General features: G+C 61.3%; 52 protein-coding genes, 1 tRNA gene and 1 pseudogene (1 of these 54 only partly in view). 33 read left to right on the top strand and 21 right to left on the bottom strand.

The features are described 5' to 3' along the window. Positions 1-41: 41 nt before the first annotated feature. On the bottom strand, positions 42-1,241 hold the full coding sequence (locus BS630_RS11280) for a regulator (protein ID WP_077977472.1): 1,200 nt from the start codon (positions 1,239-1,241) through the stop codon (positions 42-44). 285 nt (positions 1,242-1,526) lie between these two features. Between BS630_RS11280 and BS630_RS11275 the strand changes: the two genes are divergently transcribed. The 7 genes from BS630_RS11275 (at position 1,527) to BS630_RS11245 (ending at position 6,895) form a co-directional block, all read left to right on the top strand. Continuing rightward, positions 1,527-2,486, top strand: a complete 960-nt coding sequence (locus tag BS630_RS11275) for an NAD(P)H-dependent flavin oxidoreductase (protein WP_077977719.1) — start codon at positions 1,527-1,529, stop codon at positions 2,484-2,486. A 119-nt stretch (positions 2,487-2,605) separates the two neighbouring features. After that, positions 2,606-2,681, top strand: a tRNA-Thr gene (locus BS630_RS11270). A 399-nt stretch (positions 2,682-3,080) separates the two neighbouring features. Continuing rightward, entirely contained in the window at positions 3,081-3,725 is a 645-nt protein-coding gene (locus BS630_RS11265) for a DUF433 domain-containing protein (protein ID WP_077977471.1), read from the top strand. Positions 3,726-3,743: 18 nt separating this feature from the next. Further along, positions 3,744-4,085: a DUF5615 family PIN-like protein gene (locus BS630_RS11260; protein WP_077977470.1), complete on the top strand. Its 342-nt coding sequence runs from the start codon at positions 3,744-3,746 to the stop codon at positions 4,083-4,085. A 165-nt stretch (positions 4,086-4,250) separates the two neighbouring features. Beyond that, positions 4,251-4,661, top strand: a complete 411-nt coding sequence (locus tag BS630_RS11255; protein ID WP_077977718.1) for a hypothetical protein — start codon at positions 4,251-4,253, stop codon at positions 4,659-4,661. A 258-nt stretch (positions 4,662-4,919) separates the two neighbouring features. Then, positions 4,920-6,410, top strand: a complete 1,491-nt coding sequence (locus tag BS630_RS11250; RefSeq protein WP_077977469.1) for an MDR family MFS transporter — start codon at positions 4,920-4,922, stop codon at positions 6,408-6,410. Between the two features lie 41 nt (positions 6,411-6,451). Continuing rightward, the gene (locus tag BS630_RS11245) at positions 6,452-6,895 is read left to right on the top strand and encodes a hypothetical protein (protein ID WP_077977468.1); all 444 of its coding nucleotides are present in this window, start codon (positions 6,452-6,454) and stop codon (positions 6,893-6,895) included. A 71-nt stretch (positions 6,896-6,966) separates the two neighbouring features. On the opposite strand, the gene BS630_RS11240 is transcribed toward BS630_RS11245, so the two are convergent. Continuing rightward, the gene (locus BS630_RS11240; protein ID WP_077977467.1) at positions 6,967-7,812 is read right to left on the bottom strand and encodes a class I SAM-dependent methyltransferase; all 846 of its coding nucleotides are present in this window, start codon (positions 7,810-7,812) and stop codon (positions 6,967-6,969) included. Between the two features lie 313 nt (positions 7,813-8,125). Between BS630_RS11240 and BS630_RS11235 the strand changes: the two genes are divergently transcribed. Further along, positions 8,126-8,326 (top strand): hypothetical protein, encoded by a 201-nt coding sequence (locus BS630_RS11235; RefSeq protein WP_038613687.1) that lies wholly within the window; start codon positions 8,126-8,128, stop codon positions 8,324-8,326. Between the two features lie 119 nt (positions 8,327-8,445). Here BS630_RS11235 and BS630_RS11230 read toward each other — a convergent pair whose 3' ends face one another. Then, entirely contained in the window at positions 8,446-8,823 is a 378-nt protein-coding gene (locus BS630_RS11230; RefSeq protein ID WP_077977466.1) for a nuclear transport factor 2 family protein, read from the bottom strand. Between the two features lie 128 nt (positions 8,824-8,951). Between BS630_RS11230 and BS630_RS11225 the strand changes: the two genes are divergently transcribed. Next, complete coding sequence (locus BS630_RS11225) at positions 8,952-9,410, top strand: MarR family winged helix-turn-helix transcriptional regulator (protein WP_077977465.1); 459 nt, start codon at positions 8,952-8,954, stop codon at positions 9,408-9,410. Positions 9,411-9,441: 31 nt separating this feature from the next. After that, positions 9,442-9,822 carry a GFA family protein gene (locus BS630_RS11220; RefSeq protein ID WP_077977464.1) on the top strand — a complete coding sequence of 127 codons (381 nt, stop codon included), beginning with the start codon at positions 9,442-9,444 and terminating at the stop codon, positions 9,820-9,822. Between the two features lie 28 nt (positions 9,823-9,850). Here BS630_RS11220 and BS630_RS11215 read toward each other — a convergent pair whose 3' ends face one another. From BS630_RS11215 to BS630_RS11205, 3 genes are all read right to left on the bottom strand, one after another. Then, on the bottom strand, positions 9,851-11,860 hold the full coding sequence (locus BS630_RS11215) for an ABC transporter ATP-binding protein/permease (RefSeq protein WP_077977463.1): 2,010 nt from the start codon (positions 11,858-11,860) through the stop codon (positions 9,851-9,853). A 110-nt stretch (positions 11,861-11,970) separates the two neighbouring features. Continuing rightward, positions 11,971-13,053, bottom strand: a complete 1,083-nt coding sequence (locus BS630_RS11210; protein WP_245310405.1) for an MFS transporter — start codon at positions 13,051-13,053, stop codon at positions 11,971-11,973. Between the two features lie 399 nt (positions 13,054-13,452). Continuing rightward, entirely contained in the window at positions 13,453-14,352 is a 900-nt protein-coding gene (locus BS630_RS11205) for a GntR family transcriptional regulator (protein ID WP_077977462.1), read from the bottom strand. A 226-nt stretch (positions 14,353-14,578) separates the two neighbouring features. Here BS630_RS11205 and BS630_RS11195 point away from each other — a divergent pair, with 226 nt between their 5' ends. The 7 genes from BS630_RS11195 to BS630_RS11165 all read left to right on the top strand — a co-directional run bounded on the left by BS630_RS11195 (position 14,579) and on the right by BS630_RS11165 (position 22,776). After that, on the top strand, positions 14,579-16,081 hold the full coding sequence (locus BS630_RS11195; RefSeq protein WP_077977461.1) for a UxaA family hydrolase: 1,503 nt from the start codon (positions 14,579-14,581) through the stop codon (positions 16,079-16,081). 92 nt (positions 16,082-16,173) lie between these two features. Beyond that, on the top strand, positions 16,174-17,193 hold the full coding sequence (locus BS630_RS11190) for an aldo/keto reductase (protein ID WP_077977460.1): 1,020 nt from the start codon (positions 16,174-16,176) through the stop codon (positions 17,191-17,193). A 9-nt stretch (positions 17,194-17,202) separates the two neighbouring features. Beyond that, on the top strand, positions 17,203-17,649 hold the full coding sequence (locus BS630_RS11185; protein ID WP_077977459.1) for an RbsD/FucU family protein: 447 nt from the start codon (positions 17,203-17,205) through the stop codon (positions 17,647-17,649). A 208-nt stretch (positions 17,650-17,857) separates the two neighbouring features. Beyond that, positions 17,858-18,847 carry an ABC transporter substrate-binding protein gene (locus BS630_RS11180; RefSeq protein ID WP_017958826.1) on the top strand — a complete coding sequence of 330 codons (990 nt, stop codon included), beginning with the start codon at positions 17,858-17,860 and terminating at the stop codon, positions 18,845-18,847. A 108-nt stretch (positions 18,848-18,955) separates the two neighbouring features. Continuing rightward, positions 18,956-20,509, top strand: a complete 1,554-nt coding sequence (locus tag BS630_RS11175; RefSeq protein ID WP_017958825.1) for a sugar ABC transporter ATP-binding protein — start codon at positions 18,956-18,958, stop codon at positions 20,507-20,509. 27 nt (positions 20,510-20,536) lie between these two features. After that, a complete protein-coding gene (locus BS630_RS11170; protein ID WP_025393012.1) occupies positions 20,537-21,511 on the top strand; it encodes an ABC transporter permease in 975 nt (324 codons plus the stop codon). A 230-nt stretch (positions 21,512-21,741) separates the two neighbouring features. Further along, the gene (locus tag BS630_RS11165; RefSeq protein WP_077977458.1) at positions 21,742-22,776 is read left to right on the top strand and encodes a zinc-binding alcohol dehydrogenase family protein; all 1,035 of its coding nucleotides are present in this window, start codon (positions 21,742-21,744) and stop codon (positions 22,774-22,776) included. Between the two features lie 327 nt (positions 22,777-23,103). On the opposite strand, the gene BS630_RS11160 is transcribed toward BS630_RS11165, so the two are convergent. After that, on the bottom strand, positions 23,104-23,829 hold the full coding sequence (locus BS630_RS11160) for a copper homeostasis protein CutC (protein ID WP_077977457.1): 726 nt from the start codon (positions 23,827-23,829) through the stop codon (positions 23,104-23,106). Further along, positions 23,826-25,065: pseudogene (locus BS630_RS11155) on the bottom strand (LysR family transcriptional regulator). Before BS630_RS11155 ends, BS630_RS11160 begins: the two are co-directional and overlap by 4 nt. A 521-nt stretch (positions 25,066-25,586) precedes the next feature. Between BS630_RS11155 and osmF the strand changes: the two are divergent. The 6 genes from osmF (at position 25,587) to BS630_RS11120 (ending at position 32,421) form a co-directional block, all read left to right on the top strand. Further along, positions 25,587-26,495, top strand: coding sequence for a glycine betaine ABC transporter substrate-binding protein OsmF (gene osmF / locus BS630_RS11145; RefSeq protein ID WP_077977455.1), 909 nt, complete (start codon positions 25,587-25,589; stop codon positions 26,493-26,495). 90 nt (positions 26,496-26,585) lie between these two features. Further along, positions 26,586-27,752, top strand: coding sequence for an ABC transporter permease (locus BS630_RS11140; RefSeq protein ID WP_077977454.1), 1,167 nt, complete (start codon positions 26,586-26,588; stop codon positions 27,750-27,752). Then, positions 27,749-28,693 carry an ABC transporter ATP-binding protein gene (locus BS630_RS11135; protein WP_077977453.1) on the top strand — a complete coding sequence of 315 codons (945 nt, stop codon included), beginning with the start codon at positions 27,749-27,751 and terminating at the stop codon, positions 28,691-28,693. Before BS630_RS11140 ends, BS630_RS11135 begins: the two co-directional genes overlap by 4 nt. Continuing rightward, positions 28,690-29,439 carry an ABC transporter permease gene (locus BS630_RS11130; RefSeq protein ID WP_077977452.1) on the top strand — a complete coding sequence of 250 codons (750 nt, stop codon included), beginning with the start codon at positions 28,690-28,692 and terminating at the stop codon, positions 29,437-29,439. The genes BS630_RS11135 and BS630_RS11130 overlap by 4 nt, the downstream gene beginning before the upstream one ends. A gap of 48 nt (positions 29,440-29,487) precedes the next feature. Next, positions 29,488-29,883, top strand: a complete 396-nt coding sequence (locus tag BS630_RS11125; RefSeq protein ID WP_077977451.1) for a VOC family protein — start codon at positions 29,488-29,490, stop codon at positions 29,881-29,883. Positions 29,884-29,964: 81 nt separating this feature from the next. Then, on the top strand, positions 29,965-32,421 hold the full coding sequence (locus BS630_RS11120) for a glycoside hydrolase family 2 protein (protein WP_077977450.1): 2,457 nt from the start codon (positions 29,965-29,967) through the stop codon (positions 32,419-32,421). A 245-nt stretch (positions 32,422-32,666) separates the two neighbouring features. Here BS630_RS11120 and BS630_RS11115 read toward each other — a convergent pair whose 3' ends face one another. Then, positions 32,667-33,059, bottom strand: coding sequence for a PRC-barrel domain-containing protein (locus BS630_RS11115; RefSeq protein ID WP_017958814.1), 393 nt, complete (start codon positions 33,057-33,059; stop codon positions 32,667-32,669). Between the two features lie 262 nt (positions 33,060-33,321). Between BS630_RS11115 and BS630_RS11110 the strand changes: the two genes are divergently transcribed. From BS630_RS11110 to otsA, 3 genes are all read left to right on the top strand, one after another. After that, positions 33,322-35,022 (top strand): long-chain fatty acid--CoA ligase, encoded by a 1,701-nt coding sequence (locus tag BS630_RS11110; RefSeq protein ID WP_077977449.1) that lies wholly within the window; start codon positions 33,322-33,324, stop codon positions 35,020-35,022. A 186-nt stretch (positions 35,023-35,208) separates the two neighbouring features. Next, positions 35,209-36,834: a glucose-6-phosphate isomerase gene (pgi, locus tag BS630_RS11105; RefSeq protein WP_077977448.1), complete on the top strand. Its 1,626-nt coding sequence runs from the start codon at positions 35,209-35,211 to the stop codon at positions 36,832-36,834. 551 nt (positions 36,835-37,385) lie between these two features. After that, positions 37,386-38,792 (top strand): alpha,alpha-trehalose-phosphate synthase (UDP-forming), encoded by a 1,407-nt coding sequence (gene otsA, locus BS630_RS11100; RefSeq protein WP_077977447.1) that lies wholly within the window; start codon positions 37,386-37,388, stop codon positions 38,790-38,792. 389 nt (positions 38,793-39,181) lie between these two features. Here otsA and BS630_RS11095 read toward each other — a convergent pair whose 3' ends face one another. The 3 genes from BS630_RS11095 to BS630_RS11085 all read right to left on the bottom strand — a co-directional run bounded on the left by BS630_RS11095 (position 39,182) and on the right by BS630_RS11085 (position 41,588). After that, complete coding sequence (locus BS630_RS11095) at positions 39,182-40,108, bottom strand: carbohydrate kinase family protein (protein WP_077977446.1); 927 nt, start codon at positions 40,106-40,108, stop codon at positions 39,182-39,184. Between the two features lie 62 nt (positions 40,109-40,170). Then, positions 40,171-40,860 (bottom strand): orotate phosphoribosyltransferase, encoded by a 690-nt coding sequence (locus BS630_RS11090; RefSeq protein ID WP_077977445.1) that lies wholly within the window; start codon positions 40,858-40,860, stop codon positions 40,171-40,173. Positions 40,861-40,931: 71 nt separating this feature from the next. Continuing rightward, positions 40,932-41,588, bottom strand: coding sequence for a TetR/AcrR family transcriptional regulator (locus BS630_RS11085; protein ID WP_077977444.1), 657 nt, complete (start codon positions 41,586-41,588; stop codon positions 40,932-40,934). A gap of 101 nt (positions 41,589-41,689) precedes the next feature. On the opposite strand from BS630_RS11085, the gene BS630_RS11080 reads away from it, so the two are divergent. Continuing rightward, positions 41,690-42,514 carry an NmrA family NAD(P)-binding protein gene (locus BS630_RS11080; protein ID WP_077977443.1) on the top strand — a complete coding sequence of 275 codons (825 nt, stop codon included), beginning with the start codon at positions 41,690-41,692 and terminating at the stop codon, positions 42,512-42,514. Next, the gene (locus BS630_RS11075; RefSeq protein WP_183594482.1) at positions 42,502-42,999 is read left to right on the top strand and encodes an anthrone oxygenase family protein; all 498 of its coding nucleotides are present in this window, start codon (positions 42,502-42,504) and stop codon (positions 42,997-42,999) included. The genes BS630_RS11080 and BS630_RS11075 overlap by 13 nt, the downstream gene beginning before the upstream one ends. 676 nt (positions 43,000-43,675) lie before the next feature. Here BS630_RS11075 and BS630_RS11065 read toward each other — a convergent pair. The 7 genes from BS630_RS11065 to BS630_RS11035 form a co-directional block, all read right to left on the bottom strand. Continuing rightward, positions 43,676-44,212, bottom strand: coding sequence for a glyoxalase superfamily protein (locus BS630_RS11065; protein WP_077977441.1), 537 nt, complete (start codon positions 44,210-44,212; stop codon positions 43,676-43,678). Between the two features lie 190 nt (positions 44,213-44,402). After that, on the bottom strand, positions 44,403-45,581 hold the full coding sequence (locus BS630_RS11060) for a GGDEF domain-containing protein (RefSeq protein WP_077977440.1): 1,179 nt from the start codon (positions 45,579-45,581) through the stop codon (positions 44,403-44,405). 179 nt (positions 45,582-45,760) lie between these two features. Continuing rightward, positions 45,761-46,807 carry a dihydroorotase gene (gene pyrC / locus BS630_RS11055; protein ID WP_077977439.1) on the bottom strand — a complete coding sequence of 349 codons (1,047 nt, stop codon included), beginning with the start codon at positions 46,805-46,807 and terminating at the stop codon, positions 45,761-45,763. 72 nt (positions 46,808-46,879) lie between these two features. Further along, a complete protein-coding gene (locus tag BS630_RS11050) occupies positions 46,880-47,512 on the bottom strand; it encodes a nucleoside triphosphate hydrolase (protein WP_077977438.1) in 633 nt (210 codons plus the stop codon). Further along, positions 47,509-48,291, bottom strand: coding sequence for an ATP-binding cassette domain-containing protein (locus tag BS630_RS11045; RefSeq protein WP_077977437.1), 783 nt, complete (start codon positions 48,289-48,291; stop codon positions 47,509-47,511). The genes BS630_RS11050 and BS630_RS11045 overlap by 4 nt, the downstream gene beginning before the upstream one ends. Positions 48,292-48,293: 2 nt before the next feature. Beyond that, positions 48,294-49,358: an ABC transporter permease gene (locus tag BS630_RS11040; protein WP_077977436.1), complete on the bottom strand. Its 1,065-nt coding sequence runs from the start codon at positions 49,356-49,358 to the stop codon at positions 48,294-48,296. Positions 49,359-49,513: 155 nt separating this feature from the next. Beyond that, on the bottom strand, positions 49,514-50,533 hold the full coding sequence (locus BS630_RS11035) for a sugar ABC transporter substrate-binding protein (RefSeq protein ID WP_020048287.1): 1,020 nt from the start codon (positions 50,531-50,533) through the stop codon (positions 49,514-49,516). 225 nt (positions 50,534-50,758) lie between these two features. Between BS630_RS11035 and BS630_RS11030 the strand changes: the two genes are divergently transcribed. Together BS630_RS11030 and BS630_RS11025 are read left to right on the top strand one after the other, a co-directional pair. Then, positions 50,759-52,006: an ROK family transcriptional regulator gene (locus tag BS630_RS11030; protein WP_077977435.1), complete on the top strand. Its 1,248-nt coding sequence runs from the start codon at positions 50,759-50,761 to the stop codon at positions 52,004-52,006. Continuing rightward, complete coding sequence (locus tag BS630_RS11025; protein WP_077977434.1) at positions 51,990-52,460, top strand: RbsD/FucU family protein; 471 nt, start codon at positions 51,990-51,992, stop codon at positions 52,458-52,460. Before BS630_RS11030 ends, BS630_RS11025 begins: the two co-directional genes overlap by 17 nt. A gap of 115 nt (positions 52,461-52,575) precedes the next feature. Here the strand turns inward: BS630_RS11025 and BS630_RS11020 are convergent, their stop codons facing one another. After that, complete coding sequence (locus BS630_RS11020) at positions 52,576-53,058, bottom strand: RidA family protein (protein WP_077977433.1); 483 nt, start codon at positions 53,056-53,058, stop codon at positions 52,576-52,578. Positions 53,059-53,078: 20 nt separating this feature from the next. Then, on the bottom strand, positions 53,079-53,513 hold the full coding sequence (locus BS630_RS11015) for a cupin domain-containing protein (protein WP_077977432.1): 435 nt from the start codon (positions 53,511-53,513) through the stop codon (positions 53,079-53,081). A 118-nt stretch (positions 53,514-53,631) separates the two neighbouring features. Here BS630_RS11015 and BS630_RS11010 point away from each other — a divergent pair, with 118 nt between their 5' ends. The 3 genes from BS630_RS11010 to BS630_RS11000 all read left to right on the top strand — a co-directional run. Then, positions 53,632-55,164 (top strand): winged helix-turn-helix domain-containing protein, encoded by a 1,533-nt coding sequence (locus BS630_RS11010; protein ID WP_077977431.1) that lies wholly within the window; start codon positions 53,632-53,634, stop codon positions 55,162-55,164. 385 nt (positions 55,165-55,549) lie between these two features. Next, a complete protein-coding gene (locus tag BS630_RS11005) occupies positions 55,550-56,224 on the top strand; it encodes a hypothetical protein (RefSeq protein WP_077977430.1) in 675 nt (224 codons plus the stop codon). A gap of 116 nt (positions 56,225-56,340) precedes the next feature. Then, positions 56,341-57,414, top strand: the 5' portion of a protein-coding gene (locus BS630_RS11000; RefSeq protein ID WP_077977429.1) for a hypothetical protein. Its footprint extends 354 nt past the window's final position; 1,074 of the gene's 1,428 nt are visible here — the first part of the coding sequence; the start codon lies at positions 56,341-56,343; its stop codon lies beyond the right edge, outside the window.

Raw genomic sequence — 57,414 nt, 5'->3', positions numbered from 1 at the left:
TCAAATCGAAGCCGGGGTCACCGGCTCTGCCGGGACCGGGGTCACTGTCCCGGCAGGATGCGGATGGCGAAGAGGTTGATGCCGCGCGCCTTGCCGTCGAGATCGCTGTTGATCGTCAGCGTGCCCGGCGAATTCGGCGCGAGCGAGCGGTCGAACTTGACCTGCAGCAGTGCATCCGACTTTTCCCGGGTGACGTTGAAGCGATGACGGGCGCAATTGCCAAGCGTCTGGAAATTGCATTCGACGGTGATCTGCGTCGGCTCGTCGGTGGTGGATTGCAGCGTCAGCGCGATCGTCGAGGATTTGCCGGCAAGCTGCTGCAGCACCGATGGCGGCACGCTGATCGAGACATTGCCATCGGCTGCACCGCTTTCGGAAATCAGCCGGACGGCGGGGCCGTCATTCTCGGTGATCTTTTCGGTGCGCGCCCGCGGGCCGCTTTGCATCTTGTCGGCGTCCTCAGGCTTGAACAGCGGGATCCAATCGGCCGAAAAACTGTTCTGAGGATCGATGGTCACCGGCTGATCGGTGTGAGAGCCCGCATTCCCGGCGCTGTCGTCATTGCCGGTAAAATCCTCCGGCTGCGTGCTTGCCGGCGGATTGGCAACGCTGGTGTCGCGCTCGGCCGCCGTCATCAGCAGGCCCGATGTATGCGCCCACCAGGCGCCGATGCCAATGAAGGCGAGCAGCACGCACCAGACGAGGAGCCGCGAAAAGAATTTGCGCGGCTTGCGGCGGCCTGCCGCCCGCTCCGGGCGGAAATCCATATTGGTGGCGCGCTGACCGCGGGCAAGGCGTTCCTCGCCGACGGGAGCGACAGCCAGATGATCGGCATTGCCGGCATGCACGTCGTGGAGGCTGGACTCGTCGCCGCGGCTGAAAGCCACCTCAGGGGTGCGGGTTTCGCCCACAGGCACGGGATTTTCGATAAGGCTGTCAATATCGGCGACATCACCGCGGGGAACCGGCGGTGCGGGCATTTCTACGACCGGCGGCACGGGCACTTCAGGCGGCCTCTGGCGGGGGTGAAGGCGGTCGCGCTCCTCGCCTTCGATGGCGTGAATGGTGCTTTCCAGGCGGTGGCGGTGATGGGCGACGACTTCGGTGTCGGTGATATCCTGCTTGCGCAGACCGGCTTCCAGCGCCTGGCGGGCCGACTGATAGATCCTCGCTCGAACCTCCGGATTGTCGCGATCGGAATTCTCGAGCGCTGTTCTGATGGCCGTTTCTAATCCGCTCACATCCAGTCCTTCAGCTTGAACTCGGCATCGGACTGCAATCCCTGCCGTTCTCCATCAAAATTCGGTAACGGCAAGTGCGGCAAACCGCAAGCCTTGCGGGCCCTGCTGCCATCGATCGACGGAGATATCGGCAGCTTTCACCGCTTATGGGCCTTATTCTATTAGCTTTCTCGGACGTATATATTCGGGCTGAAATCGACGAAGGCATGGCAGCCGGTCTTTTATCGCCTTTTCATCTCTGTTATGAGATTGACGTTTTCGTAAACGTCAATGGAGGTGATGACCTTGGCCCTGCCCCCGATCCTGAGGGATAAACTGAGACTACCAGTCATCGGCTCGCCGCTCTTCATCATCTCGTATCCGGCACTGACGCTGGCGCAATGCAAGGCGGGCATCGTCGGAGCGTTTCCGGCGCTGAACGCCCGGCCGGAAAGCCAGCTCGACGAATGGCTGGCGGAGATTACCGAGGAGCTTGCCTGCCACGACGCCGCCCATCCGGAGCGGCCGGCGGCGCCCTTCGCGGTCAACCAGATCGTCCACATGTCGAACAAGCGGCTGGAGCACGACCTTACGCTCTGCGTCAAATACAAGGTGCCGATCGTCATCTCCTCGCTCGGCGCCGTGCCCGAGGTCAATGCCGCCGTGCATTCCTATGGTGGCATCGTGCTGCATGACATTATCAACAACCGCCATGCCCATTCAGCGATCCGCAAGGGCGCCGATGGGCTGATTGCGGTCGCTGCCGGCGCCGGCGGCCATGCCGGCACGCTCTCGCCCTTCGCCCTTGTCCAGGAAATCCGCGAATGGTTCGACGGGCCGCTGCTGCTGGCAGGCGCAATCGCCACCGGCGGCGCCATCCTCGCCGCAGAAGCGATGGGCGCCGACATGGCCTATATCGGCTCGCCCTTCATCGCCACCGAAGAGGCGCGCGCCGCGGACGCCTACAAGCAGGCGATCGTCGAAGGGGCCGCCGGCGATATCGTCTATTCCAATTACTTCACCGGTGTGCACGGCAACTATCTCAAGTCCTCGATCGTGGCTGCCGGCATGGACCCGGACAACCTGCCGCTTGCCGATGTCTCGAAGATGGATTTCGAGCAGGCTGTCGGCGGCGCCAAGGCCTGGAAGGACATATGGGGCAGCGGCCAGGGCATCAGCGCCATCAAGGCCGTCGAGCCGGTGGCAAATCTCGTCGACCGGCTGGAGGCCGAATACAGGGCAGCGCGTGCCCGGCTGACGCTGTGACGCGCCTTCCCGCCCCTCCCGTCTTTTTTGCCAAAGCCATGACAGGGTGCTTGAAATCTTCCAACAATGCCTGTATCAGCGCCATGCAAATCGCAGGCCGCATGCTTCGGCCGTGAAACGCCGCTTTAGCTCAGGTGGTAGAGCACATCATTCGTAATGATGGGGTCGCAGGTTCGAGTCCTGCAAGCGGCACCATTTTCCCCGCCGTTGACACAATGCCGACCGTTTAACGTCACTGTGACGCAAATCCAGACGGTGAGATTTACTCTGAACCCTCCATAGTTGATCCCAGGTGACAGGCTTGATCCCGTTCAGCCCCTCCCGAGTTACGCCGTGAGTTTTTTGGACAGGCCCAGTACCCGTTTTGAGCGCATCTAATTTAGAGCGATCGCGCGTTGTATGTTAAGATGTTTTGTTACGCGTCACGTAACGGCGCACGGCGCGGGTATGGCGAGCGAAACGGGCAGAAGCCTAAAGGCACGGTATTTTTCCTGTTATTTTCAAAGACTTGTAGGTGTCCCAATTGCCCTGCGCAAAAAAGCAATATGGATATTTTAACCGGATAGGACTACTTATCATTTGAAAGAGGCAATCATGGTGCAAGATAAGGAAAATTCTGTCATTGCGGCGTTCACCGAGGAGCAGGTGGAACGGCTGACAGGTGTTACCTTGCGCCAACTCAGGCACTGGGATCGGACTAAATTTTTTGTTCCGACCCTTGCTTATGAGGATAGAAGTCAGCCCTTTAGTCGCTTGTATTCTTTTAGGGACTTGGTGTCGCTGAAGGTCCTGAGTGCACTACGCAATGATTCGAAAGTTTCCTTGCAACATCTTCGCGGGGTTAAAGACAAGCTCGCTCATCTTGGCGATGCACTCTGGTCTAAGACGACGCTGTATGTGCTCAAGCGCAAGGTCGTTTTTGACAATCCGGAAAGCAAAACGAAGGAGGAAGTCCTTTCAGGCCAGGGCGTCCTGCAGATTCCGCTGGAGGTTGTGACCGGGAACATGAAGGATGCCGTCGCGAAGATGAAGGAGCGGAAAAGCTCCTCTGTCGGTAAAATCGAGTCGAAGAAAGGTATTGCGAACAGCAGGCCAGTGATCGCCGGAACGCGGATTCCGGTAGACACGATCAAAGCTTTCGCAGCCGAGGGATATTCCATCGAAAAGATCCGGATGGAGTATCCCACCCTCACTACCGAGGACATTCTCGCCGCCATCAGCTATGAGGCGGCTGCTTAATGATCAGGGGATGTCGGGTTGCGCTTCTTCCTTGATGCGAGCGTGCCCGATTCCGTTGGCCAGGTGTTGTCAGCCGCCGGCCACGAAGTCATTTATCACCGCGAGGCGCTTGAAGAGGGTGTGAAAGACCCTGTTGTTTGCCAGACCGCTTCGGCCAACGATGCAATCTTGGTCGCGGTCGATAAAGATATGAAGCAGCTTACCAGGCGGTTCGGGGTCACGGATGAGCGGTTCAAGAACCTTTCCATGGTCTTTTGCGGCTGCAGTATCCCAGTCTCCGCGAACCGCGTTGAACAGGCTCTTTCCTCGAACATGAGTGGGTGTATTCCAAGCAGAAAGTCGGGCGGCGCTTGCTGGTGAGATTACCAATCATCAGATTTCAACACATCGCTAGATCCCGACATTTAACCTGCTTCTCCTCCTCCGCGGCTCCCATCAACCGACCGTGAAAATCGCAACTACGACAGGAACAATGCCCCCACCGATCAGGTTCTCTCCCTTGAGACAACAAGCATGGAGAAAATCATGTCCTGCAAGTTCATCGCGATATCACTGCTTTCGATCGGTCTAGCCGGCCCGGCGCTGGCGCAAACGGCCGGTGGGGCGGATGCCAATGGGCGGCTTTCGGTGGCGCCGGTTATCGGTGGATCGGGGAGTTCGGGCGGCGGTTCCGCAGGCGCCGGGTCGACTGGTACTGGTTCTGTCGGCGGCAGTGCAACGGGCACAGGGTCTGTCGGCACCGGGTCGGCGGGCACTGGTTCTGTCGGCACCGATTTCGGCACCACTGGCAGCACGACGGGCAATGGCGGCGTCAATCTCAACAGCGGCCGCAGCACGATCAATCCCGGCGGGGTTAATCCCAACCTGCAGCAGACGCCGGGTTGCACCAGCGGAAGCGCGGATACCGGCTCGCTCGGCGAGGCATGCCCGCAATGAGGATGAGGTGATTGTTCACCTTACCTTCTGACAAAACGAAGGCCCGGAGCGGAATGGCACCGGGCCTTCGCTTTCGGCCGAAACTTCCCTGACATCACGCGAAAACAACCGGTGCTGTCAGAAACCGGTCGCGGCCTGCTTTACCGGCCGGGCTCGAGGTCGTAAAAGGGCCCATCACTCCGCAAGCGGCGCATCGCCCCACACCCAGCCAGCCTGCCGATATTTCCGGCATCTGCGGAGCACCCGAAGAGGATCGTCATGTCGAATGCAGCGCAACGCTCGAACCGCGTGCTTATCGTCGCCACCATCATGCTGGCGACCTTCATGGTGGCGATCGAGGCGACGATCGTGGCGACCGCGATGCCGCGCATCGTCGGGGAACTCGGCGGCTTTTCCTATTACAGCTGGGTATTTTCGGCCTTCCTGCTGGCGCAGTCGACGACCACGGTCATCTACGGCAAGCTTTCCGACATTTTCGGGCGCAAGCCGGTGCTGATCGGCGGCATCCTGATCTTCCTCGTCGGCTCATTGCTCTGCGGGCTTGCCTGGTCGATGATGTCGCTGGTGCTGTTCCGGCTGCTGCAGGGGCTCGGCGCCGGCGCCATCCAGCCGGTGACGATGACGATCATCGGCGATCTCTTCAAGCTGGAGGAACGCGGCCGCGTGCAGGGCGCGATGGCAACCGTCTGGGCGACCTCGGCCGTCGTCGGGCCGCTTGCCGGCGGCATCATCGTCGACAATATCTCCTGGGCCTGGATCTTCTGGATCAACCTGCCGATCGGCGTCATCTCGATCATCGCCTTCATGGTCTTCCTGAAGGAGGACGTGGCGCACAAGCAGGTAAAGATCGATTACCTCGGCTCGGTGCTGTTTTCGATCTCGATCGTGGCACTTCTCGTCATGCTGACGGAAACCGATGCCAGCGTCTGGATCCTGCTTTCGCTTTTCGCCGTCTTCGTGGTGACGGGCCTGCTCTTTCTCGCCCAGGAGAAGCGGGCGCCGGAGCCGATCATTTCGATCCCGCTCTGGAGCCGAAGGCTGATTGCGACCAGCAATGCGGCGACGCTGCTGGCCGGCATGGCGCTGATCGGACTTTCGACAATCCTGCCGCTCTATGTGCAGGGCGTGCTCGGCCGCTCGCCTCTTGTCGCGGGGTTCACGCTCACCATGCTCGTCGTCGGCTGGCCCTTGGCGGTGATGCTCTCCAGCCGCTTCTACAAGGCCTTCGGCATCCGCCGCACGCTGCGCGTCGGCAGCCTGATGTTTCCCTTCGGCGCCTGTTTCCTGTTGTTCCTGACCCCTGACAGTTCGCCGATCGTTGCCGGCGCCGGCTCCTTCTTCATGGGCTTCGGCATGGGTCTCATCAGCCTAACCAGCCTCGTGCTCGTGCAGGACAGCGTCGAATGGTCGATGCGCGGCAGCGCCACCGCCTCGATCATCTTTGCGCGCAGCCTCGGAAATACGCTCGGCGCCACCGTGCTCGGCGCCATCCTCAATGCCGGCATCAACCACTATGCGAGCGGCGAGGCGGCTGCAGGCCTGCACGAGGTGCTGAACCAGCCGACCGGGCTTTCGGCGCTCGCCGCCGATCCGGCGATCCGCTCGGTCTTCAACGCGGCCTTGCATTGGAGTTTCTGGGGCGTAGTCGTCGTCGCGGTGCTGACCTTCTTCACCACCTGGCTGATCCCGGTCGGGCCTAGCCAGAAGCGCGAGGGGGCGGCTGTCGCCAGCGAGGCGCCCTCCCATTAAAGCGGTTCAGCCGTTCGGCGCGACTTAGGTAAGAGGCTCTGATGGGTTACGACCTTCACATCACCCGCAAAGTAAATTGGTTCGACGCGTCTCCGTCGATCACTCTCGACGATTGGCTCGAATACGTCGCCAACGATCCGGAAATTCAGCACCGCGGCTTTGCTGAAACTCCTACCGCCGATGGAGGTGTTCTACGGGTGGAACAGACGGGCATGTGCGTCTGGAAAGAATATTCACCCGGCAAAAATCGGGAAAACGCCGCATGTCTTTGGTGGAGCGGAGGCAACATCGTTGTCAAAAATCCTGATCAAGAAATCCGGCGGAAAATGTGGCTTATCGCCCAATCTCTCGAAGCCGAAGTCCAGGGAGAAGAGGGAGAATATTATGGCCGTGATGGCGAGAGCATCGTGACGCCGGCGAAAGCCATACTCGCGCCTAAGCCTTTGATGCCTTCCGATCCAAAGCGTCCATGGTGGAAATTCTAGTAGACTGGGCTGTTCTGCGCTGCGTTGCTACACCGGTGGATTGTGTTTTGAGAGTCGACGAGATTCTGAGGCTATCGCGTGCCTGTGATGACCGTTGCCGTCGAGCGAAGGCGAACCTTGCCATCGCTGACGGATTGGAGAGCTAGCTCCAGGACCTCGCCGCGGATTTTCTCCCGTGTTGCCGCATCTGCCCTGGATAGTCCAGCGACAACCGGCGCGGCGACCTCAGTCATGAAGTCCCAGTAACGCGCTGGGGTATCGTGCACCATCGTCGCCGACACCTCTTCCTCGGCGACATCGAGAAGGCCCGCCTCTCTGAACGTCTCGACCATCATACCTTCCCCCGCACAGCGGAACAGGCCCGGAGAGCCGGGTGGTGGCGAGGGCATTTCCACGTGGCGGGCGATCGTGCCCATGATCGTGGTCGCCCATGAATTTTTGGCAGGAGTGCTCCAGACTGCGGCGCAGACGCGCGCACCGGGCTTTGCCACGCGTGCCATCTCCTTGGCGGCGGCAGCGATATCCGGGAAGAACATAAACCCAAACCGGCACAGAACGGCGTCGAAACTGGCATTGGCAAAAGGCAACGCTCCCGCATCGCATAGGCGAGTTTCGAAGTTTTTGAGGCCACGTTTGGTCGCATTTTCTGCGGCAACAGTCAGCATATTTTCCGAGAGATCGGTTACGACAACATGGCCGTCCGGGATTGCCGCCGCCGCCGTCAGGCCGGGTTCGCCAGTGCCGGCGGCTATGTCAAGCACGCTAAAGCCGTTGGAGAGATTTGCGTGCCGGAGCATGGTGTCACCAAACGGCGCAAGCCAGCCGAGAACCAAGCTGTCCCATTTCTTCCAGCCGGCGGAAAACTTGTCCCACGTCTCACGTTGCTGGTTACGGATATCGTCGAGATTTGCTGACATGCACCGGCTCCCCCTACGTTCAACCGGCAAAGCCGGGAACGTCACTATGCGCCGCTGATGGCGGGATTCAATGAAAATAAGCGCAATCGGGCCAATCGCCAGGCATGACCCAACCTGTTGGGACGGAGTGGTTGAATTGACCAAGACTATTGGAGCTTTTATACAATAGCTTTTGCGAAACTCCGGATAATCCTTATAAATCAACGGGCTTCTCCTGGATGGTGTCAAATCAAGAAAGCGGAACCAGCGGATTGCCGAAGCGATACAGCCCGGCTGTATGCATCAGCCATGGAGAAACAAAATTATAAAGATCATGGTCTTGCTGCACAGCGCCGATGGCATGGCTTGGCAGTCTCCCCCTAAAGGCACCAGCCTGAAGACATTGAACGAAGCCGAAGAGCAAGGCTTCATCTTGATCCGCGGGGAATTTCAGAAACGGCAATTCCGTTTGACAGAGCTGGGCTCCAACTATGTCGAGCGCGACAAGCGGCGTCTCGAAGCGCGCAAGCTCTGAACCGATACCGCCTGCTAAGCGCGAATTGAACGCACAAGCCAGAGCCCGACGGCCGAAAGGCGGGCCTGACAATGGCGCGTCGCAACGGGAGCGGTCATCCCCGCATAGGGAGTACCAGCTTACAGGCCATCTCGGATATCGAAGCGGACGATCTTTTCGCCTTCCATGCGGAAGATATGCGTCACCGTCTTGTCCTTCAGGCCATGGCTTTGCCCTTCCAGCGGCCGGCCATCGAGGTCGAAGACCGATTGGATCACTTCGACTGCGACGGCGCCATCTTCGGTTTCTTTAAATGCGACTGGCTCGACGTGCGGACTGATGACGGCCCACTGGCGTGTCCAATAGTCGCGCACGGCCTGACGACCATGCACGTGCCCGCCATCCATTCCGTTGGCCCAGGCGACATTATCGGAAAGGACCGCAAGGACAGCGTCGATGTCTCTGGCGTTGAAGCTGGCATAGATGCGCTTGATCATTTCGACGTCAATTTGAGACATGTCATTTCCTCGATGGAGATTGAAACATTCGCTGTGCGGCATCGAAACGGCCTTGTCTCATGCCGCGCATCAATATACATATGTACATATATATCTCGTGGTCAAGCGCAGGCAAGGGGTGATCGGAATTGGACGAAGACGTGCTTTCTACGCCGGGGCATCTCATCAGTCTTGCGGCGCGGGGGTTCGCCCGCCTCAGCGAGTCACGCCTTAAACCGCTCGGCTTCGGTGTCGGCCAGTTGCCTGTCCTGGTCGCGCTGCAGAATGGCAAGGCCAGCACGCAACGCGACCTCGCCCGCTTTGCCAGGGTCGAGCAGCCGCCGATGGCGCAGATGCTCGCTCGCATGGAGAGAGATGGATTAATACAGCGGACACCCGACCCGGATGACGGCCGCAGCAGTCGCATCGTGATGGCGAAGGCTGCACAGCACAGCATGCCGGAGGCGATCGCTGCCTTGTTCCAAGGAAATAAAGAGGCATTGACTGGGTTCACGGATGCGGAAGCGGAGCAGCTTGTCGATCTGCTCAAGCGGCTGATCGAAAATCTGGATCAGATTGCGAGCGCGGAATCCTCGGCGCAGCTTTAGGAAGACCAGTAGGCTTATGAGAGGAAGGCTTATGCACAAAGGATCCTGCCTGTGTGGTGCGGTAACTTTTGAGATCGAAGGCGATCTGCGAGCGCCGGATGCGTGCCATTGCTCCAAATGCCGAAAACAGTCCGGCCACTTTTTCGCTTCAACCGACGTGCCAAGGCGTCAGATCGCGATCCAGGGAGGTGAAAGTGTTACTTGGTACCAATCCTCAGAAAAAGTGAGGCGTGGATTTTGCGGGGTATGTGGATCATCGCTGTTTTGGGACCCACCTCATCACGACTGGATTGCTGTCGCGATGGGTGCATTTGATGGCCCGACCGAAACCAAATTGAAAATGCATATCTATCCTGCTGACAAAGGCGATTACTACGACATCACCGACAACCTGCCCCAGAATGCGCAATAGGCAGCGGTTGCTCGCCCGCGAGCGGATTTCAATTTCTATTCTGCGGCTGCGGCGCCTTGTTCGAGGTCGTGCTACCCTTCGGCAGGGAGCGGCGGTTCTCCAAGACGCGTGATAGCAAGTTCCCTTTTCTTTTGCGCGGGATGAGATCTATATCGCTGACAAGCTTTGCGCCGCCCCGGCGGCGCTCCAGCGTGATCTTGCGGCTATGGAAGGTTTCCAGCTCAGCGCGATGCGCGACGCTGATGATGGTGACATCAGGCAATTCATCGATCACCATCTGCATCATCTTGTCCTGGCTCTTCTCGTCGAGTGCCGAGGTTGCTTCATCCAGCACGATGATATCGGGTTTATGCAGCAGAAGACGGGCAAAGGCCAGCCGCTGCTTTTCGCCGCCCGACAAGGTCTGGTCCCATGGCGCGTCTTCCTCGATCTTATCTTTCAGATAATCCAGTCCCACCTTGTCGAGGGCCGACTTGATCTCATCCGGCGGCCAGTTATCGGCGCCGCCGGGATAGGCGACAGCACGGCCAAGCGTCCCCGAAGGAATATAAGATCGTTGCGGCAACATGAACAATCGCCTGTCGGCGCGGAAATCGACGCTGCCGCCACCCCACGGCCAAAGGCCGGAGATGGCCCGCACCAGCGTGCTCTTGCCCGAACCGGATTCACCTGACACAAGCACCCGCTCGCCGGGCTGGATCTCGACCCGGGTTTCCTTGACCACCGCGGTGCCATCGTCAAGCGACACGGCGAGATCGTTGAGGCTGAGCATCGCCTCACTTTCGGTTTGGCCATGCTTGATGCGCCCGAGCGAGTCGCTCTGTTCTGCACGCTCCAGCCCGTCGAGCGACATCATCAGCGACGCGACGCGTCGCGCGCATGCGTTCCAATCGGCAAGACGCGGATAGTTGTCGACCAACCAGCCGAAGGCGGTCTGGACGATGGCGAAGGCTGACGCTGCCTGCATGACCTCGCCCAGCGTCATGCTGCCTTCGAGAAATTTGGGGGCGCAAAGGAGGAGCGGCACAACAGGGGCAATCAGCATCGACCCATGCGACACAAACGTCGTGCGCATATGCTGGCGGGCGAGCAAAGCCCATTGCTTCAGCACATTGCCGAAGGTCTTGTCGAGGTCGTTGCGCTCTTCCTCCTCGCCACCGAGAAGCGCGATGCTCTCACCGTTTTCCCGCACATGCGTCAGCGTATAGCGAAATTCGGCCTCTACCTGGTTCTTGACCTCGGAGACCTGCACGAAATGGCGGCCGATCACCGCGATCACGCTGGAGGTGATCACGGCGTAGAGGACCGCGGTGACGACGAGAAAGCCGGGAATGGTGATGGTCCAGCCTCCGATCGGCAGCGTCAAGGCTCCGCCGATCGTCCACAGCACCACGATGAAGGTCGAGGCCGACAGGAACGCCGCGATGACACCGGCGGTAAAATCGACGGGGGCTTCGGTGGCGATCCTCAAATCCTCCGAGATGCGCGCCTCGGGGTTCTTGTGGTCGCCGCCGATGAGGTTCAGCTGATAGTATCGGCCGTTTGCCAGCCAGCGCGCGATGACTGCCGTCGCCAGCCAGGAACGCCAGCGCCGCTGGATCATCATGCGAACAGCGACCTGTGTGGTGACAAGGGCGACGGTTCCAAGCACGAGCGGCACGAACACGCCGCTGAGGTAATAGACGGTGCCGGCATCGTGCCGCTCTATGGCGTCGAAAATCGCGCGGTTCCAGCGATTGATCCCATACTGGAAGCCGACATTCATGCAGATCATGGCAAGCAGCCCGATCGACAACGGCCAGGCGAGCTTGTCACCGCCACGGCCCCAGAAACGGCGCGCGGTGATCCAGAAGCGCTTGAGCAAATACCGCTTGCGCGCATGCTCGGCCTCCTCGGGCGTCAACTCCGGATCGGGTTCAATGATATCTGGCGGCGGCACGACCTCGACAGTCGATGCCTTCTCCTGGCGCGTCTTTTCGGCACCGTGCGGTTCGTCGGTGCCGTCGACCGATGTCGGATTGAGTTTAGCGTCGGCCATAAGCGCGATAACGGCTTACACATCGAAATGTTTCATGAGGCCGGTGACGTACGTGTCATCGAAGGGCTTGTCGAGAAAATGAGGGGAAGACCGCGGCCGTGTTGTCGCTGTTACACCGTATCTGAGCCCATGACATAGCTGTCGTTCGCCGCGTTCTGGATCATTGCGATGGCGACCGGCGGCAAGATGAAACTCCAGATGCCGAGCCAGGCAATCGACATGAAACCTCCCCGGCCTCTGTCGCGTGCCCGCTCATTGAGGAGATCGCCAAGGGTCATGACAAGAACCGGCAATCCGAGCGGTACGAGGATCGCGATCAGCATGGCGGCAAGCGGCGTCAGCAGGCGCTGCGACTGCGCCGCGCCCGCCAGCTCCCCGTGTATGCGATAGACCCAGTAGGCAAGATAGATAAGGGCGGCCACAGCAATGGTGAAGACCAGAAGCGCTAAAAGCAGCGTGATGGGGGAGGAGGCGACGTCGGCATCATTTGCCTGAAACAGATGGACACCGAACGCCATCAGAAAAATCAGGATCGGCGGGGTGATTAGGATGATGGCGACCAGGAGAGGGGATCGCCGGCGCGGCGCAAGCGGCTTGTGTCGCGGACGCGGAGCTTCATCGAAGGCCAGGTTTCCGGCCGGCACCAGCAATATGACGGCGAGGAGCAGGCAGGCCAGCAAACCCGAAACGACAGGTACGGCGCCGAGATCGAGCCCGTATAACCACGAGGCGCCGATCGGAGCAAAGGCTGAGAGCAGGATCGTCGTCGACATCAGCGTGAGAGCGCAGCCGAAGTCGATTTTTCCTGGTCGCCCGCCCACCAGGAATATCGCGATCGCGAGAGGGAAAACGGCCCGAACCGTGCCGAACACCACACCAAACAAAAACAGAAACACCGGCGATCCCCACAAAGCAGGCGCCGGCAGAAAAGCGATGGCGAGAATGGCACAGACGAGAAGGGGGGAAATCAAAGCCGACCGGCCATGGCGGCTCGCGACGATAAACGCCAGGAAGGCGCCGGCAACCCAGCCAAGAGTGGCGCCGGAATAGAAGATCCCGATCGTCTGAGCGCTGTTGCCCGTCATTTGCGAGATCACGGGAAAGACCGTGCTGAAACCCTGTCCACCGATTGCCAAAAGAAGCGAGGAAAAAAACACGGCCCAATAGCGATAGGTGCTGAGGAAATCGGCCAGCGTTCATTCGGCATTGCGGGAGGGGGCAGAGGTGTTTTCCATCGGTGAAACTTGCTCTCCATTGATGATCATCGCTCATCGCAGACGGTGGATGCGTCGACCATGCGCATCGAGGAGGTTATTTCAATAGCTTTGACGCGGCATCCGGATCAGCCCAGAGGTTTTGCCGACATATCGTGACGGATTCATAAATCTTGCCTTCGGGCCGAAAGGTGCCGGGTGGAAGCAACAAGGGCAATCATTGCGCCTTTTCGTGTCTCATTCTGGTCGAGTTCCGGCAAGGTCGGCCGTAACGCGGCAACAGCGGACGGAAAAACGAAAAATGCCACCGGACATTTGCAGCGACGCTGCATCGGGATGGGCTAATCGTCGTTGGTGTCGCCCCTCCGCTTCCGCTCCTCACGCGCTCTCCGTCGCGACCTGCGGCAGGGATTGCAGGAGGGTCTGGCGGGCGGAGTGCAGATGCGCGCGGCAGGCGGTTTCGATTGCCGCCTGGTCGCCGGATTCCAGCGCTGCGATATAATCCAGATGTTCGTGGATGGCGCGCTCGTTGCGCTGGCGGGCGGCGGTTTTGTTCCACTGGTAGTGATAGTGGAAGACGATGGCGATGGCGTCGTAGAAATCGGCGATGAAGCGGTTCTTCGAGGCGCGATGGATCAGCAAGTGGAAGCGCTCGTCGAGGACGGAGAAATCCTTGAAGCGCTGGTTGATGTCGGCAAGCATGGCGTGATGTTCGTCGCGCATAGCGGCAAGATCGGCCCAGCTCTGATTATCCCTGGGAAGCCGGCCGAATTCGGCGGCGGAATGCAGTTCGAACATTTCGCGCACATCGGCCAACTCAAGCGCGAATTCGCGGGTGAAGCCTTTGAGCGTCCAGTGGCTGTTCGGGCGTTTCTCGATGAGGCCGAAGCGGGAGAAGCGGATCAGGAATTCGCGGACGCTGGTGGTGCCGGTGCCGATCTCGCGGGCAAGCTCCAATTCGTTGATCTGCATGCCGGGTGCTGCATCATCGGCAAGGATGCGCTGCATGAAGCTGCGCTCGATGATATCATGCAGGGAGTCGGTTTCTTCGGAGGGAAAGAGGTCGTGGTCTGTCGGCTGGCGCAGCACGATCTTCTGGCGCTTGTTCCAGCGGATGATGCCCTCTTCGCTGAGCCGCGTCAGGATGGCGCGCGCCGTCGAACGGCTGACGCCGAGCTGGGCGGCGATCTCCGGTTCCGAAGGCAGCGCGGTATCCGTGCGCAGGGCTACGGCATACCTATTATAGGCTTCCTTGAAGACCGTATTCTGCCTTGCCACCAGACCCCGCTTTCCGCCCTCGTATCCACTGCCCCGCTTCAAAGCAGGACAGAACAGACCGGGGCTTGTTCAAACGACCTTTAGCTTATTTCCGGTCGCCTGCGGCTCATTGCCTCCCTCGTCCACAGGATCAATATTCCCGTTGACTTGAAAATGTTTATTGTAGATAAAAAACAAAATCAATGCGCATTCGCCGATGCAGCGAGCGTTTCCCAGGGAGAATAAATTGGACAAACTGCCTTGGATCATCCTTTCGGCCGGTGACAATGTCGCGGTCGCAACGGCGGCAATCGCGCCGGGTTCGACGGTTGCCGGCATTCAGACCCGTGAGAAGATCGACCCCGGTCACAAGGTGGCGATAGCGGATATTCCGCTCGGGTCGCCCGTGGTGAAATACGGACAGGCGATCGGCCGCACGACGGCCGAGGTCAAGGCCGGCGACCATGTGCACAGCCACAACCTGCATTTCGAAAACGACCGGCTGGCGGCGACCGCCAATTCGGCACCTGAAACGGCCACTGCCGACGACGTCGGGCGCACCTTCATGGGGTATCGCCGCGCCGACGGGCGGGCGGCGACCCGCAACTATATCGGCATCATCGCCAGCGTGAACTGTTCCACCACGGTCTGCCGGGCGATCGCCGACGAGGCGAACCGGACGATCCTGCCGCATTATGAAGGCATCGACGGTTTCGTGCCGATCGTGCACGACCAGGGCTGCGGCATGAGCTCGACCGGCGACGGCATGAACGTGCTGCACCGGACGCTCGCCGGTTACACACGGCATGTGAATTTCGGCGGCGTGCTGATGATCGGCCTCGGCTGCGAGGTCAATCAGCTGACGCTTTACGGCCAAAGTGGTGCAGGCGCCTCGAAGCGGCATTTCAACATCCAGGATGCCGGCGGTTCGCGCCGTGCTGTCGAGCGCGCCATGGGCATGCTGCGCGAAATCGCCGCCGATGTCGGCAAGGAAAAGCGCATACCGATGTCGGTCGGGGAGATCATCATCGGCCTGCAATGCGGCGGCTCGGACGGCTTTTCCGGCATCACCGCCAATCCGGCGCTAGGGGTCGCGGCCGACCTGCTGGCGGCAGCCGGCGGCACGGCGATCCTTTCGGAGACCTCGGAAATCTATGGCGCCGAACATCTGCTGCGCAGCCGCGCCGTCAGCGACGAGGTGGCAAAGAAGCTCGACGACAAAATCGCCTGGTGGGAGCAGTACGTCGCCCTGCACGGCGCCTCGCTCGACAACAACCCCTCGCCCGGCAACAAGCGCGGCGGGCTGACGACCATTCTGGAAAAATCGCTCGGCGCCGTCGCCAAGGGCGGGCGCTCGCCGCTGACGGCGGTCTATGGTTATGCCGAGCGGGTCACGGCCCCCGGCCTCGTCTTCATGGACACGCCCGGCTACGACCCGGTCTCGGCGACCGGCCAGGTAGCGGGCGGAGCAAACATGATCGCCTTTACCACAGGCCGCGGCAGCTGCTTCGGCTGTCGGCCGGCGCCGTCGCTGAAGCTTTCCAGCAATTCGGCGCTCTATGCTTCGATGGAAGAGGATATGGACATCGATTGCGGCACGATCGCCACCGGCGACGCGACGATCAGCGGCAAGGGCCGCGAGATCTTCGACCTCATCGTCGATACCGCCTCGGGCAAGAAGACCAAGAGCGAGATCTTCGGCTACGGCGACAATGAATTCGTGCCGTGGCATCTCGGTGCGACGCTGTAATCTTTGTTTTTAGGCGATCCCGGACGGAAAACCACTTCACACTTTCTCCCGGGATTGCTCCAGATAGTTCAGCTTCTTCGTGAGGAGGAATGATGAAGACGAGACGGATCGGCAAGACCAAGCTGGAGGTGACCGAAATCAGTTTCGGCGCAGCCGCTCTCGGCGGTCTCTATCGCGCCTGCCCGCGCGAGCAGGCGATGGACACGCTGCAGGCGGCCTGGGACAGCGGCATCCGCTATTTCGACGTGGCGCCCTGGTACGGGCTCGGCCTTGCCGAACGGCGGGTCGGCGATTTCCTGCGCGACCAGCCAGACGGCTCTTACGTGCTTTCCACCAAGGTCGGCCGGCTGCTTCGGCCGGTGCCGACCGGCACGGTGCCTGATTATAGCTATGTCGATCCGCTCTCCTTCGATGCCAATTACGACTATTCCTATGACGGCATCATGCGCTCGGTCGAATTCAGCTATGCGCGGCTCGGCCTCAACCGCATCGATATTCTCTATGTGCACGATCTCGGCGTCTACACGCATGGCGCGGCGAAGAATGCGGTCCACCAGAAGCAGTTTCTCGACTCCGGCGTGAAGGCGCTCGAGCAACTCAAGTCGTCTGGCGCGATCTCCGCCTTCGGCCTTGGCGTCAACGAAGTGCCGGTCTGCCTCGACGTCATGCGCCATTCCGATCTCGACTGCATTCTGCTTGCCGGCCGCTACACCCTGCTCGACCGCTCGGCCGTTGCAGAACTGCTGCCGCTTTGCCGAGAGAAAGGCACATCGCTTGTCGTTGGTGGCGTTTTCAACTCCGGCATTCTCGCCACCGGCCCGGTTCCGGGTTCGCATTTCGACTATATGCCGGCTGATGACGACGTGCTTGCCAAGGTCGGTGCGATGGAGGCGATCGCCAAAAGCCACGGCGTGCCGCTGGCTGCTCCCGCCCTGCAGTTTCCGCTTCGCGAGACGATCGTCGCATCGGTGCTGATCGGCACAGCCAAGCCTTCGAGCCTGACGCGCAACATGGAAATCGTCGAGCCGCGGCTTGCCGACGAGATCTATGCCGAATTCGAACCCTATACGCTGGTCGCGCCGCCGCTCGGCGCCGAAGCGGTGCGAGTCTGAGGAGACATTATGCTCAAGGGTATTCATCCGCTGCTTGGCCCCGATCTGCTCCATGCGCTGAAGACCATGGGACATGGCGACGACATCGTCATATCGGACGCCAATTTTCCCTCTAGCTCGATGGGCCCGCCGGTCATTCGCGCCGACGGCGTCAGCGCCACTGACATGGCCGCGGCCATCCTGACCCATATGCCGCTCGACACTTTCGTGCCGGAAGCGGCGTGGCGGATGGAAGTGGTGGGCGATCCCGATGCGATGCCCGAGGTCTGCGCCGAATTCCAGCAGATCGTTTCCAAGCACGCCGGCGATTTCCGCATCGTGCCGGTGGAGCGTTTTGCGTTTTACGCGATGGCCCGCAAGGCCACCTACATCGTCGCGACGACGGAATTCCGACTGTACGGCAACCTGATTTTGAAAAAGGGCGTCGTGCATCCACACGAGGTCGACATGGCCTGATCCCTACTTTAGGGTATCGTGGTATTGGAATAAAATCAGTTGCTTGGCGGGAGTTTACCGAAGCAAAAAAGCCTGTCTGACGCTCTTGCAATTTGATTGCGCCTCGGCTAGCTTCACCTGGCAAATGTTTTTTATCGATAAAAATCGTCCGCCTGCGTTCAGCGGTCGATTTATTCGGAGGAGAACGCACCCTGAGAGGAGAACCCTTATGAGTTTCGTGAAATCCCTTCTGTCCCGCCGCGCCTTTACCGCGCTTGCAGGTGCCGCAGTTATCGCCACGGCGATGCCGGCACCGTCGTTTGCAGCCGACGTGACGATCCCGATCATCGTCAAGGACACGACGTCCTTCTACTGGCAGATCGTTCTGGCCGGCGCCCGCAAGGCCGGCAAGGATCTCGGCGTCAACGTGCCGGAACTCGGCGCACAGGCCGAATCCGACGTCAACGGCCAGATCAGCATTCTTGAGAACGCCGTTGCCGGCAAGCCGGCGGCCATCGTCATTTCGCCGACCGAATTCAAGGCGCTCGGCAAGCCGATCGATGAAGCGGCCAAGTCGGTACCGATCATCGGCATCGACTCGGGTGCTGACTCCAAGGCGTTCAAGTCGTTCCTGACGACCGACAACGTTCAGGGCGGCCGCATCGCCGCTGACGGCCTGGCCGCCGCTATCAAGGGCGCCACCGGCAAGGAAGAGGGCGAAGTCGTCATCCTCACCAACCTTCCGGGCGTCGGCTCGCTGGAACAGCGCCGCGAAGGCTTCCTGGATCAGGTGAAGACCAAGTATCCGGGCCTGAAGGTGATCGCCGACAAATACGGCGACGGCCAGGCAACGACCGGCCTCAACATGATGACCGACCTGATCACGGCAAACCCGAACCTCGTCGGCATCTTCGCCTCGAACCTGATCATGGCGCAGGGTGTCGGCCAGGCGATCGCCGAAAACAAGCTCGGCGACAAGATCAAGGTCATCGGCTTCGACAGCGACGACAAGACGGTCGGCTTCCTAAAGGATGGCGCGATTGCCGGCCTCGTCGTTCAGGACCCCTACCGCATGGGTTATGACGGCGTGAAGACCGCGCTTGCCGTCTCCAAGGGCGAGAAGGTCGAAGAGAACGTCGACACCGGCGCAAACCTCGTCACCAAGGCGAATATGGCCGATCCGAAGATCGACGCGCTGCTGAACCCGAAGATCAAGTAATAACGACAGACAGGCCGCGCCGGCTTCAAAAACCGGCGCGGCCTTTTCCATCCGTGCTATGTTTTGCAGGGGATGGAGAGCAGACGCGACACAAGGAGGAGAGGTCCCATGATCGGACTGGAAGAGGTCAGTCATCGCCATGATGACAGCGCGACGCTGAAAGAAGCCAATCGAATTCCCGCCGGATCGCCTATCCTCGAACTCAAGGGCCTGCAGAAGAATTACGGTCATGTGCAGGCGCTGAAGCCAGCGACGCTGACCTTTCTCGCCGGCGAAATCCACGCCATCGTCGGCGAAAACGGCGCCGGCAAATCCACCCTCATCAAATTGCTGACCGGCGTCATTACCCGCACCGCCGGCGAAGTGCTGTGGTGCGGCCAATCGGTAGGACTGTCGACGCCGAACGAGGCGATCGCCCGCGGCATCAACGCCGTCCACCAGGAAGTCGTGCTCTGCCGGCACCTGACGGTCGCCGCCAATCTCTTCCTCGGCGACGAGGTCAACCGCTATGGCCTGATGCGCAAGAAGCAGATGGAGAAGATGGCCCAGGCCGTGCTCGACGATCTCGGCTTTGGGCTGCCAGCGGGTGCACTGCTAAGCGAGCTGACCATCGGCCAGCAGCAGCTGGTGGCAACCGCGCGCGCGGCGATGCGCGGCACGCAATTCCTGATCTTCGACGAGCCGACAGCCTATCTGACCCGCCAGGAATCGGCGCAGCTCTTCAAGCTGATCCGCCGCCTGCAGGGCGAAGGCGTCACCATCGTCTATATCAGCCACCGCATGGAGGAAGTCTTCGAGCTTGCCGACCGTGTCTCGGTGCTGCGCGACGGAACGCATGTCGGCACGCGCCTGATCGGCGAGACCAACGATGCCGAACTGATCTCGCTGATGATCAATCGCTCGATTGAACAGATCTACCACAAGGAAGAAATCGCGATCGGCGAGACGATCCTCACGGTCAACGGCCTCTCCGGCCCGGGCTTCGAAGATGTGTCGCTGAGCGTCAAGGCGGGACAGATCGTCGGCCTCTACGGCCTGATCGGCGCGGGGCGCAGCGAATTCGCGCTCGGGCTCTACGGCCGCCAGCCGACGACATCCGGCGATGTCGAATGGATGGGCAAGCGTGTCGACATCCGCAACGAACGCACCGCCATGGAGCTCGGCATTGCGCTGGCGCCGGAAAGCCGGCGCGACCAGGGGCTTTGCCTCAACCTGCCGATCGGCCTCAACATCAACCTGCCGGTGTTCGGGCGGCTGAGCCACGGGCCGGTGATCAATCACGCGCGCGAATCGGCCAATGCCGACCAGCAGATCCGCAATCTCAGCATCAAGACGCCGAGCCGGCGCGTTCCGGCCTCCAGCATGTCGGGCGGCAACCAGCAGAAGATCGTCATCGGCAAGTGGCTGAGCCATGGCGCCCGGCTTTTCATCTTCGACGAGCCGACCGTCGGCGTTGACGTCGGCACCAAGGCGGAAATCTACCGGCTGTTCGCCAAGCTTCTGAAGGACGGCGCCGGTATCATCCTGATCTCCTCCTACCTGCCCGAGGTCTACGAACTGGCCGACCGGCTGCACGTCTTCCGCGCCGGCAAAATCGTCGCGAGCCATGATTATCACGCGGCGACGCATGAAGAAGTGCTCAGCGAAGCGATCGGCGTCTGAGCCAAAAGAATAAGAGGGAGAAAATTCATGACTGTCACCCCCACCGAAATCGTCGCGCCGCCGCCGCGCCGGAAAATGAACATTCTGTTCGGCCTGACGCTGATCGGCCTGCTGATCTTCCTCTGGATCGTGCTTGGCGTTGTCACCCCGAGCTTCTGGACGCCGCTCAATATCTCCAACCTGCTGCGTCAGGGCGCGATGACGGCAATCCTGGCGCTCGGCCAGACCTTCGTTATCATCACCGCCGGCATCGACCTTTCGGTCGGCGCCATCGTCGGCTTCTGCACCGTGATCATCGCCTGGCTGCTGCAGGCGGGCGTGCCGGTCTGGGGTGCGATCGCGTTGACGCTGCTGATGGGTGTGGCGATCGGCGCCTTCCATGGCTTCGGCATCGTGCATATGGGCCTGCCGCCGTTCATCATCACGCTGGCAACCCTGACATCGCTGCGCGGCATCGGCCTGCTGATCACCAACGGCTCGACAATCAACATCACCAATGAGGGCTTCAGCAATTTCGCCCGCGCCGATTTGCTCAGTATTCCCAGCCTGTTCTGGATGGTCATTCTGGTGGCGGTCCCCTCCTTCATCTTCCTGCATCTGAGCCGTTGGGGCCGCTATCTCTTCGCGGTCGGTTCGAACGCCGAGGCGGCGCGCCTTTCCGGCGTCAACGTCAAGGGCATGATCTACCTCGCCTATATCCTGTCTGCCTCCTTCGCCGCCTTCGTCGGCGTGCTGCTCGCCTCGCGCATTGCCATCGGCAATGCGACGCAGGCCGACGGCTGGGAACTGCAGGCAATCGCCTCCTCCGTCATCGGCGGCACCAGCCTGTTTGGCGCGGTCGGCTCGGTGCATGGCCCGCTGATCGGCGCCTTCATTCTCGCCACCATCAACAACGGCGCGAACCTTCTGAACGTCAACTCCTTCTGGCAGCGTATTATCACCGGTCTGCTGATCATCGTGATCGTGTTCTTCGACCAGCTGCGCCGCCGGCGGAGCAATTGAGAGGCGAGCAAGAGATCGCCGCCGGCCCCTCATCCGGCTGCCGCCACCTTCTCCCCGCTCGCGGGGAGAAGGGCAAATGCCGCAAACCTCTCCGTCCCGTTTGACGTTGTGCAGGGCACGTCTCCTCGCCCCGTTTACGGGGAGAGGGTTAGGGTGAGGGGTAGCTATCCGCACGAACCGAACAGCAGTGCCCCGACAGAGAGTAAAGAACGAAGGATGCGAGACCCGTCATGAAAGCAGTTCTTTGCCGGGAGCCCGGCGTGCTCGAGATCGTCGAGCGTCCTTCGCCAGCGGCTCCCGCCGCCGGCTGGGTGCGGCTTGCCGTCAGCCATGTCGGCATCTGCGGTACCGACTATCATATCTTCGAGGGCAACCATCCCTTCCTCGAATATCCCCGGGTGATGGGGCATGAGATCTCGGCGACGGTGCTGGAAGCGGGCGACGGCGTCACTATCGCGGTCGGCACGCCCGTCATCGTCAATCCCTATCTCTCCTGCGGGCAATGTATTGCCTGCCGCCAGGGCAAGCCGAATTGCTGCACCAATATCAAGGTGCTCGGCGTCCATACCGACGGCGCCTTCTGCGAGGAGATTTCGGTTCCGGCCGAGAACCTCTATGCCGCCGAAGGTGTAAGCCTCGAAGCGGCGGCGACGACCGAGTTCCTGGCGATCGGCGCGCATGCGGTGCGCCGCTCGATGACCGGTGCGGGAGCACGGGCGCTCGTCATCGGCGCCGGGCCCATCGGGCTCGGGGCAGCGATCTTCTCGCGCATCGCTGGCCATCAGGTGACGCTGCTCGATACCAGCACCGAGCGGCTGCAGATGGCATCGGATCGTTTCGGCTTCACCTCCGGCATCGTTGCTAACGAGGCGACAACGGATGCCGTCCGGGCAAAGACCAATGGCGATGGTTTCGACGTGGTCTTCGATGCGACCGGTTACGGCCCTTCTATGGAGAAGGCCTTCTCCTTCGTCGCCCATGGCGGCGCGCTGGTGCTGGTCAGCGTCGTCAAGGACGATATCCGCTTCTCCGATCCCGAATTCCACAAGCGCGAGATGATGGTAATCGGCAGCCGCAACGCCACCCGCGTCGATTTCGAGCATGTGGCGGACTCGATCGCCAAAGGCCTGGTGCCGGTGGACAAACTCATCACCCACCGCACGACGCTTACCGATGCGCCGCGCGATCTCGCGCGCTGGGCGCATGAGAAGAATGGGCTGATCAAGGCGGTGATCAGTGTTGGGGACATGCCCCGTAAGGGGTAGGAGGGGAACGGAGAGGTCGCGGCATGTTCTCTTCTCCCCTCGGGGAGAAGGTGCCGGCAGGCGGATGAGGGGGCCATACGGCACATCCTTCACCTAAACCTATTCCACCAAGCCGATGGCAAGCGCCGCCTGAACACGGTCAATCCGATACCGGCGTGGTCGAAGTCCACATAGGCGTTGTAAAAGACCGGCTTCGCCGGCCCCCTCATCCGCCCTACGGGCACCTTTGCCTGGGTTGAGCCGCCGGTCTCAACCCGTCCTTCGGACCCCCGCTGGGGAGAAGAGGGAATCGAGATGTTGCGGCATATCCATTCTCCCGCAGTCGGGCTAACCCGCCACCTCAATCGCCCTGCGCATCTGCCGGACAATCGCGACATCCGTCTTGTTCGTGCTTCTCGCCTCGAAACCAAAAGCAACGGCGCGCGGATCGGCACTTTCGACGGGCGAGCTGCAGGAACCGTGGACCTCGCGGGCGCCGGTCGCCCGTAATATTTCACCGACATTGGCGGGGCGGATGCCGCTGCCGGGCATGATCGAAATGCGCCCGGCCGCCTTTGCCGAAATGCGCTTCAGCGTGTCGAGGCCTTCGGTGGCCTTCAATGCGCAGCCGGAGGTCAGGATGCGTTCGCAGCCGAGCTCGACCGCCTGTTCCAGCGCCTGGTCGGCATCCGGCACCAGATCGAAAGCGCGATGCAGCGTCGAACCGAGGCCTGCGGCATGCGCCTTCAAACGGCGGATCAACGGCATGTCGAGCGTGCCATCCGGCCGGTTGGCGCCGATGACCACACCGGCAAGGCCTGATGTCCGCACGGCATCGATGTCGATCATCATCGCCTCCTCATCTGCCCCGTCGAAGATGAACGGACCGGCATGTGGGCGGATCATCGCGTAGACCGGAATGGGTGCGCGGGCGGCGATCCGCATCAGGCTCGGCACCGGCGTCAGACCACCGAGTTCCAGCGCCGAGCAGAGCTCGATGCGCCCGGCGCCACCCTCGATCGCAGCGGCAAGGCCTTCGGCACTGTCGACGCACACTTCCAGCAAGATCGTCACGCTGCAGTCTCCCTAGCTCCGCCGCGGCTTAAGCCACGGCTGCGGTTTTGACGTAATTCTCGCCGCCGCCTCGATGATCATTGTGCAGGCATCGGCGGCGGCTTTGCGATGGTTGAAGGCGACGTGATAGGACATCGGCAGATGCTCGTCGAGATCGACGATACGCACCTTGTCGGCAATCGGCATGGCGCTGACCCGGCCGAGGAAGGAGACGTAACCGTGATTGGCGACGAGGTCGACGATGACAGGCAGCGAATCCGCCGCGGTGATATCCTGGCCGCGCAGGCGCCGGTCGGGCGCGCGTTCGTAGCTGAAGGCCATCGCCGCATGGCCGAGGCCGGTGCGCGGGCTCGGCATGCAGATCGGATGGCCGGCGACGAGATCGGCAACGCTGGATCCGGTACTATCCGGCGGCGCGATCACCACCATCTCGGTCTGCAGCAGTTCGCGATGCCGGAAGCTTTCCAGCCCGAAGACCGAATCCAGGATCGCGACATCGATGCGGCCGCTCTTCAGCGCCTCACGCAGATCGTCGGCAGTCATCGAGACCAGCGAGATCGCATTGTTGTTGCGGCGCATATTCCATTCCGACACGAGCGAGCCCAGGCAGCGCGCCACCCAGCTTTCCGATCCGGTCGGAATGATCGAGCCGATGCGCAGCGACCGGGCGGTGCGCCGATAACGCTCGTCGGCCGACGATTTGAGATCGTTCCACGCCTGACTAATCGCCATGAAGATCTGGTAGGCGCGCCTGCCCTCCTCCGTCAGGACCGAGCCCTGCGCCTGGCGCTCGAACAGGCGATGCCTCAGAAATTTCTCAAGATTGGCAAGCTGAAGCGAAAGCTGCGGCTGACCGAGGCGAAGGCGGCGAGCGGCCCGGTTGATGCTGCCCTGGTCGGCTACTTCGAGAAAACGCTCCATCGTGACGATCTTGACGGGAATGCGGGATGCCCAGGCCTCGTCGCTCTCGGCGGCGGCGGCGTCGTGACCGGCCCATTGGCCGAGCTCAGCGATCGCAGCCATGATTGGCTTCAGGCCTTCCAGCACCCTGCCGCTCGCAATCAGCGTCGCCAGCTCGCCGGAGGCGCGTTCCGTCAGCGTCATCGCCAGTTCGGTCTCGAGATTATGGATTGCCGTCGAGACGGTGGAGGGCGACAGCTGGAAGCGCCGCGCCGTCTCGCGGACCGAACCGGAGGTCAGGACATGGCTTGCGATGAACAGGGCACCAAGATGCAAACGGCCGCCTCCGGAAAGCGCTGGAAAAACCGGACGATATGATGTGTTCAGGAAAAAAGATATCCCTGCCTCCGGAGAGGCGGGCTATCGTTCGATCATAGAAAAATCCGGCCGGCGGGAATCCGCAATAGAGCCGGGGAATATCGTGGAGACACGCAAGGGGACAAAAACAAATCGCGCCGGCCTTGGAAAAGGGAATGCGTTTCCGCGCGCGGAGGTGCATTCGCCGCCATAATCGTGCCGCGACCGCAAATACTGGAGGGGGCTTGCATCGATTTTTCGAGCATGCACGCTATTTCCATCACGCACGCAATTCCGGCATGATGGCGGCTTCACCGCCTTCGCCGGCGGATTTCCTATGCGCAGGCCTCCCGCCCGGGGCTTGGGCCACTGCATAATTCCTTAATTCGGTATCGATTTAAGATAAAATTATGCAGCAATTCAAAGTGCTACAACGTCCTTGCACGTCCGAAAGACGTGCAGCGCTGTAGGTCAACGGTTTTTGAAAAAGGGGACTTTCCATGCTGAAGAAACTCGCACTTGCCGTTTCGCTCTCCGCCTTCGCTGCGGGTGCGGCCCATGCCGCAGACGTCGTCGTTTCGTCGAAGATCGACACGGAAGGCACGCTGCTCGGCAACGTCATCGCGCTCGCTCTCGAAGCGAACGGCATCAAGACGCAGGACCGCATCGCGCTTGGCGCGACACCCGTCGTGCGCAAGGCGATCACCGCCGGCGAAATCGATATCTATCCCGAATATACAGGCAATGCCGGCTTCTTCTTCAACAAGGCCGATGACGCCGCCTGGAAGAACATCGACCAGGGCTATGAGCTGGCGAAGAAGCTCGATTACGACGCCAACAAGATCGTCTGGCTGACACCGTCGCCTGCTAATAACACCTGGGCGCTTGCCGTGCGCAGCGATGTCGCCGGGCCGAACAACTTGAAGAGCCTCACGGACTTCGGCAAATGGGTGGCCGGCGGCGGTGCCGCCAAGCTTGCCGCCTCCGCCGAATTCGTCAATTCGGCCGGCGCGCTTCCCGCCTTCCAGACGACCTACGGCTTCCAGTTGAAGCCCGACCAGATGGTCGTGCTTTCCGGCGGCGACACGGCGGCAACGATCAAGGCGGCCGCCGACCAGACGAACGGCGTCAACACCGCCATGGTCTACGGCACCGACGGCGCGATCGAAGCGGCCGAGCTCACCGTTCTCGAAGACGACAAGAACGTCCAGCAGGTCTATGCCCCGACGCCGATCATCCGCGAAGAGGTGTTGAAGGCCAATCCGAAGATCGAGGAAGTGCTCTCGCCGATCTTCAAGAGCCTGACCGCCGACGAGTTGCGCAAGCTCAACGCCAAGATCCAGGTCGACGGTGAGCCGGCAAAGTCGGTCGCCGAAGCCTATCTCAAGGAAAAAGGCTTCCTGAAATAGTCATTGCCCGCTCCGCCCGGTTACGGGCGGAGCTTTCTTTCCTGACAGGGTTGGCTTTCCTGACAGGGTTGGCCAGACAGGGTTGATTTAATGGAAGAAACCTTAGCGGTCCGCAGGCTGGACCGGCTCGGCGTGGTTCTGGTGGCCGGCGGCATCGCGGCAACAGCACTGATGCCCTTCATCTACGTGAAGGCAAATCGCATCGCCGCCGGCAAGCCGATGCTGCTGATGCAGCTACTTCCCCAGCTTTCCGTCATCATCCTGACCGTGCTTCTCCTTCTCACCGCCTTCGCCACGCTGTTCCTACGTCATGCCGTCACGCGGCTTGTCATCGCCACACTCTGCCTTGCGGCGCTGATCGTTGCAATCGGCCTCGTCTCGACCGCGGCAACGCCGCCCGGCAGCACGGTAGCGCGCATGACGCCCGGCGGCGGCTTCTGGGTGCTGTTTGCCGTGATCGGCCTCGTCATATCCGATGCGCTGGTGAAGATCCGCCTGGCGCCCTGGATGCGGGTCGCAGCCCTTGCAGCCTATACGGCGCTGCTCTTCATCTCGCTTTCCTCCGGCCTGCTCGACAGCCTTTCGATCATGAAGGAATTTTCGACACGGGCCCCGCAGTTCGAGACCGAAGCGATCTCGCATCTGCTCTTGGCGTTCGGCTCGCTTGCCATCGCCATTATTCTCGGCCTGCCGCTCGGCATCCTCTGCTTCTGGGTGCCGAAGCTGCGGGCCATCGTGCTGCAGGGGCTGAGCCTCATCCAGACGATCCCCAGTCTGGCACTCTTCGGCCTGTTGATGCTGCCGCTCGGCTACCTCGCCACCCATGTGCCGCTCGCCGCCGCGATCGGCATTCGCGGCATCGGCACGGCGCCTGCCTTGATTGCGCTGGTGCTCTATTCGCTGCTGCCGATCGTCGCCAACACTGTCGTCGGCCTGCAGGGCGTCGATCCCTCGGTGCGGGACGCCGCGGCCGGCATGGGGCTGACACGCTGGCAGATCCTGACCCGCATCGACATGCCGCTCGCCTTTCCCGTCATCCTCACCGGCATCCGCATCGTGCTGGTGCAGGCGATCGGCATGGTGACGATCGCCGCATTGATCGGCGGCGGCGGCTTCGGCATCTTCATCTTCCAGGGGCTCGGCCAGACGGCCATGGACCTCGTCCTGCTCGGCGCCGTGCCGACCGTCTTCTTCGCCTTCTCATCGGCCGTCATCCTCGATGCGGTCATCGAAAGCATCCGGGGATCTGCCGCATGACCATGATCGAGATCAGGAACATCACAAAGCGCTATGGCGCCGCCACCGTCGTCGACGATGTTTCGATGCGTGTCGAGAAGGGCGAGATCACCGTCATCGTCGGCACGTCGGGCTCCGGCAAATCGACGCTGATGCGGATGATCAACCGGCTGGTGCCGATCACCGAAGGCGAAATCTTCGTCGGCGGGCAGAATGTGATGGACGTTGACGTGACCGAGCTTCGCCGCAAGATCGGCTATGCGATCCAGGGGCACGGCCTGTTTCCGCACCGGACCGTGGCGCAGAATATCGCCACCGTGCCGCAGCTTCTCGATTGGGATTCCGCCCGCATCGCCAAGCGGGTCGAGGAACTGCTCGGGCTTTTCAACCTCGATCCGGCAAGCTTTGCCGACAAATATCCGCATCAGCTCTCCGGCGGCCAGCAGCAGCGCGTCGGCGTCGCCCGAGCGCTGGCGGCCGAACCGGAACTGCTGTTGATGGACGAACCCTTCGGCGCCCTCGATCCCGTCATCCGCGGCAAGGCGCAAGACGATCTGCTGGCGATTCAGAAGCAGTTCGGCACGACTGTCATCCTCGTCACCCATGACATGGATGAGGCCTTCCATCTCGGCAACCAGATCGCGGTGATGAGCGAGGGCAGATTGCTGCAATGCTCGACGCCGGAAAAGATCCTCACCGAACCCGCCGATCCCTTCGTGCAGCAATTGACCGGCACCTCCGACCGGGCGCTGAAGCTGATGTCGCTGCTGCCGCTGAAGGAAAGCATGGAGCCGGCCAAGAACGGTCTCGCCTATGCCCTGCCGCAGTCGCTCAGTCTCCGCGACGCGCTGGCCGAAATGATCTGGCAGGGGGTCGACGAGGCGGCGGTGCAGGATGCGCAAAAGGCGGCAGTGGGATCGATCTCGATGACGCGGCTGCTCGAACTGGGCCGCAAGGCATGAAGCTCGTCGTCGCCAATCTCTTCCGCCTGGCGGCGCTGGCCCTGCTGCTCATCCTGCTGTTCAGGACGGAGTGGCTCTCCTTCCTGCTGGTTCCGCTGACCAGCAACAATGCGCCTGCCGTTTATACGCAGAACAGCCTGGCCTCGCTGGCCGCCGGCCATCTGCAGCTGGTGATCGGCTCGATCGTCTGCAGCGCCGTCCTCGCCGTTATCGGCGGCATCTTCGTGACGCGGGAAAGCGGGGCTGACTTCCTGCCGCTGTCGCGCGCCATCGCCAATGCGGGGCAGACCTTTCCGCCGGTCGCGGTGCTGGCGCTCGCCGTTCCCGCCACGGGTTTCGGCGCCATGCCGACGCTGATCGCCCTCTTTCTCTACGGCCTGCTGCCGATCTTCGAAAACACAGTTGCCGGCTTGAAGCAGGTTTCGCCGCAGGTGCTCGATGCCGCCGACGGCATGGGCATGAACGGCACGCAGCGGCTGTGGCGCGTCGAGCTGCCGCTTGCCCTGCCGCTGATCCTCGAGGGGCTGAAGGTTGCGACCGTGATCAATATCGGCACGGCGACAATCGGCTCGACGGTTGCGGCAAAGGGCCTCGGCGAGGTCATCATCGCCGGGCTGATTTCCGACAACACCGCCTTCATCCTGCAGGGCGGACTGATCGTCGGCCTGATGGCAGTGCTGATCTATGACGCCATGGGCTTGATCGAAGGAGCGATTACCCGAAGAATCGGCTTGCGCGCGGCGTAAGAGGACGGGTACCAAGACTGCGGCGCTGTAGGGCAATGGGAGGCAGACTTGGCGAAGATGATCCACTCCATGATCCGCGTTCTCGATGAGGGGCGCTCCGTCGAATTCTACGAGAGGGCATTCGGCCTTTCGGTCGCCGACCGCGTCGATTTCGAAACCTTCACGCTGATTTACATGAGCAATGCCGAGACCGGCTTCGAGCTGGAACTGACCGTCAACAAGGGCCGGACCGCGCCCTACGATCAGGGCAATGCCTATGGCCATCTCGCCGTCTCCGTCGAAGAGGTGGCGGTCGAGCGCGAGCGGCTGTCAAAGCTCGGGCTCAAGCCCGGTGAACTGGTGGAGCTCAACCGCGACGGCAAGCTCTTCGGCCTGTTCTTCTTCATCAGCGATCCGGATGGCTACAAGATCGAGGTGCTGCAGCGCCACGGCCGGTTTCTCTGAGGCATCTCATGCCGAACCACCGGTACGTTCCAATCCATAGATAATCCCTCAGCTTCAAGCGGCATGCATCAGGAGCCCGCCATGATCGAAAAGACTGCGCTCAATTCCGGCTGGACGCTCTCCTGTAACGATACAGCAAGGCCCGGCCTGCCGGCTGCAATACCCGCGACGGTGCCGGGCTGCGTGCATCTCGACCTTGTCGCCAACCGGCTGATCCCCGATCCCTATATTGACGTCAACGAGATCACCAATGACTGGATCGGCAAGACCGACTGGACCTATCGCTGCAGTTTCGAGGCGGTGCCTGACTATGCCAGGGTGCAGGAACTGGTCTTCGACGGGCTCGATACGGTCGCGGTGATATCCCTCAACGGCGAAGAGATCGGCCGCACCTTCAACATGCACCGTACCTATCGTTTCGATGTTTCCCGGCTCCTGAAGGCTGGCCAGAACGAACTCACGGTCACCTTCCGCTCCGCCTACGCCTATGGCGCGGAGATGGAAAAACATTACGGCTACCGTCCCAACAACTATCCGGGACCGGGCAATCTGATGCGCAAGATGGCCTGCAATTTCGGCTGGGACTGGGGGCCGACGCTGGTGACGGCTGGCCTCTGGAAGCCCATCCGGCTGGAAAGCTGGCACCGGGCGCGGCTTGCCGAAACCAGGGTGTCGGCAACACTTGTCGGCGGCGACGGCTTGGTGAAGGTCCATGCCCGGTTGGCGCGGCAGGGCGACAAGACGCCGTTGAGGCTCGTCGCCGCAATCGGCGGCGTGACCATGACGGTGGCGATTGGGCCTGACGAAGACGCGGTTTCCTTCGAGCTTGCCCTCCCCTCGCCGCAGCTGTGGTGGCCGCACCATCTCGGCGCCCAGCCGCTCTACCCGATGACGCTGAGGCTGGTCGACGAGGCCAGCGACGATCTGCTCGACAGCTATCAGCGCGAACTCGGCTTTCGCTCGCTGCGGCTCGATACCGCAGCCGACGAGCATGGCTCGGCCTTTACCTTCGTCATCAACGACGTACCGCTCTTCATCTGCGGGGCGAACTGGATTCCTGACGATTGTTTTCCCCCGCGGGTCACGGCCGAGCGCTACGCCGCGCGGATCGAGGAGGCAAAGGCAGCCAATATCCACATGCTGCGCGTCTGGGGCGGCGGCATCTTCGAGGCCGACGAATTCTATGAGGCCTGCGACCGCGCCGGCATGCTGGTCTGGCAGGATTTCCTCTTTGCCTGCGCCGCCTATCCGGAGGAGGAGCCGCTCAGAAGCGAGATCGAGGCGGAGGTGCGCGACAATGTCGTGCGACTGATGCCACATGCCTCGCTCGTCCTCTGGAACGGCAATAACGAGAACATCTGGGGCTTCGACGAATGGGGCTGGCGGCCGATCATCAAGGCGGGCGAAAGCTGGGGGCTCGGCTATTATCTCGACCTGCTGCCGAAACTCTGCGCCGAACTCGATCCGGACCGGCCCTATTATCCCGGAAGTCCCTATTCCGGCTCGATGGAGATCGAACCCAACGCAGACGCACATGGCTGCAAACATATCTGGGACGTGTGGAACGATGTCGGCTACGAGGTCTACCGCAATTATATCCCGCGCTTCTGCTCCGAATTCGGCTGGCAGGCGCCGGCGGCATGGCCGACGATCGAAGAAAGCGTGCACGACGCGCCGCTGACGCCACAATCGAACGGCGTCTTCCACCATCAGAAGGCGACAGAGGGCAATGACAAGCTGATCCGCGGCCTGTCCGGCCATCTGCCGGAGCCGAGGACGATGGACGACTGGCACTTCGCCACCCAGCTCAACCAGGCACGCGCCATCCGTTTCGGCGTCGAGCACATGCGCTCGCATCGCAGTATCTGCAAGGGTGCTGTCGTCTGGCAGTTCAACGATTGCTGGCCGGTGACCTCCTGGGCGGCCCTCGATTCCGCCGGACGCCGCAAGCCGCTCTGGTATGCGCTGAAGGCAGCCTATGATCCGCGCCTGCTGACGATCCAGCCGCGCGACGGCGGACTTGCGGCGGTGGCCGTCAATGAACGAACGCTGTTCTGGCGGGCGAAGATCAGCGGCAAACGCCTGAAGCTCGACGGCACCGTGCTTGCCGAATTCGAATTCTGGCGCCTGCTCTGCGATCGTTTCGAGGCAAAGGAATTTCCGCTGCCCGAGGAGATCGTCACTCCAGGCTTACCGAAGGACGAGGTCATCGTCGTGCAAATGCTGGACAGGCGCGCCTTCCACTATTTCGTCGAGGATATCGGGCTCAACCTTCAGGCGCCACGGCTGACTGTCGATGTGGTCGGGATCGACGGCGGGTATGCGGTCAAGGTGACGGCGCAAAACTTCCTCAAGGATCTCTGCCTGATGGCCGACCGGCTGGATCCGGAGGCCGTTGTCGACACGATGCTGGTGACGCTGCTGCCGGGCGAGAGCCATGTGTTTATTGTGAGGACGGCAAGAGCGATTGAAACAGGTGACATTACTGTCGGCACCGTGCTGCGATCGGCCAATGATCTTGTTGTCGGTTCGCGCTAGTGGCTGCCCCTCACCCTAACCCTCTCCCCGTAAAAACGGGGAGAGGGGACGTGCCCTGCGAGAGGCTGAGGGAACGGAGAGGCCGCGGCATACCCCCTTCGCCCCGCGAGCGGGGAGAAGGTGGCGGCAGCCGGATGAGGGGCAACCATTGGCGCGAACCAACAATAGGCAGCCATCGACACGAACCTAACACCAAAAAGGCCCCGCATCCGCGGGGCCCTTCCAGCTCGGCCTATCGGACGACGTTACATCCAGTAGGGCGGCACGCCGTAGTAATCATAGACCCGGCGGCCATTGTCGTTGTACCAGGTGTCGTCATCGTCCGAATAGCTCGGAGCGCCTTCGATCTGCTCCTTGGTCAGGTCGATGCGATAGCCGTCCAGCTGGGTGTCGTAGTTCAGCTTTTCCCAGGGAAGCGGATAGTGATCGTGACCGATGCCCAGGAAGCCGCCGAAGCTCAGCACGGCATAGGCGACGCGGCCGTCGCGCTTTCCGATGATCAGGCGTTCGATCGAGCCGATATGCCTGCCATCCGGACCATAGACGCGGGTGCCCTCGACGCGGTCGCTGGCGATCAGCGAATGCGTGTCCTTGACATTGGGGTCACGGCGGGTGGCGTCAGTATCCTCGTTCAACATTTGTGCACCTTCTTTTGGTGTTTCCTCATGATGGGTATGCAAGATCAACGTCATGGCGGACTCAAAGTTCCCATCCTTCCACGACCTCGCAACGGGCGAATGTTGACGTTTACGTCAAGGTTAGTATAGCTTCATTCGGCTTGAACCGTTCAGGCAATGGCATAAGCTGCTGGACTGGAAGATGGAGGACTCTTCCAGTCAATTGTGGGCCAGCCGATCACCGGCGCGGCCGGCGCGGCGGCCGCAAGGGAGAGAGGATACGATGAACAGCATTTCCGTCCATCCGAACGGAGCCAAGCCCGGCAAGCCCTGGCTTGCCGCCTATCCCGATATCGTTCCGGCAGAGATTCCGCCGCTGGAATATGCCTCGCTTACAGAACTGCTCGAAAAATCCTGCGCCCGTTACGCCGACCGGACCGCCTTTTCCAGCATGGGCAAGGCGATGCGCTATCGCGAGCTGGAGAGCCAGACGCGCAAACTCGCCGCCTGGCTGCAAAGCATCGGCCTTCAAAAGGGCGACCGCGTCGCCGTGATGATGCCGAACGTGCTGCAGAACCCGATCGCGACCTATGCCATCTTGCGCGCCGGCCTCGTGGTGGTGAACGTCAACCCGCTCTATACGCCGCGCGAGCTCGAACACCAGTTGCGGGATTCCGGCGCCAAGGCGATTTTCGTGCTGGAGAATTTTGCCCGCACGGTGGAGCAGGTCCTCAACAAGACCGATCTGCGCCACGTCGTCGTCACCTCGCTCGGGGAAATGCTGGGGCCGAAGGGGCTGATCGTCAATTTCGTCGTGCGCAAGGTGAAAAAGCTCGTTCCCTCCTGGTCGATCCCTCAGCACAAAGGCTTCGGCCAGGTGCTGCGTGAAGGTGCGGGAAAAAAGCTCCAGCCCGTCACGCTGACGGGCAGCGATATCGCCTTCCTGCAATATACCGGCGGCACGACGGGCGTTGCCAAGGGCGCGGTGCTGACGCATCAGAACCTGCTTGCCAACAAGGCGCAGCTGTCGCTCTGGCTTCGATCGGCCTTCGAGCGCAAGAAAGAGCCGGAGGTGCTAAATTTTTTCTGCGCCCTGCCGCTCTACCACATCTTCGCGCTGACGGTGAATTCGCTGATGGGCATGTCGCTTGGCGCCCACAATATCCTGATCGCCAATCCGCGCGACATTCCCGGTCTCGTCAAGGAATTCGAAAAATCGAAGGTGCATATCTTCCCCGGCCTCAACACGCTGTTCAATGCGCTGATGAACAATGCCGATTTTGCCAAGCTCGACTTCTCCTCGCTGATCATGTCGCTGGGTGGCGGCATGGCCGTCCAGCGCCCGGTCGCCGAACGCTGGCTGAAGATGACGGGCACGGCAGTGACGGAAGGCTACGGCCTTTCCGAGACATCGCCTGTTGCCACTGCCAACCGCTTCGATTCGCCTGAGTTCACCGGCACGATCGGTCTGCCGCTTCCCTCCACCGACCTCGACATCCGCGACGAGGCAGGCAATTCGCTGCCGCTCGGCGACGTCGGCGAGATCTGCATCCGCGGGCCGCAGGTGATGGCCGGCTATTGGCAGAAGCCGGAAGAGACGGCGCGGGCGATGACCGACGACGGCTACTTCCGCACGGGCGACATGGGTTTCATGGACGAACGCGGCTACACCAAGATCGTCGACCGCAAGAAGGACATGATCCTGGTCTCGGGCTTCAATGTCTATCCGAACGAGATAGAGGAAGTCGCCGCCATGCATGCCGGCATCCTCGAAGCCGCGGCCATCGGCGTGCCGGACGGACATTCGGGCGAGGCGGTGAAGCTCTTCGTGGTCAGGAAGGATCCGAACCTGACGGAAGCCGAGGTGAAGGCCCATTGCATCGCCAACCTCACCAACTACAAACGCCCGCGCTTCATCGAATTCCGCACCGAGCTGCCGAAGTCGCCGGTCGGCAAGATTCTGCGCAAGGACCTGCGCGGCTGAATTTGACGAATTCAAAGTGTTACAGCGTCCTTTGCGCGTCTTTCGGAAGCGCGGCGCTGTCATGAAATTGACAGCCATCCGCTCGCCGCGGGTGGCTTTTTTCTATTTCGGCTGGTGGCTGAACTTGATTTGCGGGTGAGAAAGCGAATAGTTTCCGCAACCTTTCCGCCTCCAAAGGAGCCTCCCATGAACGCGATCGTCGAACAGCTGAAAAGCACCGCTGATGCCACCAAGGCAATTGATATCCGTGCCGCCTTCGCCGCCGATTCGCAGCGCTTTTCGCGCTTTTCCGTCGCGCTTGACGACCTGCTGATGGATTTTTCCAAGACCGCGGTGAATGACGACATCCTCAAGCTCCTGGTAAAGCTCGCCGAAGAAGGCGGTGTCGAAAAGAAGCGCGAGGAAATGTTCTCCGGCAAGGCGATCAACTTCACCGAGGATCGCGCCGTTCTGCACACCGCATTGCGCAACCGTTCCAACACGCCGGTTCTGGTCGACGGCAAGGACGTCATGCCCGACGTCAATGCAGTGCTTGCCGCCATGGGCAAGTTTGCCGACGACGTCCGCTCCGGCACGCTGAAGGGTGTGACCGGCAAGGCGATCACTGATGTCATCAATATCGGCATCGGCGGCTCGGACCTTGGCCCTGTCATGGCAACGCTGGCGCTTGCCCCCTTCCATGACGGTCCGCGCGCGCATTTCGTCTCCAACATCGACGGCGCCCATATCGCCGACATCCTGAAGCTGGTACAGCCGGAAACGACGCTGTTCATCGTTGCCTCGAAGACCTTCACCACCGTCGAGACGATGACCAATGCGCAGACGGCGCGCAACTTCATCGCCAGGGCGCTCGGCGAAGCCGCCGTGCAGCACCACTTCGCCGCCGTCTCGACGGCGCTCGACAAGGTCGCCGCCTTCGGCATCGACAGCGCCCGCGTCTTCGGCTTCTGGGACTGGGTCGGCGGCCGTTACTCGATCTGGTCGGCGATCGGCCTGCCGCTGATGATCGCCGTCGGGCCTGAGAATTTCGGCAGATTCCTCGACGGCGCCCATGCCGTCGACAATCATTTCCGTAAGGCGCCGATTACCGAGAACCTGCCGATGCTGCTCGGTCTGATCGGCTTCTACCATCGCAACGTGCTCGGCTACCCCACCCGCGCCATCCTGCCCTACGACCAGCGCCTGTCGCGCTTCCCGGCCTATCTGCAGCAGCTCGACATGGAATCGAACGGCAAGGGCGTCACCATCGACGGCACGCCGGTCGAAGGCAATTCCGGCCCGGTCGTCTGGGGCGAACCCGGCACCAACGGCCAGCACGCCTTCTACCAGCTCATCCATCAGGGCACGAGCATCATCCCGGCCGAGTTCATGATCGCCGCCAACGCCTTCGAGCCGGAACTGCGGCACCAGCACCAGTTGCTGATCTCGAACGTTCTCGCCCAGTCGGAAGCGCTGATGAAGGGGCGCACCTTCGCAGAAGCCAAGAAGCAGCTGACTGACAAGGGTATGGACGACAAAAAGGCCGATTTCATCGCGCCGCACCGCGTCTTTACCGGCAACCGCCCATCGATCACCTTCGTCTACGACAAGCTGACGCCTTATGCGCTCGGCCGCCTGATCGCGCTTTACGAACATCGCGTCTTCGTCGAAGGCGTGCTCTTCCGTATCAACTCCTTCGACCAGTGGGGAGTCGAGCTCGGCAAGGAACTGGCGACGGGCCTGCTGCCGGTCGTCGAAGGCAAGGAAAGTGCGGCATCGCACGACTCCTCGACGCAGGGCCTGGTTGCGGCGTTGGCGAAGCTTGCGAAGTAAGCGATCGAGATTGCCCCTCACCCTAGCCCTCTCCCCCTTCTGACGGGGAGAGGGGACGTGCCCTGCGAAAGGCGAGTGAGGAACGGAGAGGTCACGGCATATTCCCTCCTCCCCGTCAGGACGGGGAGAAGGTGCCGGCAGGCGGATGAGGGGCTGACGCTGGCTCCAACCTTACAAACCAATCTCACGCGCCAGGGCGGATTGGCGACAACATCGACATTGCCGCCGCAATGGCGAACTGATAGCGGTCGGCCTGGTGCATCCCTGTTGATGGGGCCTATGGTGCGAAACCGGATTGAACGTTCTTCTAATGGAAAATTTTAGAAATAATTCTTTCAATCCGCCGCAATCGCCCTAGATTCAAGCAAAATCTGTGCGGAAAATGCTCCGATCGTTGTTCTTGTTGGCATCTGCACCGGGCCGCTCGCGTCCGGGTCGGCTCTGTCGATGTCGGCGCCTTCACCGCATGGGGTCCCTGCCCAAGTTCGGGAGATGCCTCAAAACGCTCGTCACACAGCGTTTTCATGGCCCATCTTCACCAAAGGAAGCTCATGAGCCGTCTTGTTGTCGTTTCCAATCGTGTTCCCATGCCAGCCAAAGATGGGAGCGCCGCTGCCGGCGGCCTGGCCGTCGCGCTGCAGGCAGCCCTGCAGGAACGTGGCGGCATCTGGATGGGATGGTCGGGAGAATCGAGCGGGGACAGGGAACCTGGCCCGTTGTCGCAACTGCAGAAGGGCAACATCACCTATGCGCTGACCGATCTCACCGACACCGACGTCGAGGAGTATTATCGCGGCTTCGCAAACCGCGTTCTCTGGCCCATCTGCCATTATCGCCTGGACCTCGCCGAATATGGCCGTAAGGAAATGGCCGGCTATTTCCGCGTCAACCGCTTCTTCGCACACAGGTTGGCGCCGATGATCGAGCCGGACGACATCATCTGGGTTCATGATTACCACCTCATTCCGCTGGCGGCCGAACTCCGCCAAATGGGGCTGAAGAACCGGATCGGCTTCTTCCTGCACATTCCCTGGCCGCCGGCCGACATTCTGGTCACGATGCCCGTCCACGAGGAAATCATGCGCGGGCTCTCGCATTACGATCTCGTCGGCTTCCAGACCGATTACGACCTCCAGAACTTTGCCGGCTATCTCAGAAGGGAGGGAATTGGCGACGACCTCGGAAATGGATTGTTCGATTCCCATGGGCGGATATTCAAGGCCGGCGCCTATCCGATCGGGATCGAAACTGCTGGTTTCGCCGAGTTCGCCGAGAGAGCCGCAAACAATATCATGGTACAGAAGACCCGGCGCAGCGTTGAAGGCCGGGACATGATCATCGGGGTCGACCGCCTCGATTATTCGAAGGGCATCATTCAACGGCTGGAAGCGTTCGAAACCTTCCTCACCAGCAATCCTGCCTACCAGAACAAGGTCACCTATCTGCAGGTCACGCCGAAATCGCGATCGGAAGTTCCCGAATACGAGCATATGCAGAAGATGGTCGCCGAACAGGCAGGCCGCGTCAACGGCGCCATCGGAACGGTCGACTGGGTGCCGATCCGCTATGTCAACCGATCGATCAGCCGCAACGTGCTTGCCGGCCTCTACCGGCTGGCGACGATCGGGCTGGTCACGCCATTGCGCGACGGCATGAATCTCGTCGCCAAGGAATATGTCGCCGCCCAGGATCCCGATCGCCCGGGCGTATTGGTGCTATCGCGCTTCGCCGGCGCGGCTCGCGAGTTGAAGGGTGCGCTGCTGGTCAATCCTTACGATGTCGAAGGCACTGCCAATGCCATCGCCAAGGGCCTTGCCATGTCGCTGGGGGAGCGCCGCGACCGGTGGAGCATGATGATGGAGCATCTGCTGTCTCACGACGTCTCACTTTGGTGCGAAAACTTCTTGGGGGACTTGGTACTTACTCCCGAGCTTCGACCGGAGCGTGACCCCGGATAGTCTCCTGATCGATCGGCATCGACCCGGCCTCGCGCATCTGACCCCTCGGGCCGACCCGTCTTTCGGATTCCCGAGGAGAGAAGAGGGAATCGAGACGTTGCCGCGTATCTCTTCTCCCCTCGGGGAGAAGGTGCCGGCAGGCGGATGAGGGGGCCGCACGGCACAATCCCTCATCCAAAACCCATCCCGAAATGCCATGTCCCAACGCCCTGAACACGGTCGGACGTTTCCAGCGCGGCCGAACCCCGCAGGAGCGTTGTTAAGACCGGCTTCGCCGGCCCCCTCATCCGCCCTACGGGCACCTTTGCAGGGGTTGAGCCATCGGTCTCAACCCGTCCTTCGGACCCCCGCTGGGGAGAAGGGGAAATCGAGAGGTTGCGGCTTAAGCCTTAAAGCCCAATCTCGCGCGCCCAGGGTGGGTTGGCGCCGGCGCGGGAGACGGTGACGGCGGCGGCTTTGGCGCCGAGGGTCAGGGCGTTGCGCAGCGCCTGCTCATCCAGTGAGGCGACTTGTCGCTTGGTCAGCAGATTGTCCATCTTCAGCGACGCCAGGATGCCGGCATCGAAAGTGTCGCCGGCGCCGACCGTGTCGACGACGGTGACGCGTTCGCTCAGTACCGTCACCTTGCGCTCCTCGGTATAACCGGAAGCGCCTTCTGCGCCCTTGGTGATGACGACGAGCTTGGCGCCGTGGTTCAGCCAATGGGCGGCGAGCGCATCATGGTCGCCCTGCAGGCCGAACCATTCGAGATCCTCGTCGGAGAATTTTACGATGTCGGCTTTCGCAGCCATGCGCTTGATGCGGGCCATATGCGACGGCTTGTCCTTGATGAAACCGGGACGGATATTCGGATCGAGCGAGATGACGCGGTGAGCTGCTTCGCGGTCGAGCAGGGCTTCGTAGGTCTCGCCGCAGGGGCTGGGGATCAGGCTGATCGCGCCGAAATGCAGCGCTTCGCAATCATCGCCGAGATCCGGCAGGTCGGCCGTGGTGATCATCCGGCCGGCGGTGCCTTCGTCGTAGAAGGCATAGGTCGCCTGGCCGTTCACCAGCTTAACGAAGGCGATGGTCGAGGGACGTGGGGTGATGGCGCATGGGCTGTAATCGACATTGCTCGCCTTCAGCGTCTCCAACAGGATTTCGCCCATCATGTCATCGGCAATGCCGGTGAAAAAGGCGGTGGGGATGCCGAGCCGGCCGAGCGCGATCGCGGTGTTGAAGATCGCGCCGCCGGCATAGGGCGCAAAGCCCTTTTCGCCGAAGGTCGTCTCCCTCGGCAGCATGTCGATCAAGGCTTCGCCGCAGCACAAAATCATCGTATTCCTCCCAACAGGACTTGCACGTTCATCAACTGATTAAGCGAGCTTTTGTCAACCGGCTAGAGCGAAAGCTCACTAACCCCACCATTTCTTCCCGACCAGGCCAGCGGCGCATCGAGGAAGGCCTCGACTTCCGACAGCGTCGTGTCGTCGAAGAGCTTCTGCTCCCTGGCGACGGCCAGAACATTACGCCAGGTGGCGATGTGATGCAGCCTGACCTTGCCATCGGCAAAGCGCTCCTCGCCAAATATGCCGTAGAAGAAAAGCGCGATGCCGTGATCGACGATGCCGCCGGCGGCACGGATGGCATCGATGAACTTAAACATGCTGCCGCCTGCTGTCGTCAGGTCTTCGATTACCAGCACCCTCGACCCTTCCGGCATGTTGCCTTCGATCTGGGCATTGCGTCCGTGACCCTTCGGCTGCTTGCGGACATAGACCATCGGCAGGCCGAGGCGGTCGGCCAGCAGGGCGGCGAAGGGAATGCCGGCAGTCTCGCCGCCGGCGATGCAATCGAACTGCTCGAAGCCGGCATCGCGCAGCAGGGTGCTGGCGGCGAAATCCATCACCGTTGAGCGGATGCGCGGGAAGGAGAGCAGCTTGCGGCAATCGATATAAACCGGGCTCGCCATGCCGGAGGAGAGTTTATAGGGCTGAGCGGCATTGAAATGGACCGCCTTGATCTCCCAGAGCATCTTGGCCAGCAATTCGGCCATCACGTCGCGGTCGGGAAATGTGGTCTGGATCATGCGGCTCTCCTTCGGCTTGGATCCCTGCGGGAATAGCAGCAAGAGCCCGCCGTTTCCAGACGAAAGGCGGGCTATTGCTGCAGCAGGCGGCCGATATCAACGATCTGCATCTTCTTGAACAGGGCGATCGCCTGGGCGCCCTCCTCCGCACCCAGCGAAACGGCATAACGCACGGCGGCGGCCAGCAACTGCATCGTCAGCCGCGCGATCGCGAGCAGTTCCTTCCGGTCGCGATCCGGCCATAGGCGGATAAGGACCGCGAGAAATGCCCGGGCATGGAATTCCATGTCCTCGGCATCGACCTGTTGCAGCAGCTTGTCGGTATGCGTCGCATGCCAGATGTCGCGCATGACGGGCTCGCGGCGGAAGAAGGCGTAATATTCGTCGACGATATTGGCGAGTGCGCCCTGCAGGGCCGCAGCGTCGGTCACCTTCGCCAGTTCCTCTTCGACGCACCGCCTGCCCACTTCGTTGAAGCGCTCAGCCAATGTGCGGATGATTGAGGTCTTGTCCGGGAAATATTGGTAGAGGGCGCCGAAGGAGAGACCGGCTTTCTCGACAATCTCGCTCATCTTCAGGCCGTCGCTGCCATGGCTCTCGATCAACTGCGAGGCAACGGCGAGGATCTTTTCGAAGCGCTCGCGGCCGCGCTGCTGGCTGGGGATGCGGCGCAGCTGGCCGGTAGACTCCTGCTGACGCCTGCGCGTCGCGACCGGCTGTTCCGACATGCTTTCTCCTTTTCCACGTTGACAAACAAAATAAGAGACATTATCTCATTTTGCAAATGAGAGAGTTTCTCTTGTTTTCAAAGTTTGGAAGGAGTTTTGACATGCAGACTTCCGAAATCGTCCTCGTCGGTGGATCGGGAAAGACCGGCGGCCGCATCATCAAACGCCTTGAAGAGCGCGGCCTCACCGTCCGTGCGGCATCACGCTCCAGCGCACGGCCCTTCGACTGGGAGGACAGGTCGACCTGGCGCGGCGCGCTTGACGGCGCATCCAGCGCCTATGTCGCCTTCCAGCCGGACCTTGCCGTCGCCTGGGCGGCGGAATCGATCGAAGCGCTCGCCAAGGTCGCCGTGGAATGCGGCCTTGAGCATATCGTGCTGCTGTCCGGCCGCGGCGAAGAGGGCGCGCAACGAAGCGAAGCGGCACTGAAGGCTTCCGGCATAAACACCACGATCCTGCGCGCCTCCTGGTTCTGCCAGAATTTCAGCGAGGGCGCCTTCCTGGAGCAGATTCTCGCTGGCCGCCTGCAATTGCCGGCGGGCGAGATCGGGGAACCTTTCATCGATGCCGACGACATTGCCGATGCGGCGGTCGCCGCTTTGACCGATCCCGGGCACCGCAACAAGACTTACGAACTGACCGGCCCGCGGGCGCTGACATTCCACCAGGCGGTCGCCGAGATCGCTCAGGCCACCGGGCGGCCAATCGAGTACGAGCAGGTGTCGATGGCGGATTTCACCGGCGGGCTTGCGGATGCCGGCCTGCCGCAGGGCCTGATCGATCTTCTGGAGGAGCTTTTCGGACAGGTACTCGATGGGCGCAACGCCAGCACCATGGGCGGTGTCGCCGAAATTCTCGGCCGTCCCGCCACCGATTTCAGCCAATATGCCCGCCGGACCGCGGCAACCGGACTATGGAGCGCCTGACCATGCAGATCTTTCTCACCCTCTCCCTCGTGGCCGCGGCGATCGGCAGCGGCCTCGTCGCCGGCATCTTCTTCGCCTTCTCGACCTTCATCATGACTGCATTCTCGCGGATCCCGGCCGAGCAAGGCATTGCGGCGATGAACTCGATCAACGTGACGATCGTCCGCTCGCCCTTCATGGGCCTCTTCGTGCCGACGGCGATCCTCTGCCTCGTCATCGCCGTGCTCACCCTGATCGACTGGCGCGGCGGGGCATCCTTTCTGATGCTGGCGGGTGCAGCCCTCTACATTTTCGCCTCCTTCCTCTCGACCATCATCTTCAACGTGCCGATGAACGATGCGCTGGCAAAGATCGGCGGCAACGGGACGGAAGCGGTTCAGCTCTGGACCGCCTATCTCAGGGACTGGACGTGGTGGAACCATGTGCGGACCATCGCCTCGCTGCTTGCCTCGGTGGCCTTCGTGCGGGCGTTGATGATCGTCTGAGGAAGGCGGAGGCATTCAAGGCGCAGCGTGGCGGCGTGTCCTTCGAGGAGATCCTGCGGATCGCGCCTTGGATGAGGCAAATGGAGGGGCGCAGCTTCGCTCCCGCTTCGGTCACCGGCTCCGGAAAGCGCGCCAGGCGGAGATCACGGCGAGCAGCAAGAACAAGCCTGCCAAACCAGCCCACAGAGAACCGCCTTGCGTCAGGTTGTCACCGTCGGGAGTGAGGCAACTGGATAGGGCCTGCGATATGCAATCTCGGAACTTCCAGTACCTTTCATGGAATAACCATCCGAAAAAAATCGACAGAAGCGTTAAGACGAAGACTGGAAGGTATTTCATTTTGCTCCTCTCGGCAGGCATGCCCGCTACCCCATAGCGCCGGCGTTGCGCCCTTTTAGACCGGACAACTGGAGGAAGCAGCTAGCAACTTTTCGCCCAATATATCTTGCTCTGGCTAAGAAGAAACGGCACGGCGTTGCTACACATCTCTTCTCCCCAGCTGGGAGAAGGTGCCGGCAGGCGGTTGAGGGGGTGAGCGGCAAAGCCGCGAGTGCTCTGAGCGTAAGCGAAGGGCAACATATAGGATGTGCCGTGCGGCCCCCTCATTCGACCCTTCGGGCCACCTTCTCCCCGCTGGGGAGAAGAGGGAGCCAGTGACCTTAGTCATCCCATAGGACTACGTCTGTTCGCAAAAGGTGATGCGGTTGCTGAAGGGGTCGGTGACGGTCATCTCGAGGCCCCAGGGTGCTTCTTTGACGCCGGGCTTCATGTAGCGGTAGTCCTTGCCTGAGAGTTCGGCGTGATAAGCCCGCACATTGGCGACGCGGACGAAAGCCTTGGCGCCGGGGCTGGCGTCGCCGGAATGTTCGCTCAGGTGCAGCGCCATGCCGTCGCGCGAGACCTGGCAATAGAGCGGGAAGTTTTCACCGAAGCGGTGCTCCCAATCGAGATGAAAGCCGAGAAAGCCGCAATAGAACTCCATGGCCTTTTCGACCGAGAAGATGCGGAAGATCGGCATCGGCGGCTCGATGCCGATGGCAGAGGGGTTAGCCCCTGCCGCATCGATCTTTGCCGAGAGGATATTCCATTGATCGAGCCCGAACTGCCGGGCGACGATTTCGAGCGTCTCGCTGTGGGTCAGCGAAATATCGCGATCGGCAAGGGCCTGCCGCAATGTCTTTGCCATGAGCTTGGCATCGCGAAAATCGCGCATGATGTCATCCTTCCGTTGGCGGCAAACAGGAAGATCAGTGCCCGCGTCTGCTGACCCGTTCGCCATCGATCGCCAAACGGCAAGGGATGTGAAGGATGTTGTCTGGATGCATTCACCATAACGCAGAAGCGTCGCGGGGCGGCTGGCCGCATCCGGCCGAGGGCGATATTATGAGAGGGTTTATCAGGAATCAAGACGCGGTGCGCGTTGCCTCGACGGGAACCGCCTTGAGGTAGCTGGCAAGCTCGACCCGGTTGCGGCCGGCGCGCTTGGCGACGTAGAGAGCCTTGTCGGCGGCACTCAGCATGGCGTCGAAATCCAAGCTCTTCGAACGGCCGGGGGCGACGCCGACGCTGACCGTGCATGTCAGCACCTCGTCGTCGATATGGATCTCGCGTGCCTCGAACGCCCAGCGGATGCGCTCGGCCGTCAGTTCCGCCCGGCCGGGCATGATCTCCTTCACCACCAGGACGAATTCCTCGCCACCGAGGCGGGCAGCGGTATCGCCGGCGCGGCAATGGGCCGAAAGTTCGCCGGCGAAGATATTGAGCACGCGGTCGCCGGCAGCATGGCCGAAGCGATCGTTGACGGATTTGAAATGGTCGATATCGAAGACGATGACGGCGGTGGTCATTCCCATCGGGCGCGTGCCGTATTGATCGAACAGGGCGCGGCGGTTGAGCAGGCCGGTCAGCGGATCGGTGATCGCATCGAGACGATGGCGGGCAGCGAGCCGCCATTGATGCAACGCCAGCGACAGCGCGCCGATCCCGGTCATGCCGGCGATGCAGACGGCAAGGCTCAGATCTTCGGCCCAGTTGCTGGGGGCGTGGCCCAGCACCAGCTTACCGTCTGATATCAGCACGGCGGCGCAAAGCACGAAAGAGATCGCCGTCAGCGTATAGAGCGCTGTGATGCCGAGGAGCGGCGCGGGCGCTTCCGCCCGGGCGAGCCAGTATTGCCGGGCGGTGGCAAAGAGCAGCAAAGCGATTGCGAGGTTGTCGGCGATGAAAGCCAGGCCGTCATATCCCGATAACATCGGCACCACGGAAAAGATCATCGCCGCGAGCGCGCGGATCGCAATGGCTCGGATGGACAGGTGGCCAGTGAGGAACTGTCTGCCCGCACCCCATATGGTGGCGAAACCGGTATGAAACAGCACGAAGTTGCCGACGCCAAACCATTTCTCAGGTGTCGTCACATAGGCGCTGTAGACAAAAATGCCGCTGACGACGAGGACCAGGCCGACGGTGGCGGTGAGCAGCACGGTTTCCGTCCGGCGGACAAACCAGCTGCCCATCAGCGTCACGGCAAGGCAGGCCGCCGAAACGCCGAGCGCCAGCAAGAGGGAGTTATAGTCAAGCATCATGCTTTTCAGCCTCCGCGACTGCAGCCGCGCCGGATGATGTCGGCAGCTCATGGGTCGGTGCTGAGGAATGTCTTATGCATCCGTTAACAAATGATGCACCGCACAATACAAATGTTACGCGTTTAACGTTACATCGGAACTTAAGATCAAAAATCTATTTAAAATTGAATTCTTCGAGCTTACGCCTGCTGAACCACCTGCCAATACAGGGGAAACATCGGATCGAACACCGTCACCGGGCCGGCGCCGGTTTCTATCTTGGCGGGAAAGATGATCGGGTCGGGCTGCCGCGACAGGGTGATGCGGTCTTCGTTCGGCTGAAGCCCGTACCAAGCCGGTCCGTTCAGCGACACGAAGGCTTCGAGCCGCTCGAGGGCGCCCTCCTCCTCGAAGACATGGGCGAGGCAGCTCATCGTATTGACCGAAGTGTAGATGCCGGCGCAGCCGCAGCCGCATTCCTTCAGCGGATCGACATGCGGGGCCGAATCCGTGCCGAGGAAGAAGCGCGGATCGCCGCTGATGGCCGCTGCACGCAAGGCCAGCCGGTGGTTTTCGCGCTTGGCGACCGGCAGGCAGTAATAATGCGGGCGGATGCCGCCGACGAGGATGGCATTGCGGTTGATGATCAGATGGTGGGTGGTGATCGAGCCGGCCAGATTGCCCTTGGCCGCCTTGATGTAATCGACGCCATCGGACGTCGTCACATGCTCCATCGTCACCTTCAGCTCCGGCAGGCGCTGCCGCAGCGGATCGAGCACGGTCTCGATGAAGACGGCCTCGCGGTCGAAGATATCGACCTCAGGCGTCGTCACCTCGCCATGAACGCAGAGCGGCAGGCCGATTTTTGCCATGCGCTCCAGCACCGGCATCGCCTTTTCCATGTCGCGGACGCCGCCATGCGAATTGGTCGTGGCGCCGGCGGGATAAAGCTTGACGGCGGTGATGAGACCGCTGCTCTTTCCCTCCTCCACGTCATCGGGACTGGTATGTTCGGTCAGATAAAGCGTCATCAGCGGCTGGAAACGATGGCCGTCCGGCAAGGCCTTGAGGATGCGCTCGCGATAGGCCTTGGCGTCAGCTGACGTGACGACCGGCGGCACGAGATTGGGCATGATGATGGCGCGGGCGAAGGTGCGGCTCGTATCGGCGATCACGCCTTCCAGCATGGCGCCGTCGCGCAGATGCAGGTGCAAGTCATCAGGACGGCGGATGGTGATCGATTGCATGGCAGGCCTCCGAAGCGATGCGTCTGCGGCCTCGATAGCACTATCTTTTACATGAAAACAATCGCCGCGACATCACGCCAGCGCGATCTCCAGCGTCACATCGGCCGGGCGGCGGTTTTCGAGGATCAGCCGGCCGTTCGGCAGGTCGTTGCCGTAGACCTTGGCGCTGGCGGCCTCTTCGGTCAGGTTGTAACCGCGCCAGCGCGCCCAGAGCCGCTCCTCCAGCACCTCGATCGGCGGCGCGAGCATGATCGAAAAGTCGAAGACGCCTTCGAGTTCGGCCCATTTGCCGAGCGAAAAAAGCAGATAATTGCCCTCGACGATGATGAAGCGGTGATCGGGGGAAACAGGGCGGGCCGACGCAATGGCGAGTTCACGCGAGCGGTCGAAGACCGGCACCAGAACCTCCTGATCGGCCAGCCGGACGGCGCGGATGATATCGAGGAAACCGCGAACATCGAAAGTCTCGGGGATCCCCTTGCGCGCCAGCAGGCCGCGTTCGACCAGGATGGCGTTGTCCATGTGGAAGCCATCCATCGGCAGGACTTCGGCGCTTTCGCCCTTGGCCTTCAGCGCTTCCGCCAGATTGTCGGCCATGGTCGATTTTCCGGCACCCGGCGGTCCGGCGATCGCGACCAGGAAACGCCTGGAATGGCCGGCGCGGTCAAGCACCTCGCCGGCGATTTCATCGATGCGTGCGTTCATGCGGCGACCGGCTCCGTCGGCACCGCCTTGGCGCCGGTCATGAAGGCGACGGCGTCGGACATGGTGTATTCCTTCGGATCGATCACCGTCAGCCGCCGGCCGAGGCGGTGGATATGGATCCGGTCGGCCACCTCGAAGACATGCGGCATGTTGTGGGAGATCAGCACGATCGGCAGGCCGCGGGCGCGCACGTCGAGGATCAGTTCCAGCACGCGGCGGCTTTCCTTGACGCCAAGCGCTGCCGTCGGTTCGTCCATGATGATAACCTTCGAGCCGAAGGCGGCGGCGCGGGCGACCGCGACACCCTGGCGCTGACCGCCGGAGAGCGTTTCCACCGCCTGGTTGATGTTCTGGATGGTCATCAGGCCGAGTTCGGACAGCTTGTTGCGCGCCAGCTTTTCCATGGCCGGCCGGTCGAGCATGCGGAACATGGTACCGAGCACGCCCGGTTTGCGGATCTCGCGGCCGAGGAACATATTGTCGGCGATCGACAGCGCCGGCGACAAGGCGAGATTCTGATAGACGGTCTCGATGCCAGCGTCGCGCGCTTCCATCGGCGAGCGGAACTGCACCTGCCGGCCTTCCAGCGTGATCACCCCCTCGTCCGGGGTGACGGCGCCCGATATCGCCTTGATGAGCGAGGATTTGCCGGCGCCGTTATCGCCGATGACGGCGAGGATTTCACCCGGATAGAGGTCGAAATCGGCATTATCGAGCGCGGTCACGCGGCCATAACGCTTGACGAGACCGCGGGCGGTGAGAAGGGGTTCGCGAGCCATGATTACACCGAAACCTTTCTGATCCACTGATCGATGGCGACGGCGGCGATGATCAGCACGCCTGTCAAAAGGACTTTCCATTGCGGGTCGGCGCCGAGCATGTTGAGGCCCATCGAGACGACGCCGACGATCATGGCACCGAAGAGCGTGCCGAGAATGGAGCCGCGGCCGCCGAACAGCGAGATGCCGCCGATCACCGTCGCGGTGATCGCCTGGAGGTTAAAATCGGTCACCGCCGAGGACGGCGAGATCGATCCGTTGCGGCCGATCGAGACCCAGGCGGCCAATCCGGCAATCACGCCTGATATGGCGTAAACGGTGAGCAGCACCTTCTTCGTCTGAATGCCGGAGAGCTTGGCTGCCTCCGGATCGTCGCCGACGGCATAGACATGCCGGCCCCAGGCGGTGTGATTGAGGACATACCAGAGCACCAAGACGAGCAGCACCATGGCGATGACGCCGAGGGTCAGCACGGCGCTGCCGAGCTTGAAGCTCACGGCGAAAAGATGCAGCAGCGGCGCCTTTTCGTCGACGTCGGTATCGCGGATCGTCTCATTGGCGGAATAGATGAAATTCGTCGCCATGACGATGTTCCACGTGCCGAGCGTGACGATGAAGGGCGGCAGTTTCATATAGGCGACGAGGAAGCCGTTCAGCAATCCGCAAAGGCCGCCGACGACAAGCCCGGCGACCACTGCAATCGGCGTCGGTATGCCGTAAGTGATGGCGACATTGCCCATGATAACCGCCGAGATCACCATGATGACGCCGATCGAAAGATCGATGCCGGCGGTCAGGATGACCAGCGTCTGGGCGGCGCCGAGAATACCGACGATGGCGATCTGCTGCAGGATCAGCGTCAGCGTGTAGGACGAGAAGAACCGTTCGCCGATGGTGAGCCCGAAGATGATGATCGCCAGCACCAGCACGATCAGCGGCACGGCGGCCGGTGTCGAGTGGAGAAAATGCTGCGCGCGCTTGATCAGCGAGATATTCTCGTGCTCGAAGGAGGCGACGCTCTTGTCGCTGTCGTCGAGGACGCGTTCAAATTCCTGTGTTCCGGTCATGGTTCCTCCTCCGCAACCGCGCGCCGAACTCGCGCGGGGGCCGTCACCGATATCCATCCGGTCTTTGCTGAGCCGGTTCGTGAGGCGACGGCACATCGTCCGTCGAAAACGGCCGGGGATCAAGCCCCGGCCGGTCTGCTTTCAACAATCAGGGCTCAGCCCCAGCACTTGTCGGTGCCTTCCTTGGTGTCGATCGACTTGACGCCGGAAACCGGCTTGTCGGTGACGAGCGAGACGCCGGTGTCGTAGAAGGACTTGCCTTCGGTCGGCTTCGGCTTTTCACCGTTGTCAGCGAACTTCTTGATCGCTTCGACGCCAAGGGCTGCCATCATCAGCGGATATTGCTGCGAGGTGGCGCCGATGACGCCTTCCTTGACCGACTTCACACCCGGGCAACCGCCGTCGACCGAGACGATCAGCACGTTCTTTTCCATGCCGACGGCCTTCAGCGCCTGATAGGCGCCGACCGCGGCCGGCTCGTTGATCGTGTGGATGACGTTGATGCTCGGATCTTTCTGGAGAAGGTTTTCCATGGCCTTGCGGCCGCCTTCTTCATTGCCGTTGGTCACGTCATGACCGACGACGCGAGCATCGTCCTCGTCGCCGATCTTGTTCGGGTCCTTCGGATCGATGCCGAAGCCCATCATGAAGCCCTGGTCGCGCAGAACGTCGACCGTCGGCTGTGACGGGGTCAGGTCGAGGAAGCCGACCTTGGCATCCTTGGCCTTGTCGCCCATCGTTTCCTTGGCCCACTGGCCGATCAGCTTGCCAGCGAGCAGGTTGTCGGTGGCGAAGGTGGCGTCGGCGGCATCGGCCGGCTCAAGCGGCGTGTCGAGAGCGATGACCAGCAGGCCGGCATCACGGGCCTTCTTGACCGAAGACACGATGCCCTTGGTGTCGGAAGCAGCAATCAGGATGCCCTTTGCGCCGTCGGCAATGCAGCTTTCGATCGCGGCCACCTGGCTTTCGCTGTCACCGTCGACCTTGCCGGCATAGGACTTCAGCGAGACACCGAGTTCCTTGGCCTTAGCCGTCGCACCTTCCTTCATCTTGACGAAGAAGGGGTTGGTGTCGGTCTTGGTGATGAGGCAGGCAGCAACGTCAGCCGCCATGACAGGAGCGGAAAAGGTGACACCAAGCGCGAGCGCGCCGAAAGCGAGAACAGATTTCTTCATGGAACTCCTCCCAGAGTTTGCCGGCGCCGCCCGTGCGGGGCCGGAATTTACAGAACGACACTTCGCCGTGGATCGCAATGCCCCCAGCGGTCCCGTGCCCTTGACGACGGCAATTAAGAGCGAAAAGAAATCGCCTTGTCAATAAATAAATCCAATTGAATTATTAATTCGATGTGGCATGCTCCATCGAATTAGGGCATAGGCCAACAATCGGGAGGAGCGGCCATGTCGTCCTTGGATGGACCGGCAAACACACCGGTCCCGCCACCAATTCTGAATCCGGCCGGCGGTGCAAACCAGGTCAGGGTACGAGCCTATAACGAACGGCTCGTGCTGTCGCTGGTGCGTCTCTACGGCGCGCTGTCGAAGGCCGATATCGCGCGCCGCAGCGGGCTGTCGGCGCAGACCGTCTCCGTCATCATGCGGGTGTTGGAAAAGGAAGGGCTGCTGTCGCGCGGGGATCCGGTGCGCGGCCGTGTCGGCCAGCCGTCGATCCCGATGCATCTCAATCCCGACGCCGTCTATTCCTTCGGCTTGAAGATGGGCCGGCGCAGCGCCGATCTTGTGCTGATGGATTTCGTCGGCCGCATCCGCATGCAGCTGCATAAGACCTATGCCTATCCGCTGCCGGATGAAATCCTCGCCTTCGTCACCTCGGGCATCCGCGAACTCGAAGAACGGCTCGACGACAAGCAGCGCAGCCGCATTGCCGGCCTCGGCATCGCCGCGCCTTTCGAGCTCTGGAACTGGGCCGAAGAGGTGGGGGCGCCGGCCGGCGCCATGGAGGTCTGGCGGGAGATCGACCTGCAGGCCGACATCGCCTCCCGCGTCTCCCATCCGGTCTTCATGCAGAACGATGCGACCAGCGCCTGCGGCGCCGAACTGGTCTTCGGCGTGGGACCGTCCTATCCGGATTTCGTCTATTTCTTCATCGGCTCCTTCATCGGCGGCGGCATCGTCCTGAATTCGGCAATCTTTTCCGGCCGCACCGGCACGGCGGGCGCGATCGGGCCGCTGCCGGTGCGCGGCAAGAACGGCGAGACGATGCAGCTGCTCGAAATCGCCTCGATCTTCGTGCTCGAAAACATGCTGCGCGAGCGCGGCATCGATCCCGAGCCGCTCTGGTATTCCGCCGACGGCTGGGTGGATTTCGGCGAACCGATGGAAGCCTGGATCCAGGACAGCGCCAAAGCGCTGGCGCAGGCGATCGTTGCCGCCGCCTCGATCGTCGATTTCAGCGCGGCCGTGATCGACGGCGGCTTTCCCGATTGGGTGCGCAGCCGGGTGGTGCAAGCAACGATCGACGAAGCCGCCAAGCTCGACCTGCAGGGCGTCGTCATGCCCGAAATCATCGAGGGCGCAGTCGGCGCCCAGGCGCGCGCCATCGGCGGCGCCAGCCTGCCGATCTTCGCGCGTTACCTCACCGACCAGAACGTACTCTTCAAGGAGGTAGACCATGCTGAAAGGACTTGATCCGCTGTTGAGCCCGGAGCTGCTTTTTACGCTTCGCGCCATGGGCCACGGCGACGAGATCGCCATCGTCGACGGCAATTATCCGGGCGTCGAACATGCCCGCCGGCTGATCCGGCTCGACGGCCACCGCCTGATCCCGGTTCTCAACGCCGTGCTCAGCGTGCTGCCGATCGACGATTTCGTGGCGGAAGCGATCTTCCGTTCGACCGTCAAGGCCGAGCGCGACAGGCTCGACCCGGTGCATGAGGAGATGATCGACTGCTGCGCGCGCCACGAGCCGCACCGGCAGGTGGTGCCGCTGATCGGCCAGGATTTCTATGGAAGGGTGCGGGCCGCCCATGCGGTGATCCAGACCGGCGAGCCCAGGCTCTATGCCAATATCATCCTGCGCAAGGGCGTGATCTATCCGAAGGAGGCGGACGCCCACGCCGAGGTTGATCCCTTCGTTTACTAGAGCATGATGCCGAAAGTGTGAGCGGTTATCGGGCGACATCATGCTCAGACGATCTGACGTAGAACAGGATTCAGATTTTAGGCCAAACTGACCTAAATCATCCTGTTCCGGCGGGTCACCCGTCTATTTCGACTTCCGCTTCACAGTTTACGGGCGCATTTAAAGGGATGGCCATGCCGATGGACGAGCGGGCGTGGGCGCCAACGCTGGGGCCGTACAGCTCCAGTATCAGATCGGAATAGCCGTTTGTGACCAGCGGCGTCTCATTGAAACCCGGAGCAACATTCACCATGGCGAAGACGCGCAGCCAAGCCGTGACCCGATCAAGGTCTCCGACAGCACGTTTGAGACTGGCGAGATGGGCCAGGGCAACGAGCCGGGCTGACGCGTAACCCTGCTCTGGCGAAACCTCCGCTCCGACCTTGCCAAGGGGGTCTGCCAATGTCCCATCGCGGTTGCACGCGACGTGACCCGAGATGTAAGCGCGGGTGCCGCGCACCCGAACCCAGGCGAAGGGCATATGCAGCCCCTCGCGAACTTTCAAAGGTTCGGGCAATTCCAGACCCATTTCGGCCAGACGTTGTTCGATGATGGCCATGGTGCAGCTCCCCGGTGTGATTAAGGTACGATGTTGTCGAGCTCCGGCATCAGAACGACGCTCTCGTTGGCTGCGGGGTCGTTGCGGGCACCGAGGAACTCGGCGCTTTCGGTGCTGCGATTGACGGCCACGTGGGGAACGCCGGCCGGAATGAACAGATAGTCACCGGCGTGGACCAATTCGCACTGCTCGAGCTCCGACCCCGACCAGATCTCGATTTCTTGGCCCGCAGTCATCAGAAGGGCCGTCTCGTGTCCCTCATGGCGATGGGCCTTGGTTCGCCGGCCTGCCGGTAGCGAAATCATCCCCAGCCAAAGAATGCTTGATCCGACGCTTTGTGCCGAGACACCTGAGCGATAGACCGACCCTTGCTCGGCGACATAGCTGCCGCTCCCGCGTACGACTTTCGCGGTTAATCCATGGGGATTTTTCGGTTGCGTTGCTTCGTTCTTCATCGCTCTCACCACTTCAGCCGCTGCACTGGAGCAGACTCTGCGCGCTCGGCCGGCGCAAGTCCTGAAGCGGGGCCGAAAAATTCCGAAAAGTTGCGAAATCGGCGTATCATTCCCGGCCATGAACACCCAGCACCTTGCCTTCGGCCACTTCGAGTTCATTGCCGAGAACGGATGCCTGTTTCGCGACAATAGGCCTGTCGCTATCGGCGCCCGAGGTGCTTCCCTGCTTGCCGCTCTGCTTTCGGCACAGGGAGGTGTCGTCTCCAAGTCGGCCCTGATGGATGCGGTTTGGCCGGGATTGGCCGTCGAGGAAAGCAATCTTTCCGTTCAGATTGCCGCCCTTCGCAAGCTGCTCGGCCCTGCATCAGACGGCAGCGAATGGATCGTCACGGTCCCGCGGGTCGGATACAGATTTTCCGGTCCGGTGGAGAGCCGGACCGACGCAGCCGAAAGCGGATGGCACGCGCAGACCAGTTCGATGCCGGCGATTGCGGTACTGCCATTCGAAAATCTCGGCGGTGATGCTGAAAGACAGTATTTGGCCGATGGTATCACCGACGACCTGATTATGGCGCTCGTTCGGTTCAGATGGTTCCGCGTCGCCTCACGTGGGGCGAGTTTCACAAGGAAGGCTGGCTCAAGGGATCCGCAATCTATCGCGCGCGAACTTGGCGTCGATTTTCTGGTGGCTGGAGCTATCCGGAATACCCGCGATCAGATCCGGATATCGGTGCACCTCGCCGACGCAGTGAAAGGCGCCACCGTCTGGTCCGAACATTACGATCTTCAGGTGGCCGAGGTATTTGCAGTGCAAGACGCCATCGCCGAGCGGATCGCAGCGGCGGTGGAGCCCGAGCTGCTGTTGCGTCATGGGCTTCCGATGGCTCCGCACACCGGCAACATCACTGCCTGGAACCTTGTAAGGCAAGGTACATTCAATTTCCACAAGGTCACCCAGCCCACCCACCTTGTCGCACGGCGATTCTTCCGCCAGGCTGCGGAGCTCGATCCCATGCTTCCAGAGGCGCAGATCTGGCGGGCGCGGGTCAATGCGGGCCTCATTGGCTACGGCTGGACTGATAACCCCGCCGCGGACGGGAAGGAAGGATTGGATGCGGCCCTTCGGGCGATCTATCTCGATGCGCGGAACCCGTACTCGCACTATGCGCTGGCGATTGTGTCGGCCTACACAGGCAGGGCTGACCAGGCGATCCTCGCAGCGGAACGGTCCATCGAACTCGGTTCGAGTTTCGCCTTGGGGTATCTCGTCTTCGGCATGGCCCGTCTCTTTTCGGGGGATGCGGCCGGCGCGCGGCAGCCCCTGGCTCGCGGCCTCGAACTTAACCCCCATGACCCGCAGAATGGGGTTTGGTTCAGCCTTCTGATGCTTGCACTGTTCTTTTCGGGCGACGTCGAGGGCGCACTCGAAACGGGACGTACGGCGCTAAAGGCGCGGCCTGACTGGCCGGCGCTTCTGCGCATTCAGGCGTGCTGCCATATGGCCGCGGGACATCGTGAACAGGCCCGCCGCTTTGCTGCGGCTGCCAGCGACCTTTCCGAATCCGCCGGCGATGCGCTTGGTCCGTTCAGGGATGACAACAAGAAATGGGCCACCCGCCTGAACGACCTGTTGCGGGAGGCGGAACTTTAAAACGACCGATTGGCAAAACCCGTTCAGGATCGGCGCCGAAGCAGCCTGAGGCCTTGCCATAAGGAGGCCTGCCGCTCGTCGGCCGGGATTGGCAGCCGGTGAAGACCGCCTATGCGGTAATCCAGACCGGCGGCCCAGGTTCTATGCCAATATCATCCTGCGCAAGAGTATGATCTACCCAAGGAGGCGGACGCCCAGGCGACTTTCGCCACTGGTTCGATAGATGTTATGGTGCGGTCGGTGCGTTGGCGTCCTGTCGGCCAGGCCGCCAAATCGCTCGTTAAGCCAAGTGCTGCGAACGGCACCTCAACACCAGGAGCGGACGTCGAGCGGCTGCATGGGCACGTGCGGGATTAGCCGGTGAAGCGATGAGGACACGGATCACATGGCACCTGACATGAGCGCAACTCCTCGTCGCAGCACCACCGGTCTGCGCAAATTTCTGGATCCTGAGCAGCAGCGGGATTGGATAGAAGGCAAGGCGGAGTTGATCGACGCCGAAGAGCGCGTGGAGTCCCTGGAACAGCGGTTCAAGTACGTCGCACGGTTCGAGAAGCTGCTTCGTCGCCCGCAGGCGCAAGACCTTCTGCAAATTCTCGGGGCATACGGACAAACCTGCATCCCCATCCCGCGCAAGACCGAGCGGCACTACTGGTCGGTTTCGTGCCTGCCCTCGACTTCCGACAAGCCGCTCATCCGCGTTAATGCGAGCTGGATGGAGCTTTTCACGCTCTACGCCGACGGCGAGGGTCTGCGTGCACGATTCCTGGTGCATCTTTCTGACTTCACCACGGATCATTCACCGGCGCAGGGCGATGTGGACGAGGCTTTTCTCGAGGACTGTGTCGTGACGCCCCAAGACGTCGGTTACTTTTTTCCGCGCGGCGAGGACATTTTTGGCATCACTGTGCAGGGCTCAGCCTCGATCCGCAAATTCCTGGCGGAGCGCCGCATCTTGCGCGCCATCCGGACTTTCAATGTGACGCACATGAACCGAGGTCGGAACGCCTATCAGGCGAGCCACTGCTACAGCCTGGCGGACACCATGCTGGCGGGTTGATCGGCTCCGGGATGCGCCCTACCCTGGCGAAGCGGCTCAACGCCGTAAAACATGTGGAACCGGGAGCGTCGATTGATCGATCATTTCTCTGCGTCGAACTGGTTTGAGAAAATCAAATGAAGGTGCGCCTGCTGATTGCTTGCGTGCTCGTTGCCGCCGCCTACATGGCGCTGACGACAGAAACTCGATTGTCTACCCCAATCAAGCCAGACGGCATCCCACAGGCGAGCGAAACGCCGCCTTCCAGGATCTACAAGGATGCTTCGGGACGCGAGGTGCATATAGCGACGCCCTTGCTGGATAAATTCTCCTATGCCGGAGATGCCGACCTCTGCATCGAACTACGGGAAATGACAAAATCCAATGCGGAGGCCGCAGAAGAGCTTCTGGACGCATGCGACGACATTTCAACGGGCAGCGCGGTTGAGATAAGCCAAAAGCGTATCTGGCTGGCCACGATGCTTGGCGACGGAGACGAGGAATATACTTATTCCCTTTCCGACAACGAAATCGATCGGAACAAGCGCGTTGTCCTGGCGATTTCGATGCTGAGAGCCGCACTGGATGCTGCTGCGCCGGATGCTGCAAAAGAGGCCTTCTCCGCTCTCGATAGCCTTTGGATCGCAAACGATGCAAGCGGCGCCTTTGCTGGTTATAATCCGCCCTTCCTATTTCGCTCCGCCATGAAAGCTGAAGCCGGTGAAGCTCTGCTGGCCCTGTGCCCAATTGCCGGTCGGAGCGACTGCGATAGCTTCGTACCAAGCGGAATGCCCAAGGCGCTGGAAGAGCTTGGGCGCTGGAAATCCGATGAGGCCTTGCTGTTGCGTTCTGCAGAACTGTTGGAACGCGAATACAGGGCGATCAAAGATCCAAGCAAGAGCAAGGAGCTTAATTTTGCTCAGGATTTTTCCGCAACGCTGGGTTATGCCAATGAACTCAATCCAGGAAACGGAAGCGCTCACGCCAGGCGTGGCGTGAAGCCGTTGGAGGAGTGGCTGGGCAAATATGAAAACAGCACCGATGAACGTGCGTTGCGATACATCTATAGCACGGTTGGCGCAGCATATGGACGTATCGCATCGGATAGCCAGCAGCGTGCCGACGCTGAAAAGGCCGTAAAATTCAATAGTCTGACCTTCGAAATAGCCAGGAAATTGGACAAGGACGGCCCGAGCTGGGAAAACATGGCG

This window comes from Rhizobium laguerreae (assembly GCF_002008165.1).
GTDB classification, from domain to species: Bacteria; Pseudomonadota; Alphaproteobacteria; order Rhizobiales; family Rhizobiaceae; genus Rhizobium; species Rhizobium laguerreae.
Note: the sequence above shows the minus strand (reverse complement) of the source record. Positions and strands in the feature narration are given on the sequence as shown.

Excerpts from the sequence above, each read along its gene's own strand:
- BS630_RS11265 (WP_077977471.1), top strand. The coding sequence starts at position 3,081 with ATGGTGCAAGATAAGGAAAATTCTGTCATTGCGGCGTTCACCGAGGAG.
- BS630_RS11255 (WP_077977718.1), top strand. The coding sequence starts at position 4,251 with ATGTCCTGCAAGTTCATCGCGATATCACTGCTTTCGATCGGTCTAGCC.
- BS630_RS11250 (WP_077977469.1), top strand. The coding sequence starts at position 4,920 with ATGTCGAATGCAGCGCAACGCTCGAACCGCGTGCTTATCGTCGCCACC.
- BS630_RS11245 (WP_077977468.1), top strand. The coding sequence starts at position 6,452 with ATGGGTTACGACCTTCACATCACCCGCAAAGTAAATTGGTTCGACGCG.
- BS630_RS11240 (WP_077977467.1), bottom strand. The coding sequence starts at position 7,812 with ATGTCAGCAAATCTCGACGATATCCGTAACCAGCAACGTGAGACGTGG.
- BS630_RS11235 (WP_038613687.1), top strand. The coding sequence starts at position 8,126 with ATGGTCTTGCTGCACAGCGCCGATGGCATGGCTTGGCAGTCTCCCCCT.
- BS630_RS11230 (WP_077977466.1), bottom strand. The coding sequence starts at position 8,823 with ATGTCTCAAATTGACGTCGAAATGATCAAGCGCATCTATGCCAGCTTC.
- BS630_RS11220 (WP_077977464.1), top strand. The coding sequence starts at position 9,442 with ATGCACAAAGGATCCTGCCTGTGTGGTGCGGTAACTTTTGAGATCGAA.
- BS630_RS11215 (WP_077977463.1), bottom strand. The coding sequence starts at position 11,860 with ATGGCCGACGCTAAACTCAATCCGACATCGGTCGACGGCACCGACGAA.
- BS630_RS11190 (WP_077977460.1), top strand. The coding sequence starts at position 16,174 with ATGAAGACGAGACGGATCGGCAAGACCAAGCTGGAGGTGACCGAAATC.
- BS630_RS11185 (WP_077977459.1), top strand. The coding sequence starts at position 17,203 with ATGCTCAAGGGTATTCATCCGCTGCTTGGCCCCGATCTGCTCCATGCG.
- BS630_RS11180 (WP_017958826.1), top strand. The coding sequence starts at position 17,858 with ATGAGTTTCGTGAAATCCCTTCTGTCCCGCCGCGCCTTTACCGCGCTT.
- BS630_RS11175 (WP_017958825.1), top strand. The coding sequence starts at position 18,956 with ATGATCGGACTGGAAGAGGTCAGTCATCGCCATGATGACAGCGCGACG.
- BS630_RS11170 (WP_025393012.1), top strand. The coding sequence starts at position 20,537 with ATGACTGTCACCCCCACCGAAATCGTCGCGCCGCCGCCGCGCCGGAAA.
- BS630_RS11165 (WP_077977458.1), top strand. The coding sequence starts at position 21,742 with ATGAAAGCAGTTCTTTGCCGGGAGCCCGGCGTGCTCGAGATCGTCGAG.
- osmF (WP_077977455.1), top strand. The coding sequence starts at position 25,587 with ATGCTGAAGAAACTCGCACTTGCCGTTTCGCTCTCCGCCTTCGCTGCG.
- BS630_RS11140 (WP_077977454.1), top strand. The coding sequence starts at position 26,586 with ATGGAAGAAACCTTAGCGGTCCGCAGGCTGGACCGGCTCGGCGTGGTT.
- BS630_RS11135 (WP_077977453.1), top strand. The coding sequence starts at position 27,749 with ATGACCATGATCGAGATCAGGAACATCACAAAGCGCTATGGCGCCGCC.
- BS630_RS11130 (WP_077977452.1), top strand. The coding sequence starts at position 28,690 with ATGAAGCTCGTCGTCGCCAATCTCTTCCGCCTGGCGGCGCTGGCCCTG.
- BS630_RS11120 (WP_077977450.1), top strand. The coding sequence starts at position 29,965 with ATGATCGAAAAGACTGCGCTCAATTCCGGCTGGACGCTCTCCTGTAAC.
- BS630_RS11115 (WP_017958814.1), bottom strand. The coding sequence starts at position 33,059 with ATGTTGAACGAGGATACTGACGCCACCCGCCGTGACCCCAATGTCAAG.
- BS630_RS11110 (WP_077977449.1), top strand. The coding sequence starts at position 33,322 with ATGAACAGCATTTCCGTCCATCCGAACGGAGCCAAGCCCGGCAAGCCC.
- pgi (WP_077977448.1), top strand. The coding sequence starts at position 35,209 with ATGAACGCGATCGTCGAACAGCTGAAAAGCACCGCTGATGCCACCAAG.
- otsA (WP_077977447.1), top strand. The coding sequence starts at position 37,386 with ATGAGCCGTCTTGTTGTCGTTTCCAATCGTGTTCCCATGCCAGCCAAA.
- BS630_RS11095 (WP_077977446.1), bottom strand. The coding sequence starts at position 40,108 with ATGATTTTGTGCTGCGGCGAAGCCTTGATCGACATGCTGCCGAGGGAG.
- BS630_RS11090 (WP_077977445.1), bottom strand. The coding sequence starts at position 40,860 with ATGATCCAGACCACATTTCCCGACCGCGACGTGATGGCCGAATTGCTG.
- BS630_RS11085 (WP_077977444.1), bottom strand. The coding sequence starts at position 41,588 with ATGTCGGAACAGCCGGTCGCGACGCGCAGGCGTCAGCAGGAGTCTACC.
- BS630_RS11080 (WP_077977443.1), top strand. The coding sequence starts at position 41,690 with ATGCAGACTTCCGAAATCGTCCTCGTCGGTGGATCGGGAAAGACCGGC.
- BS630_RS11075 (WP_183594482.1), top strand. The coding sequence starts at position 42,502 with ATGGAGCGCCTGACCATGCAGATCTTTCTCACCCTCTCCCTCGTGGCC.
- BS630_RS11065 (WP_077977441.1), bottom strand. The coding sequence starts at position 44,212 with ATGCGCGATTTTCGCGATGCCAAGCTCATGGCAAAGACATTGCGGCAG.
- BS630_RS11060 (WP_077977440.1), bottom strand. The coding sequence starts at position 45,581 with ATGATGCTTGACTATAACTCCCTCTTGCTGGCGCTCGGCGTTTCGGCG.
- pyrC (WP_077977439.1), bottom strand. The coding sequence starts at position 46,807 with ATGCAATCGATCACCATCCGCCGTCCTGATGACTTGCACCTGCATCTG.
- BS630_RS11050 (WP_077977438.1), bottom strand. The coding sequence starts at position 47,512 with ATGAACGCACGCATCGATGAAATCGCCGGCGAGGTGCTTGACCGCGCC.
- BS630_RS11045 (WP_077977437.1), bottom strand. The coding sequence starts at position 48,291 with ATGGCTCGCGAACCCCTTCTCACCGCCCGCGGTCTCGTCAAGCGTTAT.
- BS630_RS11040 (WP_077977436.1), bottom strand. The coding sequence starts at position 49,358 with ATGACCGGAACACAGGAATTTGAACGCGTCCTCGACGACAGCGACAAG.
- BS630_RS11035 (WP_020048287.1), bottom strand. The coding sequence starts at position 50,533 with ATGAAGAAATCTGTTCTCGCTTTCGGCGCGCTCGCGCTTGGTGTCACC.
- BS630_RS11030 (WP_077977435.1), top strand. The coding sequence starts at position 50,759 with ATGTCGTCCTTGGATGGACCGGCAAACACACCGGTCCCGCCACCAATT.
- BS630_RS11025 (WP_077977434.1), top strand. The coding sequence starts at position 51,990 with ATGCTGAAAGGACTTGATCCGCTGTTGAGCCCGGAGCTGCTTTTTACG.
- BS630_RS11020 (WP_077977433.1), bottom strand. The coding sequence starts at position 53,058 with ATGGCCATCATCGAACAACGTCTGGCCGAAATGGGTCTGGAATTGCCC.
- BS630_RS11015 (WP_077977432.1), bottom strand. The coding sequence starts at position 53,513 with ATGAAGAACGAAGCAACGCAACCGAAAAATCCCCATGGATTAACCGCG.
- BS630_RS11010 (WP_077977431.1), top strand. The coding sequence starts at position 53,632 with ATGAACACCCAGCACCTTGCCTTCGGCCACTTCGAGTTCATTGCCGAG.
- BS630_RS11005 (WP_077977430.1), top strand. The coding sequence starts at position 55,550 with ATGGCACCTGACATGAGCGCAACTCCTCGTCGCAGCACCACCGGTCTG.